Here is a 56,243-nt window from a genome sequence, read left to right as displayed (position 1 = left end):
CGGCGAGGAGTACAGCAGCCGGTAGGGCACCACGCCGTCGGCGAAGACCCGCTGTGCGCCGTAGGCGTCGGCGAGGAAGGCCTCCAGGGCGAGCACCCGCTGCCGGACGCCCCGGCTCAGCCGGTCCCACTCGACGGCGTCGAGCAGGCGTGGCACCAGGTCGAGGGGAAAGGGGCGTTCCTCGCCCCCGTAGGAGAAGGTCACACCACGGTCGGTGAAGGCGCGGGCCATCTGGTCCGTGCGGTACCGGAGTTCGAGGGAGTCCAGCGGGCTCAGGGCGGCGAAGACGGCCTCGTAGGCCGGTCTCACCACCCCGGGACGCTCGAACATCTCGTCCCACGCTCCCGCTGTCGTGTACGAGTCGAAAGTGTCGGCCATGGCAAAACGGTATGGGCGGTTTGTTTCGGCAGCGCCACGACCGCACCACCTATGTCACCTCACCCCCGCCCGGGCACACCGCACCGGCGGCGCCGGGCACGACGACGTCAGGGCGGGGCCTCCGCATGCCGTCGGCGGGGGCCGCCGGTGCCGACCGTGCGGGGTCTCCCGGGCGGCGTCCAGGACGTCGGTCCGGAAGAAGCCTGCTCCGGCTCCGGCGCGCTCGTCACGCGGACACGAACCACTTCGTCAGGACGGAGCCGGGCCGCCCGGCCGCCACCCGGGCCGCCACCCCGGTCGTGCCGCGGCCGGGGCGGTCGTGGTGACGGGGTGTCAGGGCAGGTCCGCCGAGCGGTTCGGGCGGGCCGGGTCACCCCCGCGGGCCCGCTGGGAAGGCGGGGCGGGGGCGGTCGCTGCACTGTGGACCTGATGCCGCGTCGGGAACAGCTCGGCGTGGTCGCGGCTACGCGGGCGTTCCAGGCGCTCGAGGTGATCGGGCAGCCAGGAGGCGCCGAAGATGAACGTGCTGACCGAGGGCGGGGGCGGGGGCGGGGCCACCGTCGACCGGGAGAGCCGGCTCTCCCCCTTCGCGGGTCTGACGACGTATCCGGTGGCGGAGCCGGCCGCGGAGGCGGAGGGGCCGGGGGCCGCCGCGCTGGAGTCGCCGTTCGGGGCGGGGCTGGTGAGCGAGGCGCTGGACCGGACGGACGAGGCGGCGGCCGGGTTCTTCGAGGCGCTGGCGGACGAGGACTTCGCGGACGCGGTGGAGCGGCTGGTCGACGAGGCGGCGGCGCAGCACCTCGCCGAGCACGGGGCCTGGTCGGGGATGCTGAGCGAGCCGGAGGCGCTGGCCGCGCTGGAGCGCTGGATCGAACCGCTGGCGGCGGAGTCCGAGCGGGCGCTGGACGGGCTGGCCGAGAGCCTGGCCGGGGTGGACCTGACCGGGATGGGCGAGCAGGAGCTGGGTGAGTTCCTGGCCTCGGCGGGCGGGGACGGTGAGGTGCCGCCGCTCGGCTCGGAGGGCTTCGAGCAGTTCCTCGGCGGACTGGTCCGCAAGGCGAAGTCCGTCGTCCGGGGCGCCGTCGGCCTCGCCAGGAAGGGCATCAAGGCCATCGGCTCGGTGCTCCCGATCGGCCCGGTGCTCGACAAGTTGAAGGCGCTGGTGCGCCCGCTGCTGAGCAGGGTGCTGCGGGCCGCGACCAACCGCCTGCCCGCCGCCGTCCGCCCGATCGCCCGGACCCTGGCGGCCAAGCTCGGGCTGGGCGAGGCCACGGAGAGCGCCGAGGGCGAGGCCGTGGCCACCCTGGCGGAGGAGTTCGACGCCCGGCTCACCGGCCTCCTGCTCGCACCCGGCTCCGGGCTGGAGGCCGAGCTGGCCGGCGGGGAGGAGAGCGAGGCCGCCGACCGGATCGGCGAGCTGGACGCCGCCCGCGAGCGGCTGGCCGGGCAGCTCACCGAACTGCCCGCCGGCACCCGCCCGGTCGCCGAGATCGAGCAGTTCATCCCCGCGGTGATGGCCGCCCGCCCGCTGGTCAAGCTCGGGATCTCGCTCATCGGGCGGGAGAAGGTGGTCCGCTTCGTGGCCGACCGGATCGCCGGTCTGATCAAGGGTCTGGTCGGCCCGGAGGCCGCCCGGACCGTCTCGCGCCCGATCGTGGACCTCGGCTTCCGGGCGCTCGGCCTGGAGGTGACGGCGGCTCAGGAGCAGTCGCTGGCCGGGGAGGCGCTGGCCTCCGCCGTGGAGGCCACCGTGGAGCGGGTGCTGGAGCTCCCGGCGGAGGCCTTCGAGGACGAGCTGCAGCTGGACGCCGCCGTGCAGCAGGCCTTCGCCGAGGCGGCGGCCGCCGCCATGCCGGACCGGCTGCTCCGCGCCGACCTGCCCGAGCGGGAGACCGCGGGCGAGGGCGGCGTCTGGGTGCTGATGCCGCGGGCCGCCCGGCCGCGCTACCGCTTCCGCCGCTACACCCGGGTCTACGTGGTGCCGGTCAGCCGCCAGTTGGCGCGGTCCGTGCCCTGGTCGGACGGCGGCACGCTGGAGTCGCACCTGCTCGACCGGGGCGCCGAGCGCTGGCCGGTCGAGGCCCGGGTCGACCTGTACGAGGCACTGCCCGGCACCCACCTCGGCCACCTGACCCAGGACGAGGCCGCCCAGGGCGGCGAACGCCCGGACGCCGGCGAGTACCAGCCGCTCACCCCGGAGATCGCCGGGCTGCTGCTCGGTGAGCCCGGCCTGGGACGGCGCCTCCCGTACGGGGCCGCGGCCCTCGGCGGACGGCCCCGCCCCGCCCCCGGCCGGCGCTACTTCCGGCTGCGCCCGGTCGCCCTCCCCGCCGGCGGGAGGCCGCACCCCCGGCGCCGGAGGGTGCTGGTCACGCTGCACCCCACGACGGGACGGTTGAACGTCGCGCTGCGCCTGTCGGAGCGTCAGGCCCAGGAACTGCTGGCCCGGTTGTCGGCCAAGGCCCCGGGCGGGCGGGCGGACCTGCCCTCCGTACTGGCCGGGCTGCGCGCCCTGTACACGACGATCCTTCCCCCGGTGCTGGTCGGCCGGCTGCTCCGGAGCGCGGTGGTGGCCGACGCGGCGGCGGCCGGGCGGGTCGCGGACCGGGTGACCGCCGCCGTGACCGGCGCGCTCTCGGCCTTCCTCGCCCAGCACGCGGCCCAACTGGCCGCCGCGGTACGGGATCCGGCCGACGGGGTGACCCTCACCTTCGCGTTCTCCGGGGCCGGCCGCGAGGCGCTCACCGGCGGTGCGCTGCCGGCCGCCAAGGTGACGGTCGGCCCGGGATGGCACCGCCATGCCTGAGCGGGCGCCGGAGCGGGCACCCGACCGGGTGTCCCTGGAGGTCGAACGTGCCGCACTGGCAGCCGAGTTGAACCACTGGCGGCGTGCGGCCAGGTCCCTCGGCGACCTGGAGCTGGTGGCGGCGCCCGCCGCCTGGGCCGCCCTGGAGTCCTACCTCGGCCTCGGCCTGCGCACCGCCCTGCACGCCTCGGCCGCCCGCGTCGTCGCACAGGTGGCCGCGGTGAGCTCTGCGCTCGCCGCCGCGGGCGGGCCCGACGGGCTCGCCCGGGTGCGGCAGGGCCTGCTGACGGTCCGCCGCCGCTACGTCCAGGCGGAGACGGTCGTCGACTTCTACGGGGACGCCGTCAACACCCGGACCAACCCCCGGCTGGGAGCCGTCCTGCGGGGGCTGGACGCGCTGGCCGTCGACAGCATGGAGCGGGTGCTGCGGCCGCTCTCCCTCGACGTCCCGCCCGTCCTCACCTACCTGGACAAGGGATTGGGCGCCTCGATCCTCAAGTCCGGTGTGCGGCTGTGGGATTCCTCGCTCTCCCCCGCCGCCGCGATCAAGATCACCCGCCACAACCTCTGGCAGCCCACCTCCCTCCTCCACGAAGTCGGCCACCAGGTCAGCCACTTGACGGGGTGGTCGGCGGAGCTCGGGGCGGCGCTGCACGCCGTGCTGGCCCCCGTCTCGGCCTTCGCCGCCGACCTGTGGCGCGGCTGGGCGAGCGAACTGGCCGCCGACGTCTACGCGTTCGCGCTGCTCGGGTACGCCCCCGTGACCGCGCTGGCCACCGTGGTCGACGGTCCGACCCGGGCGGTGTTCCGGATGCCGTTCGGCGATCCGCACCCGTTCGGCTGGCTGCGGGTCCAGTTCAACGCGGCGCTCTGCCGCTCCTGGTACGGCCCCGGGCCCTGGGACGGCCTGGCGGCCGGCTGGGCCGCCCGGCACCGGCTCCGGGACGCCCCTCCGGAGGCCGCCGAGGCCGCCCGCCTCAGCCTGCCGGTGCTGCCGGCCCTGGCCGACGTGTGCACCCGCGCGCCGATGCGGGCCTTCGGCGGCGTACCGCTGTCGGCGCTGGCCGACCCCCGGCGGGTCGCACCGGCGGAGCTGGAGCGGCTCGCCCACCGGGCCGGGGACTCGCTCTACACCTCCTCGTACCTGCAACGGCTGGAGCCCCTGCGGATCCTCGCGTGGACGGTGCTGCGCGGCACCGCGGCCGGCGGGACGGGCGGGCGGGACACGGCGGGGACCGAGATCGAGACGTGGCTCGGCCGGCTCGGCGGCGCACACGCCACGGCCGTCTGATGCGGCCGTCCGACCCGGCCGCCCGGAACACCGCCGTCCGAACACCGCCGTCCGAGACGGCTCTCCGACACCAGGAAGGAACCGGATGAACAAGCAGGTTGAGCCCGCGAGCACGGACAGCCAACGGCTGCTCCAGCAGATCGCGGAGGCGGCCGAAGCCGTGAAGAGGCTGGCCGACCACTTCGACGGACAGGCCCCGCGGGACCGGCGCGGCTTCGACGGCGCCCGCGGCTTCGACGAGGAGCAGCTGGACATCGAGCTGGAGTTCCGGGCGCTGCGCAACGGGCTGGGCAACTTCGGCCGCCGGGGCAACTCGGACATCGTGCTGATGCGGTCGCCACGGCACAAGGGCGACCGGCTGGTCTTCGCCGACCGCAGCCTGCCCGGGGCCACGGACCGGATCGTCGTCCGCTACCCGGGCGGGGAGCGGACGACGTTCCGACCCGACCAACTGGAGCACGGGCAGGAGCTCGAGGTCGGCACCGAGGCCGTCTCCGCCGTCCAACTCCTCGACCGCCACGGCACCGTGATCCGCCTGGGCATCCCGTACCGGGATCACTGACCGAAGGAGACTTCCGCGATGTTCCGCATGCTGGTCCGCCTGATCGCCGACCCCGCCCTGTCCAATCCGAGCGCCACGCCGAACGGGGACTCCGTCTCCACCGTGTTCGCCACCCATCCCGCCCAGCTCAGCCGTTGGCTGGAGGAGGTGTGGGCGGCCGGCGGCATCGCCGCCTGGCCGGGCATGACGACCCATCCGCTCCGCACGCCCGTCGACATCGTCTCCCGGCTTCGGCTGCCGGACGGCCTGCGGTCGGGCACCCTGCGCTCGGGGGTGGCCCCGGCGGCGGGTGCCATCCCGCCCGCCCCGGCCGCCGTCCCCTCGGAGTTCACCGGCGGCCCGGCGCTCGGGACCAACGTCGGACCGCTGCCGTGGGAACACCTGCTCTACGCCTACCTGGTGGAGAGCACCGGCATCGTGGAGATCTTCAGCGAGATCGTGCGCCGCTACGTCGTCGGGGAGACCCTCACACCACCGACCGCCGAGACGCTGGCGTGGGTCCGGGCGACCGAGGAGCTGTTCTTCCGCGACCCGCCGCTGTTCCACGTCGGTTCCGTGGTCAGCCAGTTGAGGCCCGACGCGCAGATCAACCGCCGCAACGCCTACTGGCGGATGTTCGGCTGCGACCTGCCGCACGGCCTGTCCGGCCGGGTCGAGGGCCAGCCCTGGAAGCGCGACGCGGGGGCCGCCGCGAACACCCGGTTCCTGGAGCTGTGGAACGAACTGCTCCGCCAGGTCTGGCTGGGCGTCGAGAACGACCGCAACCAGGTGGGCGCCAACCCCACGGACCAGAACTACGTCGCCTACATCTGCCAGACGCTCGGAGAGCTGCTCCGGGCCCGGCGGCGCGGCGGCATGCTGGCGCGCGAGGAGTACGCCTACGTCACCATGATGAGCTGGTTCCACCTCACCGTGGAGTACGACACCGAGCTGGTCACCACCCTCGGCGCGGCGGCGGGAGCCGCGGGCAACGCGGCCGACCGGCTCTCCACGATCGGCGGACTGGTGGGGATCAGGCCGCCGCGCCAGACCCGTGAACTGTTCGAACTCGCCGACATCGTCTCGCCGTTGGTGTGGATGATCGAGCAGCAGAAGTTCGACGACCCGGCCAACGCCGAGCTGCTGTTCCGGTCGTTCGGCGGCCCGATGAGGCCGATCCCGACGACGATGATGCGCATCATCGACCTGTGGCAGTCCGCCACCGGTGAGCGGGTGAAGGACTCCGCGACGACCGCCCGCCCGGCCCCCGGCACGCTCGCCGGCACCACGCCCCAGCCGCTGCGGCTGCCGTCCCTCAACGCGACGGCGATCACGCCGGCCCGGGTGGCGGCCTCGCCCAACGGGCACGGCCCGGTCGCGTGAACGAGGAGCGCACGATGGACGGACCGGAGGAGTCGTCGGTGTTCGCCCCGGAGGGCGGGGCGCCGTCCGGCGGGGAGGGCGCCTGGCCGCTGCGCGAGGACGTCTTCGCGGCGGCCGGTGAGGAGTACCACGGCGAGGCCGCGGAGCCGACGTGCTGTCACGGCCGGGAGTCCGAGGGCTGGTCGGAGACGCTCGACCTGACCGAGTTCGAGCGGGAGTGGGAGGGGTACCCGTCCGGGGGCGCGGAGTCCTCCGAGCCGGAGGCGTTCGAGGCTCTCGATGAGTTCGCGGAGTTCGCGGAGTTCGCGGAGTTCGAGGGCTTCGAGGGCGGGGAGGCCGGGCACACGGTCCACGAGGCGGAGCACTTCGAGGAAGCGTCCTTCGAGCAGGAGGACTTCGAGGCCGAGGACTTCGAGCACGAGGGCTTCGAGGCCGAGGACTTCGGCCCGGCCTTCTGGGCGGCGGAGGAGTCCTTCTGGCCGGTGCCGGTCCCTCCGGGACGGCTGGTGGTGAACCACCTGCCGATGCTGCGCCGCCACGCGGGGACGGCACCGGACCTCCTGCTCAAGTGGAACGCGATGGTCGCCCCGTCCAGCGTCGACGTCGTCATCCACCTGCACGGCTACGACGGCCGACGCCACGCGATGAACATCGTCCGGAACAAGGAGCCGGTCAGCGGGCTGGACTTCGCCGACCCGGCCGACCCGGCCCAGGTGGGCCGCACCTCCCCGACCCTGCTGGTGCTCCCCCGCGGCCACTACTTCGGCGGCCGGTCGGGCCTGGGCTACACCTTCCCCGCACTCGAACGACCGGGCGCCGTACGCCAGTTGGTGGACGATGCGCTGGCCGCGTTCGCCACCGAGACCGGTGCGCGGGTCCCGGCCGGGAAGATCGTCCTCACCGCCCACTCGGGCGGCGGTGCCTCGCTCATGGCGATCCTGCGGCGCGTCGGCCAGGACGAACGGGCCGTCGACCCGGACGAGGTGTTCACCTTCGACGCCCTCTACACGGACCCCACTCCGCTGATCGCCTGGGCGCGGCGGAGGATCGAGCGGGGCTCCGGGGCGCTGCGGGTGCTCTACCGGGCGGGCGAGGGCACCGCGCGCAACAGCGAGAAGGTGCACCGGGCCCTGGGCTCCTCGCGCTCGCCGTCCTTCCGGGTGGAGCGGGCACGGGTGAGCCACATGGAGATCCCGCGGCGGTTCGGCTGGCGGCTGCTCGCCGACGCCGCGGCCGAACTGCCGGGCACGGCACCGGTTCCGGGCCGTCCGTCCGCCCGGGAGGCCGGCGAGGAGCCGGAGTACTTCCCGGGCAGCGGCGAACGGTACGAGGCGGAGGACGAGTACCCCTCGGCCGGTGAGCCGTACGGCGCGTGGGAGTCGCCCGGGCTCGCGGAGGACGAGGCCTTCCCGTCCGGGGTGGTGCTGACTCCCGTGTCGGGCCCGGCCGGGCCGGGCGAGGAGTACTGGGACCCGCATAGGACCGGCGTCCCGCTGTACGACACCGGGCCGGCGGTGCAGGGCCTCAAGCTCTCGGCCAACTTCACCGTGCGCGAGCTCGTCACGACCGGCGGCCGGCACCCCGCCAAGGCGCGGATCTCCGTCGAGCTGGTGCGTTGCCTCCAGGCGATCCGGGACCGGGTCGGCAAGCCGGTCGTGATCAAATCCGGCTACCGCTCGTTCGCGCGCAACATCGAGGTCTACAAGGACCACCCCCAGGACACGACGAAGAGCCGGCACTCCAGCGGCCAGGCGGCGGACATCAGGGTCGACGGCATGACCGGGATGCAGCTCGCGAAGGCCGCCATCGACGTCTGGGGCGACAAGATCGGCATCGGGATCGCCTACAGCTACATCCACGTCGACGTCCGCGGCACCTGGGCGAAGTGGACCTACATCAAAGGCCCGGCGGGCGGACGGGCGCTGGCCGAGCTGGAGGCCTACCGCGCGGCCAGGCGCGGCAAGCCCAGCCCGCCGCCGACACCACCGCCGCCGACACCCGGACCAGGCCCCGGACCAGGCCCCGGCCCCGGCCCCGCGACCACCCGGACCCCCGACCGGACGGCCGGGCGCGTCACCCGCGGGACGTTCCAGAAGTGCGTCGGCACGGACCAGCCGGGTGCCCTCGCCCTGGCCGCCCAGTGGACCCGGCTGACCGGCCGCAGCACGTCCGGCCGTTACTGCCGGCTCACCTCCTTCGGCACCCCCTCCCTCCACGGCGAGGGCCGGTCGGTCGACCTCTTCGCCGACGCGTACAAGCCGGACCAGCGGGCCCAGGCGGAGGCGTACATCGCCTGGCTGCTCGCCAACGCCGTCGAGCTCCAGGTGGCCGTCGTCATCTGGAACGGCCGGATCTGGGCGTGGGGCAGGCGGGCCCAGGGCTGGCGCCCGTACCCCCACGAGAACAAGCACGTCGACCACATCCACGTCGACCTGAGCCGTGAGGGCGCCCAGTACCCGAGCCCGCTCTTCGCCGGCTCCGTGCCGGGCCTCGCGGGTCGCCCCGCTCCGACGCCCACCCCCACTCCCACCCCCAAGGGCTCCGACAAGGTGGTCGGCTTCGCGCGCGGCCACCGCGACTTCGCGCGCGCCTCCGAGGCGGGCAGCGGCGTGCCGTGGCTGGTGACGCTCGGTCAGGCCGCCCTGGAGTCCGGGTGGGGCGCGCACGCGCCGGGCCACAACTTCTTCGGGATCAAGGCCCGGGCGAGCGACCCCGCGTCGACCCGCCAGCTGCTGCGGACCAAGGAGGTGATGAGGCGTCCCGACGCGGTCTTCCCCGAGGTGATCTCGGTGACCCCGCGTCAGGACGGGCGGTACGACTACGTGGTGCGGGACTGGTTCCGCGTCTACCCGTCCCCCGCCGAGGCCTTCCTCGCCCACGGCCGCTTCCTGCGCGACAACCCCCGCTACGCCGCGGCGTTCCTGCACGCCTCGGACCCCTACGCGTTCGCGGGGGCGGTGGCCGCCGCCGGGTACGCCACCGGCCCCACCTACGCCTCGGAACTCACCAAGGTGATGCGGATGATCGAGCGGGCGCTCCCGTGACGCGGGGCTGACGCCCTCCGTGCGGAGGGCGTCAGCGCCCCGGCCCGGTGGTACGGAGCCACGCGGCGGTGTCCGCCGGGAGCAGGCCGCCGTCCAGCGGGGCGCTGGAGAGCAGCACGGCCTCGTGCTCCGGCAGGGCGACCGGCTCCGCGGACAGGTTGACCACGCAGGTGAGACCGCCGGGGCGGGTGAAGGCGAGCACGCCGGGGGCGGCGGGGAGCCAGGCGAGGGAGCCGTCGCCGAGGCCGGGTTCGGCGCGGCGCAGGCGCAGTGCGGTGCGGTAGAGCTCCAGCACCGAGGACGGGTCGCCGGTCTGGGCGGTGACCGTGAGGTCCTTCCACTCACCGGGCTGGGGCAGCCAGGGCGGCCGTGCGGCACCGGGTGGGGTGAAGGCGAACGGCGGGGCGGAGCCCGACCACGGGAGGGGCACCCGGCAGCCGTCGCGGCCCGGGTCGCTCTCCCCGGACTGACGGAGCGTCGGGTCCTGGCGGACGGCGGCGGGCAGGTCCTCGACCTCCCAGAGGCCGAGCTCCTCGCCCTGGTAGACGTAGGCGCTGCCGGGCAGGGCCAGCGAGAGCAGGGCGGCCGCCCGGGCCCGGCGGGTGCCCAGCCGCAGGTCGACGGGGTCGGCGTGGCGCGACCCGCCGTCGAAGGCGAAGGCGGTGTCGCGGCGGCCGTAGCGGGTGACGTGCCGGGTGGTGTCGTGGTTGGAGAGCACCCAGGTGGCGGGCGCGCCGACCGGCGCGTGCGCGGCCAGGGTTCCGTCGATCACCCCGCGCAGTTCCTCCGCGTCCCAGGGGGCCTTGAGGAAGGGGAAGTTGAAGGCGGTGTGGAGCTCGTCGGGGCGCAGGTAGCGGGCGAAGCGCTCGGGGTCCGGGGTCCACAGCTCGCCGACGAACATCCGCTCGCCCGGGTAGGAGTCGGTCAGGCGGCGCCAGGAGCGGTAGATCTCGTGCACCCCGGGCTGGTCGGCCCAGGGCAGCGGGGTGCCGGGCCGGTGGTCGGCGCGGTCGGGGAGGCCGGCCTCCTTGACCAGGGCGTCGGTGACGTCGATCCGGAAGCCGTCGACGCCCCGGTCCAGCCAGAAGCGCAGGGTGTGCTCGAAGTCGGCCCGCACGTCCGGGTGTTCCCAGTCGAGGTCGGGCTGCTCGGGGGCGAAGAGGTGGAGGTACCACTCGCCCTCGGTGCCGTCGGGTTCGGTGACGCGGTGCCAGGCGGGGCCGCCGAAGTAGGAGGTCCAGTCGTTCGGGGGCAGTTCGCCGTCCGCTCCCCGGCCGGCCCGGAAGTGGAAGCGCCCGCGCTCCGGCGATCCGGGCCCGGCGGCCAACGCCGCCCGGAACCACGGGTGCCGGCTGGAGACGTGGTTGGGCACCAGGTCGACGATGATCCGCAGACCGGCCCGGTGGACCTCCTCGATCAGGGCCTCGGCCTCCTCCAGGGTGCCGAACAGCGGGTCCACGTCGCGGTGGTCGGCCACGTCGTAGCCGCCGTCGGCCATCGGGGAGACGTACCACGGGGAGGTCCAGAGCGCGTCCACCCCGAGCTCGACCAGGTGGGAGAGGCGGCGCCGGATGCCGGCGAGGTCGCCGACCCCGTCCCCGTTCCCGTCGGCGAAGCTGCGCGGGTAGATCTGGTAGACGACGGCGTCCCGCCACCACGGGCGGGCCTCGCGACCGGTCATGCGGTACCGACCTCCTGTCGGGTCCGGGCGGCCGACCCGGGAACGGCGGGCCGTCTCCCAGGCTCCGGGCCCGCCGCGGGCTCCGCAACAACTTCCGGAAAAGAAGTCCGCCGGGGATGTCGAGAAGCCGTGTCCGGCTCCGTCCCAGGGGTGAGCGCGGCCAGAATGGGCCCCGCCGCACCGCACGGAGGAGAAGAGATCATGGCCAAGTACCTGCTGCTGAAGCACTACCGCGGCGCCCCGGCGCCGGCCAACGACGTGGCGATGGAGCACTGGACGCCGGAGGAGATCACCGCCCACATCCGGTACATGCGGGACTTCGCCGCCAAGCTGGAGCAGACCGGCGAGTACGTGGACGGGCAGGCACTCGCCCCGGAGGGGACCTGGGTGCGGTACGACGGGGAGGGCAGGCCGCCGGTCACGGACGGGCCGTTCGCGGAGACCAAGGACCTGATCGCCGGGTGGATGGTGATCGACGTGGACAGCTACGAGCGGGCGGTGGAGCTGGCCGGGGAGCTGTCGGCCGCGCCCGGGAAGGACGGGAAGCCGATCCACGAATGGCTGGAGCTGCGCCCGTTCCTGTCCGCGCCGCCCGTGGACGCCGACCTGGACTGCCACGGGTCGGCGGGGTGAACCCGCCGGTGGACGAGGTGCTGCTGCGCACCCTGACCCCGGGCGTGCTGGCGGCCCTCGTCCGCCGGGGTGCCGACTTCGCCGCCGCCGAGGACGCGGTGCAGGAGGCGCTCCTGGAGGCCTTCCGGACCTGGCCGGAGGCCGGGGTGCCGCGCGACCCCAAGGGCTGGCTGGTCACGGTCGCCTGGCGGAAGTTCCTCGACGGCGCCCGGTCCGAGAGCGCCCGGCGCCGCCGCGAGGAGCTGGTGCACGAGGAGCCGGAGCCCGGCCCGGTGCCGGACGCGGACGACACGCTACGGCTCTACTTCCTGTGCGCCCACCCGTCGTTGACGCCCTCCTCGGCCGTCGCGCTCACCCTGCGGGCGGTCGGCGGACTGACCACGCGTCAGATCGCACAGGCGTACCTGGTGCCGGAGGCCACCATGGCGCAGCGCATCAGCCGGGCCAAGCGCACCGTCTCGGGCGTCCGCCTCGACCGGCCCGGGGACGTGTCCACCGTGCTGCGGGTGCTCTACCTGGTCTTCAACGAGGGCTACGGCGGCGACCTCGACCTGGCGGCCGAAGCCATCCGGCTGACCCGGCAGTTGGCGGCGGCCGTCGACCACCCCGAGGTGGCCGGTCTGCTCGCCCTGATGCTGCTGCACCACGCACGGCGGGCGGCCCGGACCACCCCCGACGGCGGACTCGTCCCGCTCGCCGAGCAGGACCGCGGCCGCTGGGACACCGCCGCCGTCGCGGAGGGGGTGGCGGTGCTCCAGGCGGCGCTGGCCCGGGACCGCCTCGGCGAGTACCAGGCACAGGCGGCGATCGCCGCGCTGCACGCGGACGCACCGACCGCCGGGGAGACCGACTGGGTGCAGATCGTGGAGTGGTACGACGAGTTGGCCCGGCTGACGGACAGCCCGGTGGTCCGCCTCAACCGCGCCGTCGCCGTCGGCGAGGCCGACGGCCCGCGGGCCGGCCTGGCCGCCCTCGCGGCGGTGGACCCCGCCGTCCCCCGCCGCACCGCCGTCTCGGCCTACCTCCACGAGCGCGACGGCGACCTGCCCACGGCCGCCCGCCTCTACGCCGAGGCCGCCCGCCAGGCCGCCAACCTCGCCGAGCGCGACCACCTGTTCCGCCAGGCCGCGCGCCTCAACTCCCTTCCGGGGGTTCAGCAGTAGCCGTCGAGGCGGGCCCGGTGACGGCCCGGCGTGCGGTCCGGCCAGGGGCGCCCGGCCCGCTCGGAGGCGGCATCGCGCAGCAGGTCGAGCGCGGTTCCGCCGGGGTAGCCCCGGAAGCTCGCGTACGCCCGGCGGTGGTACGCGCTCCAGTAACTGACCAGGCGGCGTTCGGTGCGCGCGAAGAACTCCGGGTTCTCCACGACGAACTGCCCGTACACGGCGCTCCCTCGGGAGCCCGGCACGAGCAACTCCCGGTAACCGTCCCGGAGATCGGTCAGGATCTCCAGCACGTACTCGCCGGTCAGCTGCACGGTGTACGGCACCACCCAGGGCTCGGTGGCGGTGAGCAGCGGCGCCAGGTGGCGCTGCCGCACCCGGCCGTCGTGGTGGCGGGTGTAGAGGCAGTGGAGCATCAGCCGCTGCCGCTCCGTGAGCGACACGACCTCGGAGGAAGGAAGTTCGCTCCGGTAGATCCGGTCGGGGATCGCCAGGTCCTCCCCGCCCACCAGGACGGTGAAGGTGTGGTCCGACCGGTGTCGCGCCTCCGGAAGGACCGCGATCAGGCCCACCGCCTCGGCGGCGAGCTCACCCGGGAACGCCGAGGCCAGGGCTTCGCTCCCGCTCCCGTCCGGCGGCACGTGCTCCCGCCGCGCCGCGCCGGCCGAGGGGAGGTGGCGCGCGGCGGCGGTCATCGCCGCCCTCCTCACCTTCCCGAAGTACGCGGCGCAGTAGGCCTCGTGGATCAGCGGGAGGGCCTTGTCCAGAGCGGCGATGCAGGCCCACAGCCCGGCGACGCCCTCGGGGTCGAGCCCGCCGTTCAGCTCCCGCAGGACGTAGCCGGCGGTGTCGGCGTCCACCAGGATCAGCTCCACCTCGCCGACGGCGACCCCTCGGAAGCCCTCGGGGTAGGGAGCGCTCCGGTGCTCCTCCCACAGCCGCTCAAGTGACGCACCGTCCGCCTCCGCGGCCGGTGGCAGGAGCAGGGTCACGGCCTCGACGACGGCGCGCACCATGCGGACGGCCACCGCCGGACCGCAGGTGGTGCCGATCGCCTCGCCCGCGCCGAGACGGTCGCGCAGGTCGAGGCAGGCGCCGAGCTCGGCCGCGAGGCCCGGCGGCAGGATGCCCCGCTCCACGGCGAGCCCGACCAGCTCCGCCGGCGGCCGAGGTGTCGCCAGCCTGGTGACGAGGCCCTGCTCGAGGGCGACCAGGGAGTGCGTGACGGCGACCGCGGCGAACTCGTAGCGGTGGTACGAGAAGCGGATCAGCTCCCGGCAGACGCCCAGGGCGGTCAGTACGGGCATCGGGGCGTGGTCGGGCAGGGTCAGCTCGGCGAGCAGGGGTTCCAGGTCCTCGGGGTCGAGGAGCGTTCCGAAGTGGCGCGGGTCCATGGACTGCGGGTGGGTGCTCATCGGCGCCAGTCTCAGCGCCGGGTGTCGGCCCGGTCCACCGGATTTGCGGCACGGACCGCCCCCTCTCCCCCAAATCCCCCCAGAAGCAGGCAACTTGACTCGGCCTCACAGCGCACCCCCAGGGCTTCCTCAGGGGACCCTCAGGAAACCCGGCCGACATGGCCGGGCATGTCCGGACATCGGAGTCGATCAAGCTCAAGTCTCGCTCAGAAGATCCATTTGAGGCTGTACAGCAGATGAAGATCCGCCATAACTTCTTCACACCAGCCGCCGGGGGGCGGCACATATGTGAAGAGGTTTCAGATGAGTGTGCAGGTCAAGAAGACTCTCGCGGTCTCCGCGTTCGCCGTTCTGATGGCCACCGGGATCACCGCGCCGGCCTTCGCCTCCGTCGCCCAGCCCGCCGCTCCGTCCGGTGTGGCGGCCGTCGCCGAGACGGGCGACGTGCCCGTCGAGCCGCCGGTCACCGAGGGCGAGGGCGACCTGGTCGAGGTCACCGACCCGTCCGCCGAGCCCGCTCCGGGCAAGGGCCCGAACAACGTCCCGGGCGCCGACTACTGCGGCCCCGCGCACGGCTACTACACCACCACCGCCAACTACGGGAAGGTCATGCGCGGCGTCGGCGTCGACCAGGCCAACTACAACGGCACCTCGCGCGTCATCAAGTCGGTGTTCAGCGCCGAGGCGTCCGGTGAGGTCGGCATCTCCGTCTCCGGCGAGCTCAAGGTCAGCGCGAACGCGCTCCTCGCCAACGTCGAGGCCAAGTACGGCGTCGACCTGTCCGCGAAGCTCACCGCCAAGCTCGGCAACACCACCTGGGCCGAGACCCCGCCGCGCCGCACCACCCACGCCCGCTACGGCGTCTGGCGCCTGAAGACCGCGGGCACCAGCTACACCATCTACAGCAACTGCTCGACCTCCGCCAAGAAGACCGTCGTCGCCTACACCCCGCAGAACGTGGGCTGGTACGTGTGGGAGACCGCCTGAACCGGCCCTCGGTGACCGCTGAGCGGCGGACCGCACTGGCCTCCCTCGCCGCGACCCTGCTGTTGGTCGCGGGCCTGGGGGCCTGTGGCGGCCCCGGCAGCGCACCGTCCGCCGAGCCGTCCGCCGGGGCATCCGCCCCGGCGGCGGCCCGCCCCGCCGAACGGCTGGAGCACGTGGCGTCGCAGTCGGTCGCCGAGGCGCCGAAGATCCCGGACGAGACCGCGCTCGCGAGCGTCTCGGACCGGACGGGCAGTCACACCCTGCCGATCAGCGGGGGCCTGACCCCCGGCCCGGTCTCGGTGATGGTGGTCTGCCAGGGCGCCGGCACCCTCACCGTCACCCTCGAACCCACCGGCCTGGGCTTCCCGTTGGACTGCGTCGCCCACGAGTCGAGCACCACCTACAACCAGATCGGCCTGCGCAACGCCCGCCCGGAGGCGTCCGTCAAGGTCGACGCACCGGCCGGCGTCCGCTGGTCCCTGAGCGTGGCCAAGCCGCAGCCCGTCGGCGGATGAGGGCACGCACTGCGCACGACGTACGGGGGCCCCGGCCGTGGCCGGGGCCCTCGTCGTGCCGCGTCAGTTCCCGGACGTCTCCGCCACCCGGCGGCGGACCAGGAACCAACCGCCCGTCAGCACGGCCGCGACCAGCGGCAGGCAGGCCACGGTGGTGCGGCCGACGCCGCCGTCCAGCCACATCAGGACCAGCACCGACACCAGGAAGCCCAGCGTGACGATCTGCGTCCAGGGCGCCCACGGGAGCCGGTAGCCGGGGCGGGTGACCAGGCCCTGGCCGGCCCGGCGCCAGAAGAACAGCGAGCAGATCATGATCATCGCCCAGGTGCCGAGGATGCCGATCGAGGCGAAGTTGACGACCAGTTCGAAGGCCTCGCCGGGCATCACGTAGTTCAGCACCACGCCCAGGACACCGAACCCGGCGGTGAGCAGGATGCCCCCGTACGGGACGCCGCCCTTGTTCATCACGCCGGTGAACTTCGGGGCCGAGCCCGCCATCGACATCGAGCGCAGGATCCGACCGGTGGAGTACAGGCCGGAGTTGAGGCTGGAGAGCGCCGCGGTGAGGACCACCAGGTTCATCACCCCGGCCGCGCCGGGGATGCCGAGCTTGTCGAAGACGGTGACGAAGGGGCTCTGGCCGGCGGAGTAGGCGGTGTACGGGAGGAGCAGCGCCAGCAGGACCACCGAGCCGACGTAGAACAGGCCGACCCGCCACATGATGGAGTTGATCGCCTTCGGCATGATCTTCTCCGGGTTCTCGGTCTCCCCCGCCGCGACGCCGCACAACTCGACCGAGGCGTAGGCGAAGACGACGCCCTGGAGCAGGAGCAGCATCGGCATCACGCCGCTCGGGAAGATCCCGCCGTTGTCCGTGACGGTGGCCAGGCCCGGGGTGTGGCCGTCGACCTGGTGCTGGGTGACCACCAGGTAGATGCCCACCAGCATGAACGCCACCAGCGCGGCCACCTTGACGATGGCGAACCAGAACTCCATCTCGCCGAAGTACTTGACCGAGATCAGGTTGGCCGCGAGCACCACCGAGAGGGCGATCAGCGCGAGCAGCCACTGCGGGACGTCGCTGAACATCGCCCAGAAGTGCGCGTAGGTCGCGGCGGCGGTGATGTCGGCGATGGCGGTGGTGGCCCAGTTGAGGAAGTAGAGCCAGCCGGCGGTGTAGGCGCCCTTCTCCCCCATGAACTCACGGGCGTAGGAGACGAAGGCCCCGGAGGACGGGCGGTACAGCACCAGTTCGCCGAGCGCCCGGACGACCAGGAAGGCGAAGACGCCGCAGACGGCGTAGGCGATGAAGAGCGACGGCCCCGCGTTGGCCATCCGCCCGCCGGCCCCCAGGAACAGGCCGGTCCCGATCGCCCCGCCGATCGCGATCATGTTGACGTGACGGGACTTCAGGTCCTTGCGGTACCCGGCGTCGCCGGCGTCCACGTGCGCGGCCGCCGCCGATCCCGCCAACGGCGGGGTCTCGGTGGCGACTTGGTCCGCCGTGGTCGTCGTGCGGTCACTCATGGAGTCGTGTCGCCTTCGTGAGGGGGAGTGTGGTCTCCCGGTCGGCGGGGACGGTGTGGGTGGTCGTCGCGCGCATGACCGGGCGGCACATCCTCACCGGTCGACGGGGGATCCGGCTGTGGCCGATGTCACGTTCGGGGATGATTTGCGCGAAATTTGAGCCTTTGGCCGAGTCCCGCCCGCTCGTGGAAAACCGCTTGGGCCCACCGGGGGTCCGTTGCTACTGTCGTGATCACCGTGACCGCACGCAGGAGGTGAGACCCGTGAACGCAGTATCGACGTGGGTGCTCCCCCTCTTCTTCACGGTGTGCGACTGACCAGGACGGTGTCGTCGGGAGCGCCTCTTCACACAGGCACTCCTGAAAGGGCGACAGCCATGAACTCTTCCCCCCTGGTCCACCGCACCTCCGACACCCAGTGGCAGGCCGTCGACGACGGTGGCCGCGTCATCGGCCACGGCGACCTCGCCCGGCGGCCCGACGGCCGCCGCTTCCTCAGCATCGACGTCTGGCAGGACGCGGCCTTCGCCCCGCTCGCCGCCGCGATGTCGGCCGCCCTGCCCTCCCCGCTGCACGCCCTCGTCGGCGAGGCCGACACCGAGCTCGACTCCCGTTGGCAGCAGGCCGGTTTCGGCTTCTCGCGCCGCGAGTGGGAGTACGTCGTGCCCACCGCTCCGGCGCAGGACGCGCCCCTCCCGGCAGGCGTCTCACTGCTGCCCGGGACCGAGGCCGACCAGGAACTGGTACGCGGGCTCGACCGCGCCCTGCGCGAGGAGATCGACGCCGCGGCGGGCTGGCACACCATGCCCGCCGAGGTCGTCCCGCGCCCGGAGGGCACCGTCCTCGGCGACCCGTCGCGCTACGCGGTGGCGGTCACGGAGGACGGCGCCCACGTCGGGCTGGTGCGGGTGGCGGTCGTCCCGCGCCGCGCCCGGATCGGGCTGGTCGCGGTCCTGTCCGGCTTCCAACGGCGGGGCATCGGGCGGGCGTTGCTGGCCCACGCCCTGGCTTCGCTCCACACGGCGGGAATCGCGTCGGCCCGGGCGGAGGTCGACGGGACCAACCTCGCCGCCGCCGCACTCCTCGACGGCTTCGGGGCGCAGCGGGCCGACGGCGTCGTGGAGCTCGTGCGCCACTGACGCCCGGAATCCCGGCACCCATTCTTCCAACCCCCTACGAACGAGGGACTTTTGCCCAGAACAACCAACGGCCTCGAACTCGAGGGCACCGTCATCGAGTGCCTGCGCAACGCGGTCTTCAAGGTGGAACTCACCAACGGCCACCAGGTGCTCGCCCACATCAGCGGGAAGATCCGCAAGAACCGCATCAAGATCCTCCCCTTCGACCGGGTGCTCGTCGAGCTCAGCCCGTACGACCTGACCCGGGGCCGCGTCCTGTACCGCTACCGGAACTGATCCCCCGTCAGCCCCGTCACACGTGAGGGTGCCGGCCGCCGCCGTGGCGGCCGGCACCCTCGTGCGCGCTCAGGGAACGCGCGGCACGACGACCACCTGGTGGTCGTCCTCGTAGATGACCTCCCCCGGATCGGCGGACCAGATCGCCTCGCACCCCACCCGGTGCAGTTCGAGGATCTCCAGGTGCCCGCCGACCCGCTCGACGTGCGCGCGGGCGGACGCCTTGAACCACGCCTCCGCCCCGGGGTGGAGCTCACGGTCGTAGACCGTGGGGTCGACGTGGGACGGGTTCACCAGATTCGCGTCGTACCAGTCGTAGCTGGACCGCCGGAACGACTCCTGCTCCGGGGTCAGCCTCCCGGCCGAAGCCAGCCCGTTCACCAGGGCGAACACCCCCGGGAACGTCCCCCGCCGGTTCGCGTCCGTGGCCTGGAACCGTACGTACACCCTTGCCTCCCGAAGGACGGAACACCACGGTCCGTAGACGTCCGGTCCCCGGCGGGGGTTCCGGGCCGCCGTCGGGAGGTCCGCCCACGGTCGCGGGGCCCGGTGGCCGACGAGGTGGCGGCCCCGGCGTCGGCCCTTATGTCAACATGGTTGACCTTGTGGCCGACCCGGGGGTCTGATGGCGGTCCGACGAGGAGCCTCCACTCCTCCGTACCCGTAGGAGCCCCCCGCCATGGCCGACGCCGTCCGCGCGCTGGAAGACGCGAAGCCCGTCCCGTTCTGGCTGGACGACCCAGGCCGGCCCTCGGCCGCCTCCGCGCTGGTCGGCGACACCCGGTGCGACCTGCTGGTGGTCGGCGGCGGGTACGCCGGGCTGTGGACGGCGTTGATCGCCAAGGAGCGGGACCCGTCGCTGGACGTGCTGCTGGTCGAGGCCCAGGAGGCCGGCTGGGCCGCGTCCGGACGCAACGGCGGCTTCTGCGAGGCCAGCCTCACCCACGGCCTGGGCAACGGCCACCAGCGCTGGCCGGACGAGCTCGCCACCCTGGAACGCCTGGGTGCCCGCAACCTCCAGGGCATGGAGGACACCCTCAAGCGCTACGGCATCGACTGCGACTGGGAGCGCTCGGGCTCGATCGTGGTCGCCACCGAGCCCTACCAGCTGGACGGGCTGCGCGAGTTCGCCGCGCTGGCCGAGCGGTACGGGGGCCACCTCACCCCGCTGGACCGCGAGCAGGTGCGCGCCGAGATCGACTCCCCCACCTTCCTCGGCGGCCTCTGGGACCGCGAGGGCGTCGCCATGGTCAACCCGGCCAAGCTGGCCTGGGGCCTGCGCCGGGCCTGCCTCCGGCTGGGCGTGCGGCTGCACGAGCACACCCGGGCCACCGGGCTCACCGAGTCCGGCCCCGGGGTCGTGGTGCGCACCCCGTACGGGCGGATCGCGGCCCGGCGGGTGGCGCTGGCCACCAACGCCTTCCCCTCCCTGCTGCGCCGTCACCGGCCGTACACCGTCCCGGTCTACGACTACGCGCTGATGACCGAGCCGCTGACGGAGGAGCAGCTCGCCTCGGTCGGCTGGCGCAACCGGCAGGGGTTCGCGGACAGCTCCAACCACTTCCACTACGTCCGGCTCTCCGCCGACAACCGGATCCTCTGGGGCGGGTACGACGTGGTGCACCAGTACCGCAGCCGGGTGCGGGCCGAGCGGGACCAGCGGCCGGAGACCTTCGCCACCCTGGCGCGGCACTTCTTCCGGACCTTCCCGCAGCTGGAGGGCGTCCGGTTCAGCCACGCCTGGGGCGGGGCGATCGACACCTGCACCCGGTTCAGCGCCTTCTTCGACCTCTCCCACCGGGGGAAGGTCGCCTACACCGCCGGGTACACCGGCCTCGGGGTGGGCGCCACCCGCTTCGGCGCCGAGGTGATGCTGGACCTGCTGGCGGGCGACCGCACCGAGCGGACCGAGCTGTCGATGGTGCGGCGCAAGCCGCTGCCCTTCCCGCCGGAGCCGATCCGCTCGGCCGGCATCGGGGTCACCCAGTGGTCGCTGGCCCGGGCCGACGCGAACGCCGGGCACCGCAACGTGTGGCTGCGCACCCTGGACCGCCTCGGGCTGGGCTTCGATTCCTGACGCTCCGTGCCCCGGCCCGCACGGGGCCGTGGACGGGGCCGTGGACGGGGCGGCGGGCGGGGCCGTGGGCGAACTGTTGCGGGGCGGCTCCGGAAACACGTCAACCATCTGTCACATCCGTGTCCTTGGTGGCAGCATGGTCCCCGACCGAGCGGGTGGGGTGGGCCCCGGGGAGGGCGCAGCTGATCGGGGTAGTCGATGCTGGCTGAGTCGTGGGGCACCAGGACCGGAACCGGGGCGGCCGACGCTGCCGGGCGCTACCTTCCGGCGGCCTGGCAGTCGCCGCCGCCGCTGGACTCCGGGTGGTTGGTGGAGCAGCCGAGCCGGCTGCTGGACGCCCGGTTCGCGGTGGTCGGGTTCACCGGCCGGGAGCCGGAGCTGGCGTCGCTGCGGGCCTGGTGCGCGCAGGACGGTCCGCACGCGGTGCGCTGGCTGCACGGGCCCGGCGGCCAGGGAAAGACCCGGCTGGCCGACCAACTCGCCGAGGAGCAGCGGCAGTCGGGCTGGCAGGTGGTCTGCGCGGACGGACCGGAACCGACCGGCGGGCCGGGGCGCCCGGCCGGTTCGGCCCCGGACGAGCGGGCGGCCGGGCTGCTGGTGCTGGTCGAGCAGGCGGACCGGCGGCCGATCTCCGAGCTCGCCCGGCTGCTGGCCTCGGCGGTGCCGCCCCGGCCCGGGGTGCCGACCAGGGTGCTGCTGCTGGCCCGCCGCGACAGCCTGCGGTACGCGCTGGAGACCACCGCCGAGCAGCCGACCGTGACGGACTCCCAGGCGCTCGCCCCGCTGGGGCCGGAGGCCCGGGACGCGCTGCACCGGGCGGCGGTGGCCGCCTTCGCCGCGCAGTACGGGGTCGAACCGCCCTCGCACCGGCGGGACTTGGCACATCCGGAGTTCGGCCTCGCCCTCACCGTGCTGCTCTCCGCCCTGGACACCGTCCTGGAGTCCGCCCGGACTCCGCAGCCGCGTCCGGCACCCGCACCCGCGCCGGTGTCCGTGCCCGTGCCGGACCGGACCGCGCTCACCGTCCGCCTGCTCGACCGCGAGCAGGCGCACTGGGCGCTGCTCCACCGCAGCCCGGGGGTGGGCCGGTTCACCACCCCGCCGTGGGTGATGAGCAGGGCCGTGTTCGCCGCCGCGCTGGGCGGGCCCCGGGCCTCCGACCAGGCGGCCGAGCTGCTCGGCGCGCTCGACCTGGACCATCCCGTCTCGGCGGTGCTCGCCGACCACGCGCTCTGCTACCCGCCCTCCGAACCGGGCCGCGAGCTGGCGCCGTTGCGGCCCGCCACGCTGGCGGAGGACTTCCTCGCCCTCACCCTGCCGGGCCACGCCGTCGGGTACCCCGCGCAGCCGTGGGCCACCGGGGACGCCGCCGCACTGCTCGGCCGACGGGCGGCGGACCCTTCCGGCGGCGACACGGGCGCAGGCACGGACGGCAGCACGGACACAGGCACGGACAGCGGCCCGGACGCCGGAGCCGCCGTGCTCCACCTGGCGCTCACCGCCGCCCGCTGGCCGCACGTCCTGCCGCAGCTGCTCCACCCGCTGCTCTCCGCCGACCCAGCCCTGGCCGCCGCCGGCGGCACACCGGTCCTGCTGGCCCTGACCGAACTCCCCGGCATCGAACCGGAGTTGCTGGAGCGGGTGCTCGCCACCCTGCCCGCCGACCCACCGCCGGACCTGCGGCCGGGCCGGGCCGCGCTGCTGGTGAGGCTCTCCGGCCACCGGCTGGCGCACCGCCAGGAGCCGGCCGAGCAGGCCGCCGTGCTGTGCGAACTCTCCTCCTCACTGGCCGAGTTGGGACGGAACGAGGAGGCCGCCACGGCGGGCCGCCGCGCGGTCGAGCTGCTCACCGCGCTGGCCGTCGGGGAGCCCGCCGAGCACCGGGCCGCCCTGGGCGCGGCGCTCGGCACGCTCTCGGAGCTGCTGGAGCGGGCCGGGCACGGGGCCGAGGCGCTGGACGCCCAGGGGCGGGCCGTCGAGGTGTACGGCACGCTGGCGGCCGCCGATCCGGCCCGGCACGGGCCCGGACTGGCCGCCGCGCTGGTCGCGCACAGCGCCCGGCTGGAGCGGGCCGGGCGCTGGGGCGAGGCGCACCGGGCCGGCTGGGCCGCGGTGCACCGCTACCGCGACCTGGCGCGGCGTCACCCCGGCCACCGGGCCGGGCTGGCCGCCGCGCTGTCCGCGGCCGGCGCTCTCTCGCTGCGCGGGGTGGACGAGACGGACGAGCTGGACCCGGCCCGCGAAGCGGTGGGCCTCTGGCGGGAGTTGGCCGCCGAGGATCCGGCCGCGCACCGTCCGGCGCTGGCCGCGGCCCTGTTCCGGCTCCGCCACGACCTGGCACGGGCCGGGCGGCGGGCCGAGGCGGTGGCGGCGGCCGAGGAGGGCGTGGCGGTGCACCGCTGGCTGGCGGCCACCGATCCGGAGCGGCACACCGCGGCCTTCGCCGCCGCGCTCGGCAAGCTGCGCAACAGCCTCACCGAGGAGGGGCGCCACGCGGAGGCGGTGGCCGCCGGCGCCGAAGCGGTGGGCGTGTGGCGGCAGTTGGCGGAGCGTGCCCCGGCCGTCCACCGCCGTTCGCTGCTCGGCGCCCTGCACGGCCAGAACGACGTGCTGCGGGCCGCCGGTCTGCCGCCCGAGCCGGAGCCGAGGAGCAGCGTCCCGCACACCCCCCGCCCGGGCGCGCCCGGCCCCTCCCGGGCCGCCACCTCCCACGCCGCGCACGCCGCCGCCGGCCCCCGCGCCACCGCCCCGCCCGGGCAGACCGACCTGGCCGGACGCGCCACCGGGCCGGCCACCCCACCGGGGGGCACCCTGCGCCAGGAGTGGGCGGAGGAGGAGGCCGCCCCCTCCGAGGAGGTCCGCACCGTCCCCGAACGGCCGTCCCGGCAGCGCCTGTTCGCCGGTGCGACCGGCCTCGACGAGCCCGGTGCCCCGGCCGGCGACGCACCGGGCCACCAGCCCGCCCCGTCCCCGTCGGTCGCGGTGCACGGCTGGCGCGGCGGCCCCGCCGAACGCCGCGACCGCCCACCCGGGGACCCGGCCGCCCTCAGCGCCTTCGCCGACCGCCTGGCCCGGCAGCGGGACTGGCCCGCCCTCTGGGCGCTGGCCCGGTCCGTGCCGGTCGCCGAGGCCGCCCGGCTGGCCCGCCGCCTCCCGCTGCGCCGCTGGCAGCCCGAGCACCCGGACGAGCTGGAACTCGCCCGCAGGCTGGCCGGGTTGAGCATCCGGCGGACGGCCGACCTGGTGGCCGCCGAGGCGGCCTCGGTCCCGGTGCGGCTGCCCACCGAGTTCGACCTGTTCAGCACCGACTACCTCGCCTTCGCCCACGGCCGGCCCGCGCTGGCGGTGGCCGCGATCGACTCGGCGGCGCAGCAGGAGTCGGTGCGGGTGCTCGACCTGGAGCGCGGCAGCAGCGTGACGCTCCATCAGGGCGCCATCGGCCACTCGGCCATCGCCTGCCTCGGCCCGGAGGAGGTGGTGGCCGCCTGGCGGCCGTCGCTGCCGGGCCCGGAGGCGGCGGGCGTCTTCGAACTGGTCCGGCGCGGCCCGGACGGCGCGGCCACCGTGCTGGGCACCGGCCCGGCGATGGCCGGGGCGCGGACCGTGCCGACCCGCGACGGGCAGGTCTCGGGGCTGCGGCTGGCACCGGGGGCGCTGGTCCAGGAAGGCCGGGACGCGGCGCGGCCGGTGGACCTGCGGGCCTGGGGGCTGACCCGGGGCGACCTGCTGGCGGTGGAGCCGAGCGGCCGGCGGCTGGTGGTCTCGGACGGCGCCCGGCTGGTCGCGGTGGACTCCCGGCTGCGGGCCGCGCTGGCCACCGCGGCGGTGCCGGCCGAGCACGGCGAGGTGCTCGACCTGGCCTTCGCCGGGCCGGACGCGCTGGTCACCTCGGGGGCCCGCGGCGGGCTCGGCCGGTGGGAGCCGGACGGCACGGTGCTGCGGCTGACCCGGTGGCAGCCGGGGCCGCTGCTGCACAACCTGTTCGCCGTACCGGCCTGGGGCGTGGTCGGCGGCTACGCGCCGGGCGAGGGGCGGGTGCACTTCTTCGACCCGTACGCGCTGGAGCCGGCGCCCGTCCCGGTCCAGCTGGCCACCGACCTCCAGCTCAAGGTGGTCGCGGTCTCCCCCGACGGCCGGTACGTGGCCGCCGCGGGCCGGCCCACCGCCGAACCGTCCCGGCGCCGCCCGTCCCCGGAGTGGGTCACCCTCGTGCACGACCTGCACCACCCGGGCGCACTGCTGGAGCGCCCGCCCGCCGGCCTCTCCCCCGGTGAGAGCGCCGCGCTGGCCGCCCTGGCCGCGCGGTCCGCGGCCGCTCCGCCCCGCCGCCGGGCCGACCGGGCGTCCGAACGGGCAGGCGTGGACGAACTGTTGGGCCTCGCCCACGCCCTCGCGACGCTCGCCGCGGACCGGCCCGGCAGCCGGATGCGCTGACCTTCCGGGATAAAGGTCCGATAAGGGTTCGGCATTCAACAGGTGCACATCTCAACTCCCCCGATTGGTCATACGAACGCCAACCAGTCTGGAGAGACATAGGGGCAACACGATCTCGCGCTCCAACCCACGCCCCTGGAGAGCCTGCCATGGCCATTGCCACCGCCACCTCACCGGCCGCCAAGCTGCCCACCCCGCGCAACGGCGCCGCCCCGGCCTACTCGGTCTCCCTCGCCACCGACGCGGCGGACGTCCGGGCCGCCCAGCGGCTGCGGCACGACGTGTTCGCCAACGGCATGGGAGCCGTCCTCGACACTCCCGAGCCGGGACTGGACATCGACCCGTTCGACGAGTTCTGCGACCACCTGCTGGTGCGCGAGAACGAGACGGGCGAGGTCGTGGGCACCTACCGGCTGCTCCGCCCGGAGCAGGCCCTGAAGGCCGGACGCCTGTACTCCGAGACCGAGTTCGACCTCGCCAACCTGGCCGGGATCCGCAAGGACATGGTCGAGGTCGGCCGCTCCTGCATCGACATCCGGCACCGCGACAACGGCGCGGTGATCAACCTCATGTGGGGCGGCATCGCCCGCTACCTGGTGGACACCGGCAACACCTGGGTGGCCGGCTGCTGCTCCGTCCCGCTGGCCGACGGCGGCGCCACCGCCGCCGGGGTCTGGGACGCCATGACGGCCCGTCACCTCTCCCCCGAGGGGTACCGGGTGACCCCGCACCGCCGGTGGGACCCGACCGGCGTGCTCCGCCCCGAGCGGACCACCGTCCCGCCGCTGCTGCGCGGTTACCTCCGCCTGGGCGCCTGGGTCTGCGGCGAGCCGGCCCACGACCCGGACTTCAACACCGCCGACCTGTACGTGCTGCTCTCGCTGGAGCGGACCGACCCGCGCTACCTGCGGCACTTCCTCTCCGCCGGTGCCGCCCCGCAGGCCCCGGCCGCCGACACCACCTCGGCCTGACACCGTGTCGGTCTGGCTGCCCACCTCCCCCTGCACGCCGGAGGGCTGTCTCACCGACCAGGGCCCGACCGTGACCGCCCCGCGCCGCACCGCGCGCGGGGCGGTCGCCGCCACCGCGCTGCTGACGGGCGTGCTGGCGGCGCGGTTCGTGCCCGGCTGGGGGCGGGTGCCCGCGCTCCGGGACGCGCTGCTGCGCCGGTGGACCCGCACCGTGGTCGGCGCGCTCGGCGTACGGCTGCGCGTCACCGGCACCGCCCCGCTGCCGGGCGGCGTCCTGCTGGTGTCCAACCACGTCTCCTGGCTGGACATCGTGCTCCTCGCCACCGTCCGGCCCGGCCCGATGGTGGCCAAGACCGAGGTCGGGAGCTGGCCGCTGCTCGGGCCGCTCAGCACCCGGGGCGGCACGATCTTCGTCGACCGCGACCGGATCCGCCGGCTCCCGGACACCGTCCGGCAGATCGCGGACGCCCTGCGGGCGGGCCGGGCGGTCGGCGTCTTCCCGGAGGGCAGCACCTGGTGCGGCCGGGCCGGCGGGACCTTCCGCCGGGCCGCGTTCCAGGCCGCCCTCGACGCCGGGGTCCCGGTCCAGCCCGTGACGATCCGTTACCTCCTCGCCGACGGCACGCCGAGCACCGCACCCGCCTTCGTCGGCGACGACGAGCTGCTGCCCTCGATCCGCCGGGTGCTGGCCGCCCGCGGCCTGGTGGCCGAACTCACCTTCCACCCACCGGTCTCCGGCACCGACCGCCGGGAGCTGGCCCGGGCCGCCGAGGCCGCCGTGGGCAGCCCGCCGGCCTCCGGCCACGTCGTCGCGCCCCGGCCGGCCGCGGCGGGCACCGTCCCGGCCCAGGTGCGCCGCCGGGCCGGCAGCACCGCCGCCTGGCGCTGACCGCCCCGGCCCGCGCACGGTGCCGGGCTCACCGTCCGGAGCTCAACCGCCGTTGCCGGAACGCTGGATGAGCTCCGGCTGGTTGAGCAGGACCAGCACCCGGCGGAAGGCGTTCTGACAGGTGGCGTAGCGCTCGTAGGCCCGGTGCGAGCAGACGGACGGCACCCCGTCCGGCCCCGGCACGGCCCAGGTCCAGCCGATGCCGCCCCGCACGTGGGTGATCCTGACCACCAGGTCCGCCGAGCCCGAACAGAGTCGGTCGAAGCCCTGGAAGGCCCGGACGGCGGTCTCGTACACCGGGGCGGAGACCGCGACGATCCGCCCGTTCGGCGCCTTCAGCGACCAGCGGTACCGCCCGTTCACGTCCCGGTCGGTCTGCACCGTGGCGCGGCGGACCACCACGGCGTCCGGCTCGCAGCCCACCCGCTGCACTGACATCCGCGTCGCCTCCCCAGGGCGCCACGGACCCGTCCCGCTGCGCTCCCCAACGCTACGTGTGCATCCGGGACTTGCCGACCGCCACGACGCTCTGTTGGCCCGGAAGTTCTCCCTCGTTCACCGTCCTGCGAGCCCGCCCGGCCCGGTCAGGCCTGGAGCGAGGCGAGGGTGAGGACGGTGATGTCGGAGGGGGCACCGACCCGCACCGGCGGGCCCCAGGCGCCGGCGCCGCGGGTGACGTAGAGCTGGGTGTCGCCGTAGCGCTCCAGCCCGGCGACGGTCGGATTGGCCAGCTCCGCAAGGTAGTTGCCCGGCCAGAGCTGGCCGCCGTGGGTGTGTCCGGAGAGCTGGAGGTCCACCCCGTGGCGGACCGCGTCGTGGATGTTCACCGGCTGATGGGCCATCAGCACGGCGGCCCGCGCGGGATCGCGGTCGCCGAGCGCGCGGACGAAGTCCGGCCCCTCGCCCTGGCTCTCGCCCGCCAGGTCGTTCACCCCGGCCAGGTCGAACCAGGGCAGCTCGGTGCGGGCGTTCTCCAACGGCCGTACGCCCAGCGAGCGGACGAACTCGACCCAGGGGCGGGCACCGGAGAAGTACTCGTGGTTCCCGGTGACGAAGTACGCGCCGTCCTTGGCCCGCAGGTCGGCCAACGGCAGGGCGGCCGGGCCGAGTTCGGGCACCGTGCCGTCGACCAGGTCGCCGACGATCGCGATCAGGTCGGGCTGGACCCCGTTGATGGTGTCCACGATCCGGCGGGTGTGCGAGCGGCCGAGGATCGGCCCCAGGTGGATGTCGCTGACCACCGCGATCCGGTAGCCGTGCGCCCGCCGGGGCAGCTTGGCCAACGGCACCGTCACCTGCTTGAGGCTCGGCCCGTCCAGCACGCCGTACGCGCCCGTGCCGACCACGGCCACGGCCACCCCGGCCGCGCCGATCGCCACCGTCCGGGCCACGAACAGCCGCCGCGACGGGTCCCCGGCCTCCTCCTTCTTCTTCTCCTTCTCCACGGCGACGGGCTCCGGGGCCTCCTCGCCGCGCTCCTCCGGAGTCCACCGCGCCGCGTCGGCGGGCACCCCCGCCCGGGCCGGCAGCCGCAGCCAGACCGCCCGGACCGCCTCGCCCGCGAACAGCGCGAGCATCAGGTAGACCAGCGTCGCCAGCCACAGGTACCCGGGCCAGGCCACCCACCGCTCCGCGCTCAACGGCAGCACCCGGCCGCCCACCAGCGCCCCGAGCCCGACCAGCGGCAGGGCCACCGCCAGCACCGTCCCGGTCCGGCGCCACCGCCCCCCGGGCGCGGAGACGTCACGGACCAGCCTGCGCCAGAGGTAGTGGTGCACCAACGCGTAGAGACCGAGGACCAGCAGCACGATCGGCACGAAAATCACCGGCCCAGTATGAAAGACCGCCGCCCCCGCCCCACCGCCGGGGCCACCCCCGCCGCACGGGCGGGCGGGCCGCGCGGCACCGCGGGCCGGCCGCCCGGGGCGTGAGCGGGCGGCCACGCTCCGCCGACCCCGGGGCCGCACCGCTGTGAGGCCGCCCACACGCTCCGGGCGCTCTACTGCCCCGCGTAGGAGATAAACGCGGGGTAAGCCCCCTTATGCCGTCCCGACCCGCCGCCGCGACCCGCCCGGAGACGGGATCCGTGCTGGCCCAGGGGGTGCCGAGGGTCGGGATCCGAGGCCGGGAGCGGCCCGGGCATGGGTTTGCGGGGCCTCCGGGAGGCGCCCGGGGAGGCGTCGCATCTACTACCGGGAGTCGTTTCGGGGGTCTTTGCCTCCGTCCGGGCGGTCTGCCAAGAATGTCCGGGTCCACAAGGCAGCGCGGTCGGTCCAGCAGGCCCGGTCCCGCCCTCGCCCGCCAGCCCCGGCTCACCCCGGAGCGCCCTGGCCGCCCACGCACGGCACGCGGACGGTTCCCCCGAACCCGTCCTGCGGTACCCGCGTGCCCGGTGCGGCCACCCGACGGAAGAGGTCGTCCCCTCCATGCAGTTCCAGCTCCCCAAGAACCGCCGCAACGCCATCATCACCGGTGTCGCCACCCTGGCCGTGGCGGGCTCCGCCACCCTCGCGCTGGCGCTGCCGCAGGACACCACCGACGCCCAGGCCGCCCCGCGGGCCGCCGCCTCCGTCTCGGCCGCCGCCGCGAGCTCCGCCGCCGAGGCCCAGCGCACCGCCGAGGCCGACGCCAAGGCGCTCGCCGAGGCCTCCGCCCAGGCACAGGCCAAGGCCGACGCGGACGCCAAGGCCGCGGCCGACGCCAAGGCCGCGCAGGACGCCCAGCAGGCCCAGGCCGCCGCCGACGCGAAGGCCAAGGCGGACGCCGAGGCCAAGGCCGCCGCCGATGCCCGGGCGAAGGCCGACGCGGACGCGAAGGCCAAGGCCCAGGCCGACGCCAAGGCGAAGGCGGACGCCAAGGCCAAGGCCGACGCCGAGGCCGCCTCCCGCAGCCAGCAGCGCAGCGCGCTGGCCGCCCCGACCGGTTCGCCGAAGCAGATCGCCGCGCAGATCGTCCCGGCCGGCCAGCTCCAGTGCTTCAGCAACATCGTCGAGCACGAGAGCACCTGGAACGTCACCGCGACCAACCCCTCCTCCGGCGCCTACGGCCTGGTACAGGCCCTGCCCGGCTCCAAGATGGCCTCGGCCGGCGCCGACTGGCGCACCAACGCCGCCACCCAGATCAAGTGGGGCCTGTCCTACATGAACGAGCGCTACGGCAGCCCGTGCGCCGCCTGGAGCTTCTGGCAGTCCCACAACTGGTACTGATCCTGGTACCGGTCACCGATCAGCCGTCCGCAGGGCGGTCACCCCGACGGAGGGTGACCGCCCTGCGGCATTCCGTGCGGGCCAGGTGAAGATCCTGGGCACGTTGCTCCGGCTCTGCCCGGTGATCAGCCGCTATGCGGCTTTTCCGACCTTTGCCTGGCCGTGTACGCACACCTAGCCTCCCGGCCATGCACAACCCGCTGATCTCCGTGGTGCTCCCCGTCTACGACCGGCAGCACCAGCTGACGGACTGCCTGGACTCCCTCCTCGCGCAGACCCTGCGCGACTTCGAGGTGCTCCTCGTCGTGGACCGCTCCCCGGACTCCCCCGAGCGCGTGGCGGCCGCGTACGAGCTGCGCGACCCGCGCGTGCGGATGCTGCGGCTGAACGCGGCCGTCGGCATCGGCCGGGCCCGGAACGCGGGGGCGGCCCGCGCGGTCGGCGAGTACCTGCTCTTCCTGGACAGCGACCACCTGCTCGACCCGGACGCGCTCGGCGTGATGGCCGAGCGGCTGACCGAGACCGGGCCGGTGGACGTGCTGCTCTTCGGCCACGACCGCGAGCACCGGGGCAGGGTCTGGCCCGGCGGTTCGGCCGCCCTGCTGGCGGAGCTGGCCCGGGACGGCGGCGGGGCGGGGCAGCAGGTGTTCGGGCCGCTGGACCACCCGGAGCTGCTCGGCGCGCCGCCGCTGGCCTGGGACCGGCTGTTCCGCCGGGGGCTGGTGCCGGCCTTCCCGGACGGCACCTACGAGGAGGTCCCGGTGGTCCACCAGGCGATGATGGCGGCCCGGCGGATCGCGGTGCTGGAGCGCGAGTGCGTGCGGATCCGGCGCCGGCACACCGTGCACCCGACCGGCTCGCCGGGCAGCAGCCACTTCGACCTGTTCGAGCAGTACCAGCGCAGCTTCGAACTGCTCGACGGCAAGCCCGAGTTGGAGCCGTTCCGGGCGTCGCTGTTCACCCGGATGGTCCGGCACCTGCTGTTCGTCTTCGACCTGGCCGGCTGCGTGGACCGGGCCGAGCGCCCGCAGTTCTTCCAGCGCGCCGCCGAGGCGTACCGCACCCACCTGCCGGAGGGCTACCGCCGCCCGGGCGGGCGGGAGGGCGTGAAGTTCTCCCTGCTGGCGAACGGCGCCTACCCGGCCTTCGAGGTGGCCAAGCTGGGCCAGATCGCCCGTACCGCGGTGGCGGGCCGCCGCTGACCCGACGGCCCGCCACCCACGGGTCAGACGTGCGCGGTGCCGCCGTCCTTCGCCATCGCGGCGGCGATCACCTTGTTGTGCGCCGCCCAGAGCTCGGGGCCGACCGGCGGGAGCACCTCGTCCCAGAGCGGGAGGAAGCTGCCGCGCAGCTGGAGCATGCCCTCGGGCCGGGCCAGCAGCCACAGGTGCAGGTGGGCCGCGCCGTCGCCCCAGCGGTTCACGTGCACCCGGCCGATCCCGCCGATCTCCTTGACCGCCCGCTCGATCCGCTGGAGCAGCGGCCCGATCTCGGCCGCGCGCTCCGGCGGCAGGTCGGCCAGGTCGTGGTGGGCGCGCGGGAAGAGCAGCAGGGTGGCGGGCAGGGCGCCCGGCTCGCGCATCGCGGTCAGCCGCCAGTGCTCGTCGGTCCAGAGGAAGGACTCGTCGGGCCGCTTGCACTCGTCGCAGCTCTCCGGGCCGTCCTCGCCGTGCCGGGGCGGCTCGGGGAGCACGGGGCGCTCCAGGTGCTTGACGGTCAGCTCGCCGGCCAGCGGGAAGATCTCCCACGAGGCGGCTTCGGGCACGGGCAGGTCCTGGCCGTAGGGCAGCCCTGCGATGTAAGGGTTCTCCTCAAGATCGCTCATGCGCCCACACAGTGCCACATGACATGGCGTCACCTCCCACTGGGGTAGGGCGATTACTGGGATGATCGGCCCCATGCCGACTGCCGATCTGGCCCGTGCCCTGCGCCGAGAGCTCCGCGGCGAGGTCCGCTTCTCCACCGCCGAGCGTGCCGTCTACGGACACGACGCCTCCAACTACCGCCACCCGCCGCTGGGCGTGGTCAAGCCCGCCGACCGGGACGACGTCCGGGCCGCCGTCGCGCTCTGCCGGGAGCACGGGGTGCCGGTCGTGCCGCGCGGGGCGGGCACCAGCATCGGCGGCCAGGCGATCGGCCCGGGCGCGGTGGTGCTCGACTTCCGCCGCCACCTCGGCCGGGTGCTGGAGATCGACCCGCAGGCCCGCACCGCCACCGTCGAACCCGGCACCGTGCTGGACACCCTCCAGGCCGCCGCCCGCCCGTACGGGCTGCGTTTCGGGCCCGACCCGTCCACCCACAGCCGCTGCACCCTGGGCGGGATGATCGGCAACGACTCCTGCGGCTCGCACTCGCTCGCCTGGGGCCGCACCTCCGACAACCTGCGCGCGCTCGACCTGCTGCTGTCCGACTCCACCGAGCTGACCGTCACCGGCCCGCTCACCGCCGCCGAGCGCGCCCGGCTGCGCGAGCGCCCCGGCCGGGAGGGGGAACTCCACCGCGCGCTGCAGGACCTGACGGACCGCCACCTGGCCCTCCTGCGCCAGGGGATGCCGGCGCTGCCGCGCCGCACCTCCGGGTACCCGCTGGACGCCCTGCTGCCCGAGCGCGGCCACGACCTGGCCCGGGCGCTGACCGGCACCGAGGGCACCTGCGCGTTGCTGCTGGGCGCCACCGTCGGGCTGGTCGAGGCCCCGGCCGCCACCGCCCTGGTGGTGGCCGGCTACCCGGACGAGACGGCGGCGGCCGACGCGGTGCCCGCCCTGCTGCCGCTGCGCCCGCTGACCGCCGAGGGGATGGCGGCCGACCTGGTCGAGGCGCTGCTCGCGGCCGGGCCCCGCCCGCCCGCGCTGGACCGCCTGCCGGAGGGCGGCTGCTGGCTCTTCCTGGAGACCGGCGGCGCCACCCCCGCCGAGGCGCTGACCGCCGCCCGGGAACTGGCCGCGGCCGTCCGCCGGGAGCGCCGGGCCACCGTCGCGGTGGTCACCGACCCGGCCGAGCAGCGCCAGCTCTGGGCCGTCCGGGAGGCCGGGGCCGGGATCGTCACCCGCAGGCCGGACGGGGGCGAGGCCTGGCCCGGGTGGGAGGACTCGGCCGTCCCCGTCGAGCGTCTCGGGGACTACCTGCGCGGGCTGCGCGCCCTGCTGGCCCGGCACGGTCTGCACGGCGTCCCGTACGGGCACTTCGGCGAGGGCTGCATCCACCTGCGCCTGGACTTCCCGCTGACGGAGCCCCGGCAGCTGCCCCGGTTCCGGGAGTTCATGACCGAGGCGGCCGACCTGGTGGTGGCGCACGGCGGTTCGCTCTCCGGGGAGCACGGCGACGGCCAGGCCCGGGCCGAGCTGCTGCCCCGGATGTACCCGCCGGAGGTGATCGCCCTGTTCGGCGCCTTCAAGCGGATCTGGGACCCGGCGAACCTGTTCAACCCCGGCGCCCTGGTCGACCCGCGCCCGCTCGACGCCGACCTGCGCTTCCCCGGCCGGGACCTGCTGCCGCTGGCGCTGCCGTACGAGCGCGACGGCGGCAGCCTGCTCAGGGCGGTGCACCGCTGCGTGGGGGTGGGCAAGTGCGTGGACACCAGCACCGGCGTGATGTGCCCCAGCTACATGGCCACCGAGGAGGAGCGGCACTCCACCCGGGGCCGGGCCCGGCTGCTGGCCGAGATGCTCCGCGGCGAGCTGCTGCCGGGTGAGGCGCTGGTGACCGACGGCTGGCGCTCCGAGGAGGTCCGCGAGGCGCTGGACCTCTGCCTCGGCTGCAAGGGCTGCGCGAGCGACTGCCCGGTGCACGTGGACATGGCCACCTACCGGGCCGAGTTCCTGCACCAGCACCACCGCCGCCGGCTGCGCCCCCGCTCGCACTACGCGATGGGCTGGCTCCCGCTGACCCTGCGGGCGGCGGTGGCCCGGCGGCTGGTCAACCGCCTGTTCCGGTCCCGCGCGGCCGGCCTGCTCAAGCGCCTCGGCGGGATCGACCCGCGCCGCGAGCTCCCGCCGCTGGCCGGGCAGACCTTCGAGCGCTGGTACCGCTCCCGGCCGCGGGCCGCCGGTACCCCCGTGCTGCTCTGGCCGGACACCTTCACCAACCACCTGGACCCGGCCCCGGCCCGGGCCGCCGTCGAACTGCTGGAGCACCTCGGGTACTCCGTCCGGCTGCCCGACGGCCCGGTCTGCTGCGGACTCACCTGGTACTCCACCGGCCAACTCGGCGTCGCGCGGGCGGTGTTGCGGCGCAGCCTGCGTGCCCTGCCGCCCGGCCTGCCGATCGTCGGGCTGGACCCGAGCTGCACCGCCGCGCTCCGCGAGGAGCTGCCCCGGCTGCTCGGCCCGGCCGCCGGGGACGTCCCGGCCAGGGTGCGCACCCTGGCCGAGTTCCTCGACCTGGACGAGGTCGAGCTCCCGCGCCTGGACGGCGTGCGCGCGATCACCCAGACCCACTGCCACCAGCACGCCGTGCTGGGCACCGCCGCCGACCGCCGCCTGGACGCCCGGCTCGGGCTGCACAACGAGGTGCTCGACTCCGGCTGCTGCGGCCTGGCCGGGAACTTCGGCTTCGAGCGCGGCCACTACGAGGTCTCCACCGCCGCCGCGGAACGCGTGCTGCTCCCCGCCGTCCGGGCCGCCGCCCCGGGGACCGTGGTGCTCGCCGACGGCTTCAGCTGCCGCACCCAGATCGCCCAGCTGGCCGGCGGCCGGCGCGCCGTCCACCTGGCCGAACTACTGCTGGAGGCACTCCGTTCCGACCCCGGATGACAGCCCCCGCGACCGGGCGCATGGTGGAGCGAGGGGGTACCGTACGCCGCCACGGGAGGTGGCCCAGGATGCCGACGGACACGTCCCGGAGCCAGGTCGGCCCGATCCTCCAGCCCTCCACCCCCGCCTCCACCCGCGAGCACGTGGTGCCGGTCCTGGCGGCGGACCGCAGCCCGGTGCTGGTCGAGGTGGACCTCACCCGGGACGCCGACACCGAGGTGACCAGGACCGCCTTCCTGAACCTCTACGCCGAGCTGTTCTCCACCGAGCGGGTCCCGATCCGGATCGGCGCCAGCTACCTGCGCTGCCTGCTCAACCCCGAGGAGATCCAGGCCCTGCTGCTCCGCGACCGCGAGTCCCCGCGCCCCACCGTCTTCCGGGTCTGGCCGGACTACACGCTGGAGGCGCACATCGACCGCTCGGTCTCCACCATCAAGGCCGACGCGGTCTCCCGCTGCTACGGGGCGAGCGGCGAGGGCGTGGTCTGGGCGGTCATGGACAGCGGCATCGACGAGCACCACCCGCACTTCGCCGGCGGCACCCTGACCGGCCACGTCGCCTCCCTGCACCGGGACTTCACCGCCCTGGTGCCCGGCGACAACCCGGTCGCCGCACTGGACCAGCCGCTCACCGACCCCGAGGGCCACGGCACCCACGTGGCCGGGATCATCGCCGGCGAACTGCCCGGCGGCACCGTCCCGCTGATCACCCACCTGGAACAGCTCGGCGGCCTGCCCGTCCGCAAGACCCGGGAGCTCACCGAGGGCCGGACCTTACGCGGCATCGCCCCCCGCACCAAGCTGGTCAGCCTCAAGGTGCTGGCCCAGCGCGGGAGTTCGCTGGTGACCTCGTCCAGCGCGGTAATCGAGGCGCTCTACTACCTGCGCGAGACGGTGAACACCGGCGGCCGCATGCTGGTGGTGCACGGGGTCAACCTCAGCCTGGGCTGCCCCTGGGACGCCAGCGAGTACGCCTGCGGCCAGAGCCCGGTCTGCCGGGAGGTCAACCTGCTGGCCGCCAGCGGCGTGGTGGTCGTGGTGAGCGCCGGCAACGGCGGCTTCGGCACCCGGCTGCCCGGCGAGGGCGGCACCGACGCCCGCGGCGTGCTCGCCTCCATCACCGACCCGGGCAACGCGGACGGCGCGATCACCGTCGGCTCCACCCACCGCGACCGCCCGCACGAGTACGGGGTCACCTACAACTCCTCCAAGGGGCCGACCCTGGACGGCCGCCTCAAGCCCGACCTGCTGGCCCCGGGCGAGCGGATCACCTCCTGCGCGACCGGCTCCCTGGCCGGTGACCTCACCGCCCTGCTCCCGCCAGGGAGTCCGGGCACCGCGGTCTACGCCGAACTGAGCGGCACCTCGATGGCCGCCCCGCACGTCTCCGGCGCGGTCGCCGCCTTCCTCTCCGTCCGGTCGGAGTTCACCGGCCGCCCGCGCGAGGTCAAGGAGCTGTTCTGCGCCAACGCCACCTCGCTCGGCCGCGACCGCTACCTGGAGGGCCACGGCCTGCTCGACCTGATGCGCGTGATGTCCGCCGTCTAGACCAGAGTTGAGGAGTTGACCACGCCATGGCTGCACCGATTGCCGGACTCCCCTACTGGGAGGTGCGGTTCGACCAGGACGGAGCCCTGCTGACGGACGACGGCCTGGTGGCCGCACTGCCCGGCAGCGGGGTGCGGGAGCTGTTCGTCTTCTCCCACGGCTGGAACACCTCGGACGAGGGAGCCAGGGCGCTCTACTCCTACACCTTCGGCGAACTCGCCCGTCAGCTGGCCGCGTTCACCCCCGCCTGGCAGGGGAAGGTGGGCGTGGTCGGGGTGTACTGGCCCTCGCTGCTCTTCCCCGAGGACGCCCCCGACACCCCCTCCGTCGCCTCCACCCCGGCCGAACTCGCCACCGCGCTCGGCCCGGCCTTCGCCCCCGCCGAGCAGGAGAAGCTGGCCGCCGTCACCGCGCTGCTGGAGCAACAGCCGGAGAGCGCCGAGCAGTTGAGCCGCTGTCACCAGCTGGTCGCCGGCCTGGTCACCTCCCCCGCGCTGGCCGGCGAGGACAGCGGACAGCAGGCGGTGCTGGACAAGCCGACCGGCGAGGTGTTCAGCGCCCTGGCCGGGCTCTCCAGCGAACCGGGCGACGCCCAGGGCATCCCCAACCCCTTCAAGGTGCTCTGGCACGGCGCCCGGGAGGCGCTGCGCACCGCCAGCTACTACGAGATGAAGAACCGCGCCGGAGTGGTCGGCCGCGACGGGCTCGGCCCGCTGCTGGGCAGCTGCGCCCGGGCCACGGCCGGCGGAGGCCTGCGCGTCCACCTGATCGGCCACAGCTTCGGCGCCCGGCTGGTCTCCTTCGCCCTGCCGGGCCTCCCCGAGGGCATCGGCAGCCCGGTCGCCTCGCTGCTGCTGGTCCAGGGCGCCTTCTCGCACTTCTCCTTCGCCGCGCCGATCCCCGTCGACACCGGCCACAACGGCTTCCTGGCCCCGTACTTCGACCGGGTGGCCGGCCCGCTGCTCTCCACCTTCTCGCTCGGCGACCGGGCGGTCGGCTGGTGGTACCCGGCGGCCTCGCTGCTCAACAACGAGGACGACCAGGCCGCCTCCGACCTCACCTACCGCTGGGGCGGCATGGGCCACGACGGCTTCCAGCAGGGCGGGGCCGAGCAGTTCGACCTCCGGCCGGCCGGGCAGCCGTACCCGCTCCAGGCCGGGCACTTCTACCGGCTGCGCGGCGACGAGGTGATCAAGGAGGACCAGTCGCCGTTCTCCGGCGCCCACAGCGACATCAGGCACCCCGAGGTGGTCTGGGCCGCCCTCGCCGGAGCCACCACGGGCGTCGCGCTCGCCGCCTGACGCCCGGCGCCCGGTGCTCGGCGCACGGCACCTGGTGATCGGCGCCGGCCGCCTGACGCCGTGTCACGGGACGCCGGGCGGCCACCGAAACGTCGCTTCCGGCACCTGGCGTCCCGGCAGGCCAGGGCGCCACAATGGCCCGGTGACCATCACCACCGCCGAGGCGGACAAGATCCTGGCCGACAACTTCGCGCCCTGGGTGCAGGCCCTGGGCCTGTCGGTGACCGAGACGGGCGAGCGGCACGCGGTGCTCCGGCTGCCGTGGTCCGACCAGCTGGCCCGGGAGGGCGGCGGGCTCTCCGGGCAGGCCCTGATGGCCGCCGCCGACACCGCCAGCGTCATCGCGCTCTCCGCCGCCCTCGGCGGCTTCGGGCCGATGACCACCGCCCAGCAGTCCATCACCTTCCAGCGCGCGGTGCTCGGCGCCGACGTCCTGGTGGAGGCCCGGATCACCAAGCTCGGCCGCCGCCTGGCCTTCCTCGACATCGTCCTGACCGCCGAGGGCACCGAGACGGTGGCCGCCCACGCCACCACCGTCTACGCCTTCCCGGGCTGACGCGCGCCAGGGGCGCCGGTCCGTCCCCACGGACCGGCGCCCCTGCTCCCTCCCGTGACTCCTCGGACCGCTCAGTCCGCCTCAGCGCAGATCGCGGAGACGAACTCCGCCACCCGCTCCTGCGGCATCCCGCGCGCGATGTCGGCCTCGCTGATCATCCCAACCAGCTCGTGCTCCGGGTGGTTGATCACCGGCAGCCGGCGCACCCGGTACTGCTCCATCACCCGCAGCACCTGCTCGGTGTCCTCGTCCGCCTCCACCACCATCGGCCTGCCCTGGGCGAGTTCACCGGCCGTCACGGAGCCGGGGTCACGCCCGTCGGCCACGCACCTGAGCACGATGTCCCGGTCGGTGAGGATGCCCAGCAGCTTCCCGGCCTCCCCGCAGATCGGCAGCGCGCCGACGTCCCGCTCCTTCATGATCCGGGCCGCCTCGGCCAGGGTCTGCTCCTCCCGGACGCACTCGGCGCCGGGGTGCATGATGTCTCTCGCCATACTCATCGTCCGGCCTCCTGACCTCGGGTCCCCTCCCATCCTGAGCCGCCCTCCCTGGCCTCGCCACCGCTGCCCGGCCCCACCGCCCGGTGGCCCACCACCTCGTCCAGGTCCGGCAGTTCGAGCTGCTCCACGCCGCGCTCGACCGGCTCCGGCCGCACCGGCCCGCCGTGCCCCTCCTTCTCCTTCGCCGCCACGTCCAGGAAGCGCAGCAGCTCCACCGGGAAGGGCAGCACCAGGGTCGAGTTCTTCTCCGCCGCCACCTCCACCACGGTCTGCAGCAGCCGGAGTTGGAGCGCGGCCGGGGCCCGGCTCATGATGGTCGCCGCCTCCGAGAGCCGGGCCGAGGCCTGGTACTCCCCGTCGGCGGTGATGATCCGGGCCCGCCGCTCCCGCTCCGCCTCGGCCTGCCGGGACATCGAGCGCTTCATCGACTCCGGCAGCGCCACGTCCTTGATCTCCACCCGGTCGATCTGGATCCCCCAGCCCAACGCCGGGCTGTCCAGCATCAACGCCATGCCCTGGTTCAGCGGCTCCCGGTTGGCCAACAGGTCGTCCAGCTCGCTCTTGCCGATGATCGAGCGCAGCGAGGTCTGCGCCACCTGGGAGATGGCGAACTGGTAGTCCTGCACGTTCACCACGGCCCGGACCGGGTCGACCACGTTGAAGTAGACGACCGCGTCCACCCGCACCGTCACGTTGTCCCGGGTGATGCCCTCCTGCGCCGGGACCGGCATGGTGACGATCTGGACGTTGACCCGCTTCATCCGGTCCACCACCGGCAGGATCAGCGCCAGCCCCGGCTGCCGGATCTCCTCCCGCACCCGCCCGAACCGGAACACCACCCCGCGCTGGTACTGCTGCACCACCCGGACCCCGAGCCCGGCCACCACCACGGCCAGCAGCAGCACCGCCACCACCACGTCCAGCACGATCATGCCCGTCACCTCGGCACGGCGATCCGGCGGACCCACTGTCCACGCTACTCCGGCGCTACTCCACCGGCTCCAGCCCCGCCGAACGGGCGGCCTCGGCGAGCAGCTCGCGGAGCATCGGAACGGTCAGCCGGCCGGTGTAGGTGTTGCGGGGGCTGACGTGGTAACAGCCGATCAGCTTCAGCGGCGGGCCGCCGTCCGCGGCCGGCAGGTCGGCGACCGCGCCGTGGCCGAACCGCGGCCGGGGGCGCGGGACCTGCCAGCCCGCCCCGGCCAGGATCGGGAGGAGGGCCTGCCAGGCGAACCCGCCGAGCGCGACGACGGTCCGGACCGTGGGGCGCAGAAAGTCCAACTCCCGTGCGATCCAAGGGCGGCAGGTGTCCCGCTCCTCGGTGCTCGGCTTGTTGTCGGGCGGGGCGCAGCGGACCGGGTCGGTGATCCGGACGCCGTACAGCTCCAGGCCGTCGCCGTGCACCACCGACTCCGGGCGGTTGGCCAGCCCGAGGCCGTGCAGGGTGCGGTAGAGGACGTCCCCGGAGGGGTCGCCGGTGAAGATCCGGCCGGTGCGGTTGGCGCCGTGCGCGGCGGGGGCCAGGCCGACCAGCAGCAGCGAGGCGTCGGGCGGGCCGAAGCCCGGGACGGGGCGGGCCCAGTAGTCCCAGTCCTGGTAGGCGCGGCGCTTGACCCGGGCGGCCTCCTCCCGCCACGCGACCAGCCGCGGACAGGCCCGGCAGTGGGTGACCTCGCGGTCCAGGGTCTCCAGGTCGGACAGTAAGTGGGCCTCGGCGGGGTGCATGGCCCCGATCCTAGGCTCGATTCCCAGGCTCGATCGCACTGCCGGCTCAGCAGAACTGGCGCTCCACCGCCCGGGCCACCGCCGCCTGCCCGGCGTACAGCACGCCGTACTCGAAGGCGTGGCCCTGCGCGGCCAGCTCCCGCAGGGCCGCGCGCGCCACCACCGAGTCCTGGTGGAGGCCGAGCACGTCCTGGAGGGCCTTCATCCGGCCCGCCAGCTTGGGCACGGCGAGGGTCTCGCCGAGGTAGCGGGCCCGCTTGGCGGCCTTGCGGGCCTCGTGCAGGGCGCGGTCGCGCTCGGGGCCGGCGGCGGCCTTGCGGGCGCGCTTGAGGCGGCGGCGGACCCGGCGCCTGGCGGCGGCCACCAGCTCGGCCGGCTCCGGGAGGCCGTCGCCGTCCAGCGGACGGACCGTCAGGTCGCCGAGGTCGCCGAGCAGGGCCCGGTAGCGCGGGCTGTCCAGGGCGGCCAGGGCGGCGGCCCGGCCGAGCTCGCTGCGGTGGCGGGTCCAGGCGGCGAGTTCGGCGGCGATCTCCTCGGGGGCGAGTTCGGCGGGCAGGGCCCGGGCCTCCTCGGCCAGGGCCGCGCCGAGCACCTCGGTGTCCCGGGCGCCGCCCAGCGCCCCGCCGAGCCAGCGCAGCTCGGCGGCGAGCCCGTGTCCGGGGCCGCCGTACTCGCGCAGGGCGCTGCGCAGTCGCCGGGCGGCGACCCGCATCCGGTGCACGGCGTCGGGCACGTCGGCCCGCACCAGCGGTTCCAGCCCGGACAGCACCACCACCTGCTGGGCCACCCGCACCGCCAACAGCTCCACCGTGGACTCCGCCGCCACTTGCCCTCACCTCTCTCCGGACCGACCCCTCCAGGTTTCGCCACCCCCGGGCGCGGCGCACCCCGGGTCGCCCGACGGGGCGGACGGGCCGTCAGGGGACGGGCCCGGCGAGGGCCGCACGCGCCGGGACTCACGCCGCTCATCGCGGCCCGCGACCGTCACGGCGAGGGCGGCCAACGGCGGACGGGCCGTCAGCAGGCCGAGCGGAGCGGACCGGCTCGCGCACGCCCCGGCTCGTACGCCGCCCATCGCGGCCGCCCCGCCCCCCCCGGTGGGACGCGCTCCGCCCCGCCCCGGCCGGAGCCGGCTCGCGGCAGCGGCCCCGCGAGCTGCGGAAGGCGGCCCGACAGTCCGTCAGGTACCCGCCGCAGGGCGGCCGTCGCGTGGGACGGGGGCTCGTGCCGGTGCGCGGCGGCGTGACATACTCCCCACGATGAGTGGCGACCGAGCGGTGAAGGCGGTGCGGGCAGCGGTGTTCACCGCGCTCGCCGTTCCGCTGTCCGCGCTCGGCCAGGTGCTGGTGACCGGCCGTCCGCTGCCGCTCTCGCTCGTCCTGGTGGCCACCCTGGCGGTGTTCCTGGTCGCGCTCGCGGCCTGCGGGGCGCGGCAGCGCAAGCTGCTGCACCTGGTGGCCGTGATGGTGCCGGTCGAGCTGCTGCTGAACGCGGCCTTCAACCTCGGGCAGGACGCCTGTGCCGCCCCGGCGCGCAGCGTGGACCTGCTGGTCTGCGGCGGCGGTTCGCTGAACGGTCCGCTGTTCACCGAGTCCCCGGGCTCCGCGGCGGCCAGTGCGCAGGCACTGGTGCTGCTGGTGCACCTGGGGCTGGCGCTGGCCGCCGCCTGCTGGCTGCGGCTGGGCGAGGCGGCGCTGACCGGCCTGGCCGAGGCGCTGCGGATGCTGGCGGGGCTGCTGCCCCCGCCGCTGCGGGCGCTGCTGCTCGCTCCCCTGCCGCTCCCCGCGCGGGCGCTCACGCCCCCGCTGCACGCGGACGTCCTGCTCCCCCGGCGTGAAGGCGTGGTCCTCACCCCGGCGCCCCGGCGCGGGCCCCCGGCGCGCGAGTTCGCCCTCGCCCGCTGACGGAGCGCGTCACCCGCACCCCTGCTGGTCCGACCCCCTCCGGCGGCTCACCCCACCGACGGCACGGCCGTGTCCCGGCCTGCCCGCGCCCCAGGAGTTGACGGACCGTCATGAGCACCCCGAAGAACAGCAAGAAGACCGGCGCCGCCCGCGAGCGCCTCGCCGAGGCCCGCGAGGCGGAGGCCCGCCGGGCCGCCGTCCGCCGCCGCCTCACCACGGCCGGCGCCGTGGTCGCCGTGCTCGCCCTGGCCGGCGTCACGGTCGCGGTGGTGAACTCGACCCGCACCACCGCCGAGCCGGTCACCACCGCGACCGCACTGGTGGTCCCGGCCAACGCCACCGGCCCGGACTCCACCGTGGTCACCTACGGCAGGGCCGACGCCCCGCACACCCTCAAGGTCTACGAGGACTTCCGCTGCCCGGTCTGCGAGAAGCTGGAGACCAGCGCCGGGAAGGCCATCCAGCAGCTGGCCGACGAGGGCACCTACAAGATCGAGTTCCACCTCGCCGCGTTCCTCGACGTCAACCTCGGCGGCAAGGGCTCCAAGACCGCGCTGGCCGCCGCCGGGGCCGCGCTCAACGAGGGCCCGGACAAGTTCAAGGCCTTCCACGACGTGCTCTACGCCAACCAGCCGGACGAGCGCAAGGACGGCTTCGGCGACGTCAACACCATCCTCGACCTGGCCGGGAAGGTGCCCGGCCTGAAGACCGACGCCTTCGTCAAGGCCGTCCGGGAGGGCACCTACCTGCCCTGGGCCGCCAAGGTGGCCAAGGCCTTCGACGCCAGCGGCGTGCGCGGCACCCCCACCGTCCTGCTCGACGACAAGCCGCTGAACGTCTTCCCGAACAACCAGCTCATCACCGGCGACGCCTTCACCGCGCTGGTCCGCCAGAGCGTGGGCACACCGTGACCGCCCCCTCCGCTCCCCCCGTCCCCTCCACGGACCGACGGCTGGCCTGGCTGCTCACCGTCTGCGGCGCCCTCGGCCTGGCCGCCTCGGGCGTCCTGACGGTCGACAAGCTGCGGCTGCTCCAGGACCCGGGCTACGTCCCCAGCTGCAACATCAACCCCGTCATCAGCTGCGGCTCGGTCATGCGCACCGACCAGGCCAGCGCCTTCGGCATCCCCAACTCGCTGTTCGGCCTGGCCGCCTTCGCGGTCGTGCTGGCCACCGGCGCGGGCCTGTTCGCGGGCGCCGGCTACCGCCGCTGGTACTGGACCGGCCTCCAGCTCGGCAGCCTGGCCGGGGTCGGCGCCGTGCTCTGGCTGGCCGACCAGGCGCTGTACGAGATCGGCGCGCTCTGCCCGTACTGCCTGGTGGTCTGGGCGGTGGTGGCACCGCTCGCCTGGTACCTCTCACTGCACAACTCGGCGTGGCTGCGCCGGATGGTGGGGCGCTACCACTGGACGGTGCCGCTGCTCTGGTACAGCGTCCTGGCGATGCTGATCCTGGACCGCTTCTGGTCCTACTGGCGCACCCTGCTGCCCTGACCCCACGTCAAGGCCAGGACAGCCGCTACCCGGGCGGCAAGGGGTGGTCTCCTTGGTGGGGCCGGATCAGCGGGCGTCGTTGGGGTGCGTGCATCGGCGCCGCCGAGGAGGGAGTCCATGCGGAGCATCGGCGACCGACGAGAAGGTGGCGAGGTGCGTGCCCCGGCGGCGCCCGCCCGACCCCACCAAGGAGACCACCCCTAGTCACTCGCCCGGGTAGCGCACGCCGATCCGCTCGCGGACGGCGTCCAGGGTGCGCATCACCGCGAGCGTCGAGTCCAGCGGCACGTACGGGGACTCGGTGAGCCCGGCCCGCAGGCAGCGGACCACCTCGGCGGCCTCCGGGCCGTAGCCGTGCCCTTGGCCGTGGCCTTGACCGGTCGGCGGAGCCGAGCGGTACGGCTCCGGGTCACGGCCCTCGCGGTGCAGGGTGAAGCCGGTGGGGTGGAAGAAGTCCCGCTCCAGCTCGATCCACCCCTCGGTGCCGTGGACGGCGGCGCGCTGGCCGCTCTGGGCGACCAGGGAGCAGTGCAGCAGCGCGGTGGCGCCGCCCGCGTGGCCGAGCAGGACGGCGGTGTTGGCATCCACACCGCGGTCGGTGAGCGAGGCCCAGGCCTGCACCGACTCCGGTTCGCCGAGCAGGAGTTGGGCGAAGGAGACCGGGTAGACGCCGAGGTCCAGCAGGGCGCCGCCGCCGAGCGCCGGGTCCCAGAGCCGGTGCTCCGGCTCGGTCGGGCCGGCGAAGGCGAACTCGGCCTGGACGGACCGGACTTCACCGATCGCGCCGTCCGCGACCAGCTCGGTGAGGCGGCGCACGGTGGGGTTGAGGTAGGTCCACATCGCCTCCATCAGGAAGAGCTCACGCTTGCGCGCGGTGGCGATCAGCTCGGCGCCCTGGCCACTGTTCAGCGTGAACGGCTTCTCGCAGAGCACCGCCTTCCCCGCCTCCAGCAGGAGGGCGGCCGCCTCGTGGTGCGCGGAGTGCGGGGTGGCCACGTACACCACGTCCACCTCGGGATCGGCCGCCAGCTCGCCCCAACTCCCGTACGCCCGGGGGATTCCGTACCGCCCGGCGAACTCCCGCGCGGCGGCCTCGGTGCGCGAGGCGACCGCGTGCACCACCGCCCCCTCCACCGCCGCCAGGTCCTCGGTGAAGGCGGCGGCGATCCCGCCGGTGGCCAGGATGCCCCAGCGGATCGGGCGGTCGGTGATCGGCTGCACGGACTCTCCTCTGAACGGATCCCGGCGGCAAACCGGGTGCGGCCCTGCCTCGGGTGCGGAACACTGCCGGGATGATCGTGATGAAGCCCGTGGTGGAAGTCAACGGGTCGGCGGAGTTCGGCCTCTGGCCGGTGGCCGTGCTGCCCTTCCGTTCCCTCCAGCCCCTGGACGGCGGCCTGACGCCCGCCCAGGTCGGCACGGCGATGCTCGGCATCGTCGCCACCAACGACGTCGACCCGTCCGGGGACCCCGACGACGCGCGGCCGCCCCGGCCCGCCGAGCCGCTGGCCGGCTTCCTGCACGGCCTGCTGACCTTCGAGGACCTGGTGGCGTTCGGCGGGCTCCGGGTCACCGACACCGCCACCGGCGTGGTCTTCGCCCCCGCCTGCTGCGACGGCGTGGAGGACTGGCGCGAGTGGCACCGCGTCGTCCGCGGCGGCGAACTCTGGTACGGCCACGAGCCGTTGAGCCCGCACGCGGACGGCAACGGGCCCGTGGTCCGGCTGACCGTCAACGCCGAGGACCCGGCCAGTGCCGTGATCGAGCTGTCCCACGACGAGCTGGACCGCCTGCTCACGGGCGTGGAGCGAGACCTGGCCGGCTTCCTCGCCCTCGCCGCCACCTGGGCCGCCGACACCCTCCCCGAGCGGTACGCGGGGCCGGTCACGGCCGCCCTGGCCCGGCTCTTCCCCCCGGCCTGACGAGCCGCCGGCGGTGCGTCGGGCGGCGGTACGTCGGGCGACGGTGCGTCAGGCGACCGCCGGGACGAGCTCCTTGCCGTAGCAGAGGCTCTCCGGGTGGTCGCGGTAGTAGCCGAACTTGGTGATCGGCCGGTAGCCCTCGGACTCGTACAGCCCGATCGCCTCCGGCTGCTCGGTGCCGGTCTCCAGGATCAGCCTGGTCAGACCGGCCGCCAGCGCCTCGGCCTCCAGGTGCCGCAGCACCGCCCGGGACAGACCCCGGCCCCGGGCGGAGGCCGAGACGTACATCCGCTTCAGCTCGGCGTCGCCGTCCCGGACGTCGTCCGGCCCGGCCTGCTTCACCCGCCAGCCGCCGCAGGCGACCGGGGCGCCGTCCAGGTAGCCGACCACGAAGAGCCCGGCGGGCGGGTCGAAGTGCTCGGGGTGGATGACCGTCAGGTCGCCCTCGCCGTACCGCTGGACGTACTCCTGCTGGACCTCGGCCGAGAGCTTGGCGGCATCGGGGTGCGCGTAACCGGTGGTGCGGATCTCCATGACCGCCAAGCCTACGGCCTCGGCGTCAGCGGCTTTCGAACCGGGCCACCAGATCGTCCTTGCCGAACATCCGGGCCGTCTCGACCGCGGTCGGGGTGCCCGCCCTGGGGTCGGCGTTCCCCTCCAGCAGGGCGTCGATCACGGCGGCCTCGCCCTTGAAGACGGCGCCCGCCAGCGGGGTCTGGCCCCGGTCGTTGACCCGGTCCGGGTCGGCGCCGTGGCCGAGCAGGACCCGGACGGTGTCGGCGTGGCCGTGGTACGCGGCCAGCATCACCAGGGAGTCACCGCGGTCGTTGGACAGGTCGGCCGGGGCCCCGGCGTCCAGGTAGGCGCCCAGCAGGGCGGTGTCGCCCTGGCGGGCGGCGTCGAAGAGCTTGCCGGCGAGTGCGATGACCTCGGCGTCCGGGGTCTTGGGAGCGTCGGCGGAGTCTGACATTGACAGGGCCTCTCTCGGATCGGGGTCGGTGGTGCCGTACGCACCGTAGCGGACGACACGCGCACGGACGGCCGGGGCAGCCGTTCGGGCGAATTTCGCCGCTCGTGTACGCCCTACGCGGGGCCTCTCCGGAAATCCACCCGTTTGCCACGTTCCATCATCTATTACTTTTTGTCACGATAAGGGCACTTTCGGTTACTCAGTATTTCTCTGTGTCCCGTTGTCCCCAGATCGAGGAGCAGTCGCGTGATTCTCTCCATCTCCGGCATCGTCCTGTTCGGCACCATCGCATTCCTGTTCTTCCGCCGAGACGGACTCAAGGTCTCGCACGCGATCGTCTGCGCACTCCTCGGTTTCTACATCGCGGGCTCCTCGATCGCCCCGAGCATCCAGGCGGGCGGAGCCAGCCTGGCCAGCCTGCTCGGCGGCATCAAGTTCTGACGGTTCGGTCTCCATCGGCCCGGGTGCGGACCCCAACCGCCCCGGGCCTCACGCAATTTCCCGTCCCCTTTCCCGCCGTCCCCGGAGAGTCCCGCCGAATGTCCGTCACCCGCCACCTCAGCCGAGGCCGCGACCTGGCCCGCACCGCCGGCGACCACGCCGCCGACATGTTCGCCCCGCTCACCGTGCTCGGCCGCGGCCTGCGCCACCACTCCGACTGGGCCAAGGCCCGCTGGGCCGCCACCCCGAAGGAGAAGCGCGGGCCGACGCTCTTCCTGACCGCCGCCGTCGTGCTCGGCGTCTTCCTGATCCCGCGCGGCCCGCTGTTCGCGCTGATCGCCCTGATGGCCAGCGCCGCCTGGTACGGGCGCTCCCCCAAGGCCGCCCCCGCCCCGGCGGCGCCCGACGCCGGCGACCTCAAGCTGGCCGCCCTGTACGCCGCGCTGACCCCCTACCTGGCCGGGCCGGACGAGCCCAGCCCGCTCTACTCCCCCGAGGGCAGCCACAAGACGGCCTTCAGCGGCTGGGAGTTCGACGCCGAGGGCCGGCTGGCCGCCCTGGAGCTCGCCTACCCGGCCTGGTTCACCGACACCGAGCCCTCCACCCGGGTCCGGATCGAGCAGGTGCTGCAGGGCAAGGCGGGCCGCGGCCGCGAGTACCGCTTCGACTGGGACGAGGAGGCCAACCGGCTGCGGGTCAGCGCCCTCGCCCCGCTGGCCACCGACATCCTGGCCCAGCCCTTCGTCACCACCCCCGGCGAGATCGTGCTCGGCTTCACCGACGCCCACGACAGCCACCGCACCATCCCGGTCACCCAGGGCGGCACCACCGCCCAGCAGCCCCCGGTGATCTGGCGCACCGGCCCGCGGGCCGGCGAGCCGCACCTGCTGGCCCTCGGCACGGCCGGCTCCGGCACCTCCACCCTGCTGCGCTCGATCGCCCTCCAGGCGCTGCGCCACGGCGACCTGATGGTCATCGACGGCGCGGGCACCGGCGAGCACGCCTGCCTGGTCAACCGCCCCGGCGTGCACACCGTGGAGACCAGCCTGCGCGGCACCCTGGCCGCCCTGGAGTGGGCCGCCAACGAGACCGAGCGCCGCCTCACCGCCCTGAACGCCGCCCGCCACCACGGCGTGACCGTCCCCGAGGACGTCACCCGCCCGCTCTGGCTGCTGCTCGACCACCCCACCGAGCTCACCGAGCTGGCCCACGCCGAGGGCCGCCCCGACCCCCAGGAGCTGCTGGAGCTGCCGCTGCGGCACGGCCGGGCCGCCCGGGTCACCGTGGTGATCGCCGAGGACCTGACGGCGTACGAGCGGCTCTCCCCGACCGCCCGGGCCACCACCCGGGCCCGGGTGGTGCTCGGCCAGACCACCGCCGAGACCGCCTCGGCCGCCCTGGCCGCTGCCCTGGACATCACCCCGGCGGCCGGACGCACCGAGCCCGGCCGCGGCTACGCCCGCCTCGGCACCGCCGCCCCCGTCCGCCTCCAGGTGCCGGTCACCGTGGACCCGCTGGACGAGGAGGCCCCCACCGCCCAGCGCGAGGCGGTGATCGCCCTGCTCCCCCACCGCGACACCCGCACCGAGGCCGCCGCCGACCCGCTGGTGAAGGCTCCGGCGGCGGCCGATCCGGCTCCCCAGGTGCCCGACATGCCGAAGGAACCGCCCACCATCCGCCCCCGTCCCGTGTGGTGAATCCGTAACCGGTAAGCTGTCTGGCCGCGACCAGCTGGACAACTCTGCGCAACGAAGACGGCACACTGGGTGATAAATACGCTCAGATGTGACAAATCGGGCGACGATGGGTACAAACAGTGGCGGCACGACAGGCGACGTATGCCCCGGAACGGGAATCTTCGTCGGCGGCCGAGCGTTGACCGAACGACGATGACAGACCACTAGTCCTGTGGGCCAGAAGCCCGGGAGGCACGATTTCATGAGCGAGCGAGCTCTCCGCGGCACGCGACTCGGGGCGACCAGCTACGAGACCGACCGTGGAATCGACCTGGCTCCCCGCCAGACCGTCGAGTACGCATGCCAGAACGGACACCGGTTCGAGGTTCCCTTCTCCGTCGAGGCGGAGATCCCCTCGGCCTGGGAATGCCGGTTCTGTGGCCAGGAGGCCATGCTGCTCGACGGTGATGAGCCGGAGGAGAAGAAGACCAAGCCGACGCGTACCCATTGGGACATGCTGATGGAGCGTCGGACGCGCGAGGAGCTCGAGGAGGTCCTGGCAGAGCGCCTGGCCGTCCTCCGCTCCGGAGGGATGAACCTCGCGGTCCATCCGCGGGACACCCGCAAGAGCGCCTGACCCAGTAGCACCGAAGGGGCCCGAGCTTCCGATCCTTGGAAGCCCGGGCCCCTCGGTGTTCCTCCGGCCGGATCACCTCCGGCGGTTCCGGAGGAACACCGGCCGGAGGTGATCCGCCGTCAGCCGGCGATCGGGGGGCGGTAGTCGGTGTCCGGGCCCTTGGCCGGGCCGGGGGCCGGGTCGACGACCTCGCCCTGGATGACCTTGCCGTCGGGGCGGTGGATGCGCAGCTGCTCCTGGAGGCGCACGGCGTCCGCCAGGCGGTCGGCACCCACCGGGGAGGTGGAGCGCAGCGCCTTGCCCGCCAGGCGGCGGCCCAGGGCGCGCCACAGGGCCCTGGTGGGCGGGAAGAGCAGGGAGAGGCCGAGCACGTCGGAGAGGAAGCCCGGGAGGATCAGCAGCGTCCCGGCCAGCACGGTCATGCTGGTGCCGGTCTGCGGCTGGGCGGACTGCGGGGCCCTGCTCTGCTCGATCGCGGCCGAGATCGCCTTCATCCCCGCGCGCTTGATCAGCCAGCCGCCCAGGAAGGCGCCGCCGGCCAGCAGCAGGATCACGGCGAACCAGCTGGTCGCCGAGGCGACCACGGTCAGCAGCCAGATCTCCAGCACCAGCCAGGCGGCGATCAGCAGCGGCAGCACCCGGCGCAGGCGGCTGCGCGGCGGGGCCGAGGGGGCCGGGGGTACGTGCTGGCTCACGGTTCTGATCCACTCCGTCGTGGTGCCCGGCTCAGGACCTGGCCGGCGTCTCCGACCCGCACCCCGGGCACCACCTGGGACAACGGTCAGGAACCGGCCGGTGTTCCGGAGCCCCTCCGCCGGCGCAGCGCCCCCAGCGCGACCAGCGCGCAGGCGCCGAGGCCGGTCAGCGCCAGGACCCACTCGGGCCCGGCCCCGACCCGGTCCGCCACCGTCCTGCCGTCGCGCAGCGGCACCACCGCGCTCAGCTCGGCGGCGGTCATCAGCCGGCTCTCCTCGACCACCGAGCCGTCGGGGGCGATGATCGCGCTGATCCCGTTGGTGGCGGCGATCAGCACCGCGCGGCCGTGCTCGACGGCCCGCAGGCGGGACATCGCCAGCTGCTGCTGGGGCTGGCCGGTCTCGGAGTAGGTGGCGTTGTTGGTCTGCACGACCAGCACCCGGCCGCCCTCGTTGACGGTGTCGCGGACGATGCCGTCGTAGGCGACCTCGAAGCAGATCACGTCGCCGATCCGGGCCGGGCCGAGGTCCATCACGCCGTTGTGCGTCCCCGGGTAGAAGTCGCGGGCGACCATCTGCAGGCGGGTGATCACCTGGGAGAGCTGGGCCCGGAACGGCACGTACTCGCCGAACGGCACCGGGTGCTGCTTGGTGTACGAGGCGCCGGGGCCGGTCCTCGGGTCCCAGACGATGCCCTGGTTCTGCACGTGCTGGGCGTCCGGGCCGTCCACCAGGGTGCCGACCAGGACCGGCACGCCGATCGCCTTCACGGCCTCGTCGATCCGGGCGTAGGCCAGCGGCTCGGAGAAGGGGTCGAGGTCGGAGGAGTTCTCCGGCCAGATGACGACGTCGGGCTTCTCCGCCCTCCCGGCGGCGACGTCGGCGGCCAGCTTCTCGGTGGCCCGGGCGTGGTTGTTCAGCACCGTCATCGGGCGGCCGAGGAAGTGCATGCCGGGGCTGGGCACGTCGCCCTGGATCACCGCGACCTTGAGGGTGTCGGCGGCGGCCGTGGGGACGGGCACCAGGTAGCCGGCCAGCAGCGCGGCCACGGCGCCCGCGACACCGGTGGCGGCGGCCGTGCGGGCCCCGCGGCGCAGCCGCAGGGCGGCCCAGGCCAGCAGGGCGCCGCTCAGCGCGACGGCGAAGGTCACCAGCGGGGCACCGCCGATCGCCGCGAGCGGCGTGAACGGGGTGGCGGTGTTGGCGAACGCCAGGCGGCCCCAGGGGAAGCCGCCGAGCGGTATCCGGTCGCGGGCCCACTCCTGGGCGACCCAGAGGCAGGCCGCCCAGAGCGGCCAGCCGCGCAGGCGGGAGGTGGCGGCCAGGCCCGAGCCGAGGGCGGCCATGAAGAGCGCCTCGACGACGGAGAGCCCGATGGTGGCGTCCCAGCCGATCACCCGCAGCCAGCCGAGCAGCAGCAGGAAGAACGGGAGGCCGAACGCGAAGCCCGTCCACGCTCCCTGACGGGCCGTCCGCCCGCGGGTGAGCAGCGAGAGGGCGGCGACGCCGGCCAGCGACAGCGGCCACAGGTCGTACGGCGGGAAGGCGAGGGCGAGCAGCAGCCCGGCGGCCGCGGCCAGGCCGGTCCGGCGCAGGTCCGGCAGCCTGATCAGCCGCCGCTGCACCGGGGTCTCGGGCTCGGTTGCCGCCACGGGGCGTTCCTGTTCGACGGGCAGTGCCACCTGCGCACCACCTCTCTGCTGTGCACGCGCTTCCATTCTGGTCGGAAGACGGTACCCCGGAGAGCGGGCGGCACGGGAGCCAGGCCGGTGCCCGGAGGGCTTCCGCCCCTCCCCCTCCGCTCCTACGATCACGATCATGTCGATCACCTCACCGATACCCGTCCTGCGGGGCGACCGGGACAGCGTCCTGCGCCTGGACGGCGAGGCCCTGGTCCTGAGCCGCCCGCACGAGCGGCTGCGCATCCCCCTGGCGGCGGTCCGTCAGGTGCGCGCCGAGGGCCGGTCGGTGACCGTCGAGCTGGCCGCCGGGGCCCCGCCGGCCGTGCACCGGATCGCCGGGGTGAGCGGCGCCGCCGCCGCGGTCTTCGCCGCCGCGGTGACCGCGGCGCTGCCCGAGCACCCCGACGAGGAGGCCGTCGTCGTCACCAGTGCCGTGGCCGAGACGCGGCCGCAGCGGCGGATCCGCCTGCTCAAGCGCTGGGCGCTCGTGTTCGGCCTCGTGGTGACGGCCGTGGCCGCCGCCACCGGCATCGCCACGGGCGGGCTCACCGGGATCGGCCTCGGCGTGATGAGCCTGCTGCTCGGTGCCCTGGGCGTGGCGATGACGGCGGTCGGCCTCGGCGGGCTCTGGCTGGCGCACCGTCAGCGGTTCCTGCTCCGCCACGGCATCACCGTCGAGGCCGAGCGGCTCCCCGACGAGCCCTGGACGTACGCGTACACCGACACCGACGGCGTGAGCCGCTCCCTGTGGGCCAAGAGCGGCTCCGCCACCCTGGAGGTCGCCTACGCCCCCGGGGACCCGTCGGAGGTGGTGGTCCGCCGGTCGGCTGCGCGCACCGCCCGGGAGACCGCCTTCGCGCTGGGCATGTCCGCCTGCGGCCTCGCCGCCCTCGGCGGGGTGGGCGTCCTGCTGGTCGGCTCCCTGCAGGGCGTGTACGTCGGCGGGTAGCCGACCGCCTCAGGCGGCGTGGACGGTGCGCCCCCGGACCACGGTGCGCAGGCAGGTCGGCAGCGGGGTGCCCGGGGTCAGGTCCGGCAGGCCCGGGGTGCCGGAGCGGGGGTCGGTGGACCAGCCGGCGACGCGGGAGTCGGGGGCCTGGACCACCAGGTCGCCGGCGGCCCAGATCGCGTAGCTGGCGACGGCGCCCGGCACGAGGACGCCGTCCTGGTCGCGGCCGATCGCGCGCCAGCCGCCCCGGGTGTGGGCGGTGAAGGCGGCGCGGACGGAGACCCGGTGCTCCAGCGTGTGGTGGAAGGCGGCGGCCCGCACGGTGCCCCACGGGTCGAGCGGGGTGACGGGTGCGTCGGAGGAGAAGGCCAGCGGGACGCCGGCCCGCAGCAGTGCGGCGAAGGGGTTGAGCGCGGCGGCCCGCTCCGCGCCGAGCCGCTGGACGTACATGCCGTCCGCCCCGCCCCAGAAGGCGTCGAAGGCGGGCTGCACCGAGGCGGTCAGCCCCAGCTCGGCGAAGGCGGCGATGGACTTCTCGTCCAGCGCCTCCGCGTGCTCGACCCGGTGCCGCCGTGCCCGGACGGCCTCCAGGCCGACCCGCCCGGCGGCGGTCCGCACGCCCTCCAGGACGGCCTCGACCGCGGCGTCCCCGATGGCGTGGAAGCCGGCCTGGAGGCCCGCCTCGGTGCAGGCGGCGACGTGGTCGGCGATCTGAGCGGCCGTCAGGTAGGCGGTGCCGGTGGAGTGCTCCGCGTCCTCGTACGGCGTGTGCAGGCAGGCGGTGCGCGAGCCGATCGCGCCGTCGGCGAACAGGTCGCCGCCGGCGCCGAGCGCGCCGAGCCGCCGGGCGGTCTCGACGCCGGCCGGGGCGAGCTCGCCCCAGTAGCCGAAGACCTCGGGGCCCTCGCCCTCCGCGGCCAGCGCGAGCAGGGCGGCGAGGTCCTGCTCGGAGGAGATCTCGGGCCCGGCGCACTCGTGCAGCGCCCCGATGCCGAGCTCGGCGGCGCGGCGCAGGGTGGCGAGCTGGGCGGCCCGGCGCTGGGCGTCCGTCAGCTCGGCGAGGGCGGTGCGCCGGACGGCGTGGTGGGCGTCCCGGCTGACCGGGCCCTCGGGGTGGTGGCCGGGCAGCGAGGCCAGACCCTCCGTCAGCTCCCGCAGGGCGGTGGAGGCCAGGGCGGAGTGCACGTCGGTGCGGGAGAGGTAGAGAGCCGCTCCCCCGGCGGCCGCGTCCAGTTCGGCCAGGCTCGGGGCGCGGCCCTCGGGCCACTTGGTCTCGTCCCAGCCGTGCCCGATCAGCACGCCCTCGGCGGCCGCGGCGAAGGCGGCGATCCGCTCCAGGGCCTCGGCCAGCGAGGGGCAGCCGGTCAGGTCGAGACCGGTCAGCGCCAGGCCGGCCGAGGTGGCGTGCACGTGAGCGTCCACGAACGCGGGGGTGACCAGCGCGCCGTCCAGCTCCACCACCTCGTCGGCGGTCGCCGCGTACGCCTCGGCGGCGCCGTCGCTGCCGACCCAGGCGATGTGTTCCCCCTCGACCAGCATCGCGGTGGCGAACGGGTCGGCGGGGCTGTAGACGGAACCGCCGCGCAGCAGCACGGTGCGGTGGGTGGTGGGTGCGCTCATGGGCACCAGTCTGCACCCGGACGGTTCCCGTCAGAGCTTCGGGGGTCGGGCCTCGTACGGGGTGGAGAGCACCACGGTGGTGCGGGTGGAGACCCCGGCCGCGCTGCGGATGCGGGCGAGCAGGTCCTCCAGGTCACCGGGGGCGGAGACCCGGACCTTGAGGATGTAGTTCTCGTCGCCCGCGACGCTGTGGCAGGCCTCGATCTCCGGCAGCCCGGCGAGGCGTTCGGGGGTGTCGTCGGGGCTGCTCGGGTCGAAGGGCTTGACCGAGATGAACGCGGTCAGCGCCAGGTCGACCGCGTCCGGGTCGATGATCGCCGTGTAGCCGCGGATGACACCGCGCTGTTCCAGGCGCCGCACCCGCTGGTGCACCGCCGAGGTGGACAGGCCGGTGGCCTTGCCCAGGTCCGTGTAGCTCATCCGGCCGTCTTCGAGCAGCAGCCGGACGATGCGTTGGTCGAGATCCTCCACAAGGCGCAAACCTAGCGCGCCCGGTGGCGTTCCGCCGACACCGGGCGTCGGGTTCCCGCCACGGCGCAGCTGACGGGGGGTCAGGGCCCGACGGGTGACGCCCGCGGCGGGTCCCCCGCGCCACGCGCGGATCGGGGGTACCCGGACCGAAGACTGGGCGCATGAGAAGCTCCCGCCCCGGCACCCTGCCGCTCCTCGCCGCCGTCACCGCGCTGCTCGCCCTCGCCGTCCCGGCCGGCGCGACGGCCGGGGAGCCCCGGCACCGGGCGTGCGTCCGTTCGCAGGTGCCGCAGGAGGGGCCGGCCCGGGAGGTGCTGCGGATCGCCGAGGCGGCGAAGGCCGAGATGGGGCTCAACTCGGTGATCCTGCGCGTCTCCCGGGACGGCCGGGAGCTGGTCACCACCGCGCTCGGGAAGTCGATGACCGGGGTGCCGGCCGAACCGGCCATGCACTTCCGCAACGGCAACGTCGCGATCAGCTACCTGGGCACCGCCCTGCTCCGGTTGGTGGACGAGGGCGCGGTGTCCCTGGACGACCCGGTCTCCACCTGGCTGCCGGACCTGCCCGGCGGGGAGCGGATCACCCTGCGGATGCTGGGCTCCTCCACCTCCGGCCTGGTCGACTACGTGACCTCGCCCGGCTTCGGCGAGGGCCTGTACGCGGACCCGTTCCGGCAGTGGACGGCGGACGAGCTGATCGGCGTGACGCTGGCTCAGCACCCCTGGTACCAACCGGGGACCAACTGGAACTACTCGCACGCCAACTTCGTGCTGCTCGGGGCCGCGTTGGAGAGGATCACCCGCACACCGCTGGAACGGCTGCTCCGGGAGAAGGTGCTGGACCCTCTCGGCCTGGCCGAGACCAGGAACGGCTCCACCCCGGAGATCCCCGCCCCGGTGCTGCACGCCTTCACCGCCGAGCGCGGCACCTACGAGGAGTCCACCTTCTGGAACCCGTCCTGGACCACCGCCCCGGGCGCCGTCCAGACCACCGACATCTGCGACCTGGCCCGCTCGGCCGGCGGCATCGGCGGCGGCGAGCTGCTCTCCGAG

49 protein-coding genes (2 of these 49 cut by a window edge) are annotated in these 56,243 nt (G+C 74.7%); 30 read left to right on the top strand and 19 right to left on the bottom strand.

Going from position 1 to position 56,243, the window contains the following annotated elements; all coding sequences use genetic code 11:
- Nucleotides 1-378 carry the beginning of a circularly permuted type 2 ATP-grasp protein gene (locus ACIA8O_RS02880; RefSeq protein ID WP_396291715.1) on the bottom strand. Its footprint begins 1,215 nt before the window's first position, so the window shows 378 of its 1,593 coding nt (coding positions 1-378); its start codon is at nt 376-378; its stop codon lies beyond the left edge, outside the window.
- Nucleotides 379-895: 517 nt separating this feature from the next.
- On the opposite strand from ACIA8O_RS02880, the gene ACIA8O_RS02875 reads away from it, so the two are divergent.
- The 5 genes from ACIA8O_RS02875 to ACIA8O_RS02855 all read left to right on the top strand — a co-directional run bounded on the left by ACIA8O_RS02875 (nt 896) and on the right by ACIA8O_RS02855 (nt 9,443).
- Nucleotides 896-3,184, top strand: a complete 2,289-nt coding sequence (locus ACIA8O_RS02875) for a hypothetical protein (RefSeq protein ID WP_396291714.1) — start codon at nt 896-898, stop codon at nt 3,182-3,184.
- Nucleotides 3,177-4,475: a hypothetical protein gene (locus tag ACIA8O_RS02870; RefSeq protein ID WP_396291713.1), complete on the top strand. Its 1,299-nt coding sequence runs from the start codon at nt 3,177-3,179 to the stop codon at nt 4,473-4,475. The genes ACIA8O_RS02875 and ACIA8O_RS02870 overlap by 8 nt, the downstream gene beginning before the upstream one ends.
- An 85-nt stretch (nt 4,476-4,560) precedes the next feature.
- The gene (locus tag ACIA8O_RS02865) at nt 4,561-5,037 is read left to right on the top strand and encodes a hypothetical protein (protein ID WP_396291712.1); all 477 of its coding nucleotides are present in this window, start codon (nt 4,561-4,563) and stop codon (nt 5,035-5,037) included.
- Nucleotides 5,038-5,055: 18 nt separating this feature from the next.
- Nucleotides 5,056-6,399, top strand: a complete 1,344-nt coding sequence (locus ACIA8O_RS02860) for a hypothetical protein (RefSeq protein WP_396291711.1) — start codon at nt 5,056-5,058, stop codon at nt 6,397-6,399.
- A gap of 14 nt (nt 6,400-6,413) precedes the next feature.
- Nucleotides 6,414-9,443: a glucosaminidase domain-containing protein gene (locus tag ACIA8O_RS02855; protein WP_396291710.1), complete on the top strand. Its 3,030-nt coding sequence runs from the start codon at nt 6,414-6,416 to the stop codon at nt 9,441-9,443.
- A 31-nt stretch (nt 9,444-9,474) separates the two neighbouring features.
- Here ACIA8O_RS02855 and ACIA8O_RS02850 read toward each other — a convergent pair whose 3' ends face one another.
- A complete protein-coding gene (locus ACIA8O_RS02850) occupies nt 9,475-11,124 on the bottom strand; it encodes a glycoside hydrolase family 13 protein (protein WP_396291709.1) in 1,650 nt (549 codons plus the stop codon).
- Nucleotides 11,125-11,325: 201 nt separating this feature from the next.
- Between ACIA8O_RS02850 and ACIA8O_RS02845 the strand changes: the two genes are divergently transcribed.
- Nucleotides 11,326-11,757, top strand: coding sequence for a YciI family protein (locus tag ACIA8O_RS02845; RefSeq protein ID WP_396291708.1), 432 nt, complete (start codon nt 11,326-11,328; stop codon nt 11,755-11,757).
- Nucleotides 11,758-11,765: 8 nt separating this feature from the next.
- The gene (locus tag ACIA8O_RS02840) at nt 11,766-12,920 is read left to right on the top strand and encodes an RNA polymerase sigma factor (RefSeq protein WP_396292108.1); all 1,155 of its coding nucleotides are present in this window, start codon (nt 11,766-11,768) and stop codon (nt 12,918-12,920) included.
- Here the strand turns inward: ACIA8O_RS02840 and ACIA8O_RS02835 are convergent.
- Nucleotides 12,911-14,332, bottom strand: a complete 1,422-nt coding sequence (locus ACIA8O_RS02835; protein ID WP_396291707.1) for a hypothetical protein — start codon at nt 14,330-14,332, stop codon at nt 12,911-12,913. The two genes, ACIA8O_RS02840 and ACIA8O_RS02835, sit on opposite strands and share 10 nt — an antisense overlap.
- 303 nt (nt 14,333-14,635) lie before the next feature.
- On the opposite strand from ACIA8O_RS02835, the gene ACIA8O_RS02830 reads away from it, so the two are divergent.
- Both ACIA8O_RS02830 and ACIA8O_RS02825 read left to right on the top strand, forming a co-directional pair.
- Nucleotides 14,636-15,319 (top strand): hypothetical protein, encoded by a 684-nt coding sequence (locus ACIA8O_RS02830; protein ID WP_396291706.1) that lies wholly within the window; start codon nt 14,636-14,638, stop codon nt 15,317-15,319.
- A gap of 11 nt (nt 15,320-15,330) precedes the next feature.
- Nucleotides 15,331-15,834 (top strand): hypothetical protein, encoded by a 504-nt coding sequence (locus tag ACIA8O_RS02825; protein WP_396291705.1) that lies wholly within the window; start codon nt 15,331-15,333, stop codon nt 15,832-15,834.
- A gap of 63 nt (nt 15,835-15,897) precedes the next feature.
- On the opposite strand, the gene ACIA8O_RS02820 is transcribed toward ACIA8O_RS02825, so the two are convergent.
- On the bottom strand, nt 15,898-17,361 hold the full coding sequence (locus tag ACIA8O_RS02820; protein ID WP_396291704.1) for an amino acid permease: 1,464 nt from the start codon (nt 17,359-17,361) through the stop codon (nt 15,898-15,900).
- Between the two features lie 376 nt (nt 17,362-17,737).
- Here ACIA8O_RS02820 and ACIA8O_RS02815 point away from each other — a divergent pair, with 376 nt between their 5' ends.
- Nucleotides 17,738-18,499, top strand: coding sequence for a GNAT family N-acetyltransferase (locus ACIA8O_RS02815; protein WP_396291703.1), 762 nt, complete (start codon nt 17,738-17,740; stop codon nt 18,497-18,499).
- 51 nt (nt 18,500-18,550) lie between these two features.
- The gene (infA, locus tag ACIA8O_RS02810; RefSeq protein WP_396291702.1) at nt 18,551-18,775 is read left to right on the top strand and encodes a translation initiation factor IF-1; all 225 of its coding nucleotides are present in this window, start codon (nt 18,551-18,553) and stop codon (nt 18,773-18,775) included.
- 69 nt (nt 18,776-18,844) lie between these two features.
- On the opposite strand, the gene ACIA8O_RS02805 is transcribed toward infA, so the two are convergent.
- On the bottom strand, nt 18,845-19,222 hold the full coding sequence (locus ACIA8O_RS02805) for a hypothetical protein (protein WP_396291701.1): 378 nt from the start codon (nt 19,220-19,222) through the stop codon (nt 18,845-18,847).
- Nucleotides 19,223-19,454: 232 nt separating this feature from the next.
- Between ACIA8O_RS02805 and ACIA8O_RS02800 the strand changes: the two genes are divergently transcribed.
- From ACIA8O_RS02800 to ACIA8O_RS02785, 4 genes are all read left to right on the top strand, one after another.
- Nucleotides 19,455-20,852, top strand: a complete 1,398-nt coding sequence (locus ACIA8O_RS02800) for an NAD(P)/FAD-dependent oxidoreductase (protein ID WP_396291700.1) — start codon at nt 19,455-19,457, stop codon at nt 20,850-20,852.
- A gap of 198 nt (nt 20,853-21,050) precedes the next feature.
- Complete coding sequence (locus ACIA8O_RS02795; RefSeq protein WP_396291699.1) at nt 21,051-25,286, top strand: hypothetical protein; 4,236 nt, start codon at nt 21,051-21,053, stop codon at nt 25,284-25,286.
- Between the two features lie 149 nt (nt 25,287-25,435).
- Nucleotides 25,436-26,257, top strand: coding sequence for a GNAT family N-acetyltransferase (locus tag ACIA8O_RS02790; RefSeq protein ID WP_396291698.1), 822 nt, complete (start codon nt 25,436-25,438; stop codon nt 26,255-26,257).
- Between the two features lie 4 nt (nt 26,258-26,261).
- Nucleotides 26,262-27,146: a lysophospholipid acyltransferase family protein gene (locus ACIA8O_RS02785; RefSeq protein WP_396291697.1), complete on the top strand. Its 885-nt coding sequence runs from the start codon at nt 26,262-26,264 to the stop codon at nt 27,144-27,146.
- A 42-nt stretch (nt 27,147-27,188) separates the two neighbouring features.
- On the opposite strand, the gene ACIA8O_RS02780 is transcribed toward ACIA8O_RS02785, so the two are convergent.
- The gene (locus tag ACIA8O_RS02780) at nt 27,189-27,584 is read right to left on the bottom strand and encodes a DUF1508 domain-containing protein (RefSeq protein WP_396291696.1); all 396 of its coding nucleotides are present in this window, start codon (nt 27,582-27,584) and stop codon (nt 27,189-27,191) included.
- 146 nt (nt 27,585-27,730) lie between these two features.
- A complete protein-coding gene (locus ACIA8O_RS02775) occupies nt 27,731-28,972 on the bottom strand; it encodes a metallophosphoesterase (RefSeq protein WP_396291695.1) in 1,242 nt (413 codons plus the stop codon).
- 600 nt (nt 28,973-29,572) lie between these two features.
- Between ACIA8O_RS02775 and ACIA8O_RS02770 the strand changes: the two genes are divergently transcribed.
- Both ACIA8O_RS02770 and ACIA8O_RS02765 read left to right on the top strand, forming a co-directional pair.
- Nucleotides 29,573-30,352: a lytic transglycosylase domain-containing protein gene (locus tag ACIA8O_RS02770; RefSeq protein ID WP_396291694.1), complete on the top strand. Its 780-nt coding sequence runs from the start codon at nt 29,573-29,575 to the stop codon at nt 30,350-30,352.
- Between the two features lie 188 nt (nt 30,353-30,540).
- Nucleotides 30,541-31,554 carry a glycosyltransferase family 2 protein gene (locus ACIA8O_RS02765; protein WP_396291693.1) on the top strand — a complete coding sequence of 338 codons (1,014 nt, stop codon included), beginning with the start codon at nt 30,541-30,543 and terminating at the stop codon, nt 31,552-31,554.
- A 23-nt stretch (nt 31,555-31,577) separates the two neighbouring features.
- On the opposite strand, the gene ACIA8O_RS02760 is transcribed toward ACIA8O_RS02765, so the two are convergent.
- The gene (locus ACIA8O_RS02760; RefSeq protein WP_396291692.1) at nt 31,578-32,177 is read right to left on the bottom strand and encodes an HIT family protein; all 600 of its coding nucleotides are present in this window, start codon (nt 32,175-32,177) and stop codon (nt 31,578-31,580) included.
- A gap of 73 nt (nt 32,178-32,250) precedes the next feature.
- On the opposite strand from ACIA8O_RS02760, the gene ACIA8O_RS02755 reads away from it, so the two are divergent.
- The 4 genes from ACIA8O_RS02755 (at nt 32,251) to ACIA8O_RS02740 (ending at nt 38,507) form a co-directional block, all read left to right on the top strand.
- A complete protein-coding gene (locus tag ACIA8O_RS02755; RefSeq protein ID WP_396291691.1) occupies nt 32,251-35,103 on the top strand; it encodes an FAD-binding and (Fe-S)-binding domain-containing protein in 2,853 nt (950 codons plus the stop codon).
- Nucleotides 35,104-35,171: 68 nt separating this feature from the next.
- Nucleotides 35,172-36,650 carry a S8 family serine peptidase gene (locus ACIA8O_RS02750; protein ID WP_396291690.1) on the top strand — a complete coding sequence of 493 codons (1,479 nt, stop codon included), beginning with the start codon at nt 35,172-35,174 and terminating at the stop codon, nt 36,648-36,650.
- A gap of 26 nt (nt 36,651-36,676) precedes the next feature.
- Nucleotides 36,677-37,951 (top strand): serine-threonine protein kinase, encoded by a 1,275-nt coding sequence (locus ACIA8O_RS02745; RefSeq protein ID WP_396291689.1) that lies wholly within the window; start codon nt 36,677-36,679, stop codon nt 37,949-37,951.
- Between the two features lie 142 nt (nt 37,952-38,093).
- The gene (locus ACIA8O_RS02740) at nt 38,094-38,507 is read left to right on the top strand and encodes a PaaI family thioesterase (RefSeq protein WP_396291688.1); all 414 of its coding nucleotides are present in this window, start codon (nt 38,094-38,096) and stop codon (nt 38,505-38,507) included.
- Nucleotides 38,508-38,578: 71 nt separating this feature from the next.
- On the opposite strand, the gene ACIA8O_RS02735 is transcribed toward ACIA8O_RS02740, so the two are convergent.
- Genes ACIA8O_RS02735 through ACIA8O_RS02720 form a run of 4 tightly spaced genes read right to left on the bottom strand, consistent with a single transcriptional unit; the run spans nt 38,579 to nt 41,558 of the window.
- Nucleotides 38,579-39,007: a CBS domain-containing protein gene (locus ACIA8O_RS02735; protein ID WP_396291687.1), complete on the bottom strand. Its 429-nt coding sequence runs from the start codon at nt 39,005-39,007 to the stop codon at nt 38,579-38,581.
- Complete coding sequence (locus ACIA8O_RS02730) at nt 39,004-39,939, bottom strand: slipin family protein (RefSeq protein WP_396291686.1); 936 nt, start codon at nt 39,937-39,939, stop codon at nt 39,004-39,006. The genes ACIA8O_RS02735 and ACIA8O_RS02730 overlap by 4 nt, the downstream gene beginning before the upstream one ends.
- Nucleotides 39,940-39,994: 55 nt before the next feature.
- A complete protein-coding gene (locus ACIA8O_RS02725) occupies nt 39,995-40,732 on the bottom strand; it encodes a uracil-DNA glycosylase (RefSeq protein ID WP_396291685.1) in 738 nt (245 codons plus the stop codon).
- A gap of 46 nt (nt 40,733-40,778) precedes the next feature.
- Nucleotides 40,779-41,558: a CHAD domain-containing protein gene (locus ACIA8O_RS02720; RefSeq protein WP_396291684.1), complete on the bottom strand. Its 780-nt coding sequence runs from the start codon at nt 41,556-41,558 to the stop codon at nt 40,779-40,781.
- A gap of 433 nt (nt 41,559-41,991) precedes the next feature.
- Here ACIA8O_RS02720 and ACIA8O_RS02715 point away from each other — a divergent pair, with 433 nt between their 5' ends.
- From ACIA8O_RS02715 to ACIA8O_RS02705, 3 genes are all read left to right on the top strand, one after another.
- Nucleotides 41,992-42,636, top strand: a complete 645-nt coding sequence (locus ACIA8O_RS02715) for a hypothetical protein (protein WP_396291683.1) — start codon at nt 41,992-41,994, stop codon at nt 42,634-42,636.
- Nucleotides 42,637-42,746: 110 nt separating this feature from the next.
- Nucleotides 42,747-43,547 (top strand): DsbA family protein, encoded by an 801-nt coding sequence (locus ACIA8O_RS02710; protein ID WP_396291682.1) that lies wholly within the window; start codon nt 42,747-42,749, stop codon nt 43,545-43,547.
- Nucleotides 43,544-44,128: a vitamin K epoxide reductase family protein gene (locus ACIA8O_RS02705; protein WP_396291681.1), complete on the top strand. Its 585-nt coding sequence runs from the start codon at nt 43,544-43,546 to the stop codon at nt 44,126-44,128. The genes ACIA8O_RS02710 and ACIA8O_RS02705 overlap by 4 nt, the downstream gene beginning before the upstream one ends.
- Before the next feature lie 204 nt (nt 44,129-44,332).
- Here the strand turns inward: ACIA8O_RS02705 and ACIA8O_RS02700 are convergent, their stop codons facing one another.
- A complete protein-coding gene (locus ACIA8O_RS02700; RefSeq protein WP_396291680.1) occupies nt 44,333-45,349 on the bottom strand; it encodes a Gfo/Idh/MocA family protein in 1,017 nt (338 codons plus the stop codon).
- Nucleotides 45,350-45,420: 71 nt separating this feature from the next.
- Between ACIA8O_RS02700 and ACIA8O_RS02695 the strand changes: the two genes are divergently transcribed.
- A complete protein-coding gene (locus tag ACIA8O_RS02695) occupies nt 45,421-46,050 on the top strand; it encodes a hypothetical protein (RefSeq protein WP_396291679.1) in 630 nt (209 codons plus the stop codon).
- 48 nt (nt 46,051-46,098) lie between these two features.
- Here the strand turns inward: ACIA8O_RS02695 and ACIA8O_RS02690 are convergent, their stop codons facing one another.
- Complete coding sequence (locus tag ACIA8O_RS02690; protein ID WP_396291678.1) at nt 46,099-46,584, bottom strand: GNAT family N-acetyltransferase; 486 nt, start codon at nt 46,582-46,584, stop codon at nt 46,099-46,101.
- 25 nt (nt 46,585-46,609) lie between these two features.
- Nucleotides 46,610-47,020 carry an ankyrin repeat domain-containing protein gene (locus ACIA8O_RS02685; RefSeq protein ID WP_396291677.1) on the bottom strand — a complete coding sequence of 137 codons (411 nt, stop codon included), beginning with the start codon at nt 47,018-47,020 and terminating at the stop codon, nt 46,610-46,612.
- A gap of 246 nt (nt 47,021-47,266) precedes the next feature.
- On the opposite strand from ACIA8O_RS02685, the gene ACIA8O_RS02680 reads away from it, so the two are divergent.
- From ACIA8O_RS02680 to ACIA8O_RS02670, 3 genes are all read left to right on the top strand, one after another.
- On the top strand, nt 47,267-47,461 hold the full coding sequence (locus tag ACIA8O_RS02680; RefSeq protein WP_345286020.1) for a hypothetical protein: 195 nt from the start codon (nt 47,267-47,269) through the stop codon (nt 47,459-47,461).
- Between the two features lie 98 nt (nt 47,462-47,559).
- The gene (locus ACIA8O_RS02675; protein ID WP_396291676.1) at nt 47,560-49,158 is read left to right on the top strand and encodes a hypothetical protein; all 1,599 of its coding nucleotides are present in this window, start codon (nt 47,560-47,562) and stop codon (nt 49,156-49,158) included.
- Between the two features lie 241 nt (nt 49,159-49,399).
- Nucleotides 49,400-49,774, top strand: a complete 375-nt coding sequence (locus ACIA8O_RS02670) for an RNA polymerase-binding protein RbpA (RefSeq protein ID WP_345286024.1) — start codon at nt 49,400-49,402, stop codon at nt 49,772-49,774.
- A 119-nt stretch (nt 49,775-49,893) separates the two neighbouring features.
- Here ACIA8O_RS02670 and fxsA read toward each other — a convergent pair whose 3' ends face one another.
- Together fxsA and lnt are read right to left on the bottom strand one after the other, a co-directional pair.
- Nucleotides 49,894-50,469, bottom strand: a complete 576-nt coding sequence (gene fxsA / locus ACIA8O_RS02665; protein ID WP_396291675.1) for an FxsA family membrane protein — start codon at nt 50,467-50,469, stop codon at nt 49,894-49,896.
- Nucleotides 50,470-50,555: 86 nt separating this feature from the next.
- Nucleotides 50,556-52,187, bottom strand: coding sequence for an apolipoprotein N-acyltransferase (lnt, locus tag ACIA8O_RS02660; protein WP_396291674.1), 1,632 nt, complete (start codon nt 52,185-52,187; stop codon nt 50,556-50,558).
- A gap of 100 nt (nt 52,188-52,287) precedes the next feature.
- On the opposite strand from lnt, the gene ACIA8O_RS02655 reads away from it, so the two are divergent.
- Nucleotides 52,288-53,100, top strand: coding sequence for a hypothetical protein (locus ACIA8O_RS02655; protein WP_396291673.1), 813 nt, complete (start codon nt 52,288-52,290; stop codon nt 53,098-53,100).
- 9 nt (nt 53,101-53,109) lie between these two features.
- Here ACIA8O_RS02655 and ACIA8O_RS02650 read toward each other — a convergent pair whose 3' ends face one another.
- Nucleotides 53,110-54,720 carry an amidohydrolase gene (locus tag ACIA8O_RS02650; protein WP_396291672.1) on the bottom strand — a complete coding sequence of 537 codons (1,611 nt, stop codon included), beginning with the start codon at nt 54,718-54,720 and terminating at the stop codon, nt 53,110-53,112.
- Nucleotides 54,721-54,750: 30 nt separating this feature from the next.
- Entirely contained in the window at nt 54,751-55,191 is a 441-nt protein-coding gene (locus tag ACIA8O_RS02645) for an Lrp/AsnC family transcriptional regulator (protein WP_345280974.1), read from the bottom strand.
- Nucleotides 55,192-55,352: 161 nt separating this feature from the next.
- Here ACIA8O_RS02645 and ACIA8O_RS02640 point away from each other — a divergent pair, with 161 nt between their 5' ends.
- Nucleotides 55,353-56,243 carry the 5' portion of a serine hydrolase domain-containing protein gene (locus ACIA8O_RS02640; protein WP_396291671.1) on the top strand. The gene runs 321 nt beyond the window's last position, so only the first 891 of its 1,212 coding nucleotides appear in the window; it begins with the start codon at nt 55,353-55,355; the stop codon falls past the right edge of the window.

It is taken from the genome of Kitasatospora sp. NPDC051853 (assembly GCF_044452665.1).
GTDB lineage: Bacteria > Actinomycetota > Actinomycetes > Streptomycetales > Streptomycetaceae > Kitasatospora.
This window is presented reverse-complemented; position numbering and strand designations above follow the sequence as displayed.

Bases quoted from the DNA above. Each gene is read 5' to 3' on its own strand.
- ACIA8O_RS02875 (WP_396291714.1), top strand. From the start codon at position 896: ATGAACGTGCTGACCGAGGGCGGGGGCGGGGGCGGGGCCACCGTCGAC.
- ACIA8O_RS02870 (WP_396291713.1), top strand. From the start codon at position 3,177: ATGCCTGAGCGGGCGCCGGAGCGGGCACCCGACCGGGTGTCCCTGGAG.
- ACIA8O_RS02865 (WP_396291712.1), top strand. From the start codon at position 4,561: ATGAACAAGCAGGTTGAGCCCGCGAGCACGGACAGCCAACGGCTGCTC.
- ACIA8O_RS02860 (WP_396291711.1), top strand. From the start codon at position 5,056: ATGTTCCGCATGCTGGTCCGCCTGATCGCCGACCCCGCCCTGTCCAAT.
- ACIA8O_RS02855 (WP_396291710.1), top strand. From the start codon at position 6,414: ATGGACGGACCGGAGGAGTCGTCGGTGTTCGCCCCGGAGGGCGGGGCG.
- ACIA8O_RS02850 (WP_396291709.1), bottom strand. From the start codon at position 11,124: ATGACCGGTCGCGAGGCCCGCCCGTGGTGGCGGGACGCCGTCGTCTAC.
- ACIA8O_RS02845 (WP_396291708.1), top strand. From the start codon at position 11,326: ATGGCCAAGTACCTGCTGCTGAAGCACTACCGCGGCGCCCCGGCGCCG.
- ACIA8O_RS02835 (WP_396291707.1), bottom strand. From the start codon at position 14,332: ATGAGCACCCACCCGCAGTCCATGGACCCGCGCCACTTCGGAACGCTC.
- ACIA8O_RS02830 (WP_396291706.1), top strand. From the start codon at position 14,636: ATGAGTGTGCAGGTCAAGAAGACTCTCGCGGTCTCCGCGTTCGCCGTT.
- ACIA8O_RS02820 (WP_396291704.1), bottom strand. From the start codon at position 17,361: ATGAGTGACCGCACGACGACCACGGCGGACCAAGTCGCCACCGAGACC.
- ACIA8O_RS02815 (WP_396291703.1), top strand. From the start codon at position 17,738: ATGAACTCTTCCCCCCTGGTCCACCGCACCTCCGACACCCAGTGGCAG.
- ACIA8O_RS02800 (WP_396291700.1), top strand. From the start codon at position 19,455: ATGGCCGACGCCGTCCGCGCGCTGGAAGACGCGAAGCCCGTCCCGTTC.
- ACIA8O_RS02795 (WP_396291699.1), top strand. From the start codon at position 21,051: ATGCTGGCTGAGTCGTGGGGCACCAGGACCGGAACCGGGGCGGCCGAC.
- ACIA8O_RS02790 (WP_396291698.1), top strand. From the start codon at position 25,436: ATGGCCATTGCCACCGCCACCTCACCGGCCGCCAAGCTGCCCACCCCG.
- ACIA8O_RS02780 (WP_396291696.1), bottom strand. From the start codon at position 27,584: ATGTCAGTGCAGCGGGTGGGCTGCGAGCCGGACGCCGTGGTGGTCCGC.
- ACIA8O_RS02770 (WP_396291694.1), top strand. From the start codon at position 29,573: ATGCAGTTCCAGCTCCCCAAGAACCGCCGCAACGCCATCATCACCGGT.
- ACIA8O_RS02765 (WP_396291693.1), top strand. From the start codon at position 30,541: ATGCACAACCCGCTGATCTCCGTGGTGCTCCCCGTCTACGACCGGCAG.
- ACIA8O_RS02760 (WP_396291692.1), bottom strand. From the start codon at position 32,177: ATGAGCGATCTTGAGGAGAACCCTTACATCGCAGGGCTGCCCTACGGC.
- ACIA8O_RS02755 (WP_396291691.1), top strand. From the start codon at position 32,251: ATGCCGACTGCCGATCTGGCCCGTGCCCTGCGCCGAGAGCTCCGCGGC.
- ACIA8O_RS02750 (WP_396291690.1), top strand. From the start codon at position 35,172: ATGCCGACGGACACGTCCCGGAGCCAGGTCGGCCCGATCCTCCAGCCC.
- ACIA8O_RS02745 (WP_396291689.1), top strand. From the start codon at position 36,677: ATGGCTGCACCGATTGCCGGACTCCCCTACTGGGAGGTGCGGTTCGAC.
- ACIA8O_RS02735 (WP_396291687.1), bottom strand. From the start codon at position 39,007: ATGAGTATGGCGAGAGACATCATGCACCCCGGCGCCGAGTGCGTCCGG.
- ACIA8O_RS02730 (WP_396291686.1), bottom strand. From the start codon at position 39,939: ATGATCGTGCTGGACGTGGTGGTGGCGGTGCTGCTGCTGGCCGTGGTG.
- ACIA8O_RS02725 (WP_396291685.1), bottom strand. From the start codon at position 40,732: ATGCACCCCGCCGAGGCCCACTTACTGTCCGACCTGGAGACCCTGGAC.
- ACIA8O_RS02715 (WP_396291683.1), top strand. From the start codon at position 41,992: ATGAGTGGCGACCGAGCGGTGAAGGCGGTGCGGGCAGCGGTGTTCACC.
- ACIA8O_RS02710 (WP_396291682.1), top strand. From the start codon at position 42,747: ATGAGCACCCCGAAGAACAGCAAGAAGACCGGCGCCGCCCGCGAGCGC.
- ACIA8O_RS02695 (WP_396291679.1), top strand. From the start codon at position 45,421: ATGATCGTGATGAAGCCCGTGGTGGAAGTCAACGGGTCGGCGGAGTTC.
- ACIA8O_RS02690 (WP_396291678.1), bottom strand. From the start codon at position 46,584: ATGGAGATCCGCACCACCGGTTACGCGCACCCCGATGCCGCCAAGCTC.
- ACIA8O_RS02685 (WP_396291677.1), bottom strand. From the start codon at position 47,020: ATGTCAGACTCCGCCGACGCTCCCAAGACCCCGGACGCCGAGGTCATC.
- ACIA8O_RS02675 (WP_396291676.1), top strand. From the start codon at position 47,560: ATGTCCGTCACCCGCCACCTCAGCCGAGGCCGCGACCTGGCCCGCACC.
- ACIA8O_RS02670 (WP_345286024.1), top strand. From the start codon at position 49,400: ATGAGCGAGCGAGCTCTCCGCGGCACGCGACTCGGGGCGACCAGCTAC.
- lnt (WP_396291674.1), bottom strand. From the start codon at position 52,187: ATGGAAGCGCGTGCACAGCAGAGAGGTGGTGCGCAGGTGGCACTGCCC.
- ACIA8O_RS02655 (WP_396291673.1), top strand. From the start codon at position 52,288: ATGTCGATCACCTCACCGATACCCGTCCTGCGGGGCGACCGGGACAGC.
- ACIA8O_RS02650 (WP_396291672.1), bottom strand. From the start codon at position 54,720: ATGAGCGCACCCACCACCCACCGCACCGTGCTGCTGCGCGGCGGTTCC.